This is a genomic window from Glaciecola punicea ACAM 611 (assembly GCF_000252165.1).
GTDB lineage: Bacteria > Pseudomonadota > Gammaproteobacteria > Enterobacterales > Alteromonadaceae > Glaciecola > Glaciecola punicea.
The window spans coordinates 1-47,801 of sequence record NZ_BAET01000027.1 but is presented as its reverse complement, the minus strand read 5'-3'; the positions used below and the strand labels follow the sequence as shown (position 1 = coordinate 47,801).

Annotated in this window: 43 protein-coding genes; 27 read left to right on the top strand and 16 right to left on the bottom strand. The window is 43.2% G+C overall.

Features of this window, described 5'->3' with window-relative positions; all coding sequences use genetic code 11:
- Positions 1–444 precede the first annotated feature (444 nt).
- Entirely contained in the window at positions 445–720 is a 276-nt protein-coding gene (gene ppiC, locus GPUN_RS10190) for a peptidylprolyl isomerase PpiC (protein WP_006006356.1), read from the bottom strand.
- A gap of 355 nt (positions 721–1,075) precedes the next feature.
- On the opposite strand from ppiC, the gene GPUN_RS10185 reads away from it, so the two are divergent.
- The 3 genes from GPUN_RS10185 to GPUN_RS10175 all read left to right on the top strand — a co-directional run bounded on the left by GPUN_RS10185 (position 1,076) and on the right by GPUN_RS10175 (position 4,769).
- Positions 1,076–1,699, top strand: a complete 624-nt coding sequence (locus GPUN_RS10185; RefSeq protein ID WP_006006354.1) for a fumarylacetoacetate hydrolase family protein — start codon at positions 1,076–1,078, stop codon at positions 1,697–1,699.
- A 65-nt stretch (positions 1,700–1,764) separates the two neighbouring features.
- Positions 1,765–3,021 carry a chromate efflux transporter gene (gene chrA, locus GPUN_RS10180; protein WP_040520924.1) on the top strand — a complete coding sequence of 419 codons (1,257 nt, stop codon included), beginning with the start codon at positions 1,765–1,767 and terminating at the stop codon, positions 3,019–3,021.
- Positions 3,022–3,218: 197 nt separating this feature from the next.
- A complete protein-coding gene (locus tag GPUN_RS10175) occupies positions 3,219–4,769 on the top strand; it encodes a leucyl aminopeptidase family protein (protein ID WP_006006350.1) in 1,551 nt (516 codons plus the stop codon).
- Between the two features lie 3 nt (positions 4,770–4,772).
- On the opposite strand, the gene GPUN_RS10170 is transcribed toward GPUN_RS10175, so the two are convergent.
- From GPUN_RS10170 to GPUN_RS10155, 4 genes are all read right to left on the bottom strand, one after another.
- Positions 4,773–5,717 carry an AEC family transporter gene (locus tag GPUN_RS10170; RefSeq protein WP_006006348.1) on the bottom strand — a complete coding sequence of 315 codons (945 nt, stop codon included), beginning with the start codon at positions 5,715–5,717 and terminating at the stop codon, positions 4,773–4,775.
- 25 nt (positions 5,718–5,742) lie between these two features.
- Positions 5,743–6,210 (bottom strand): SRPBCC family protein, encoded by a 468-nt coding sequence (locus GPUN_RS10165; RefSeq protein ID WP_006006346.1) that lies wholly within the window; start codon positions 6,208–6,210, stop codon positions 5,743–5,745.
- A gap of 30 nt (positions 6,211–6,240) precedes the next feature.
- Positions 6,241–7,830 (bottom strand): AMP-binding protein, encoded by a 1,590-nt coding sequence (locus GPUN_RS10160; protein WP_006006344.1) that lies wholly within the window; start codon positions 7,828–7,830, stop codon positions 6,241–6,243.
- A gap of 179 nt (positions 7,831–8,009) precedes the next feature.
- Positions 8,010–8,456: a hypothetical protein gene (locus GPUN_RS10155; RefSeq protein WP_141567277.1), complete on the bottom strand. Its 447-nt coding sequence runs from the start codon at positions 8,454–8,456 to the stop codon at positions 8,010–8,012.
- Positions 8,457–8,567: 111 nt separating this feature from the next.
- Here GPUN_RS10155 and GPUN_RS10150 point away from each other — a divergent pair, with 111 nt between their 5' ends.
- The 6 genes from GPUN_RS10150 to GPUN_RS10125 all read left to right on the top strand — a co-directional run bounded on the left by GPUN_RS10150 (position 8,568) and on the right by GPUN_RS10125 (position 18,782).
- Positions 8,568–9,785 (top strand): PQQ-dependent sugar dehydrogenase, encoded by a 1,218-nt coding sequence (locus GPUN_RS10150; RefSeq protein ID WP_070112970.1) that lies wholly within the window; start codon positions 8,568–8,570, stop codon positions 9,783–9,785.
- Positions 9,786–9,951: 166 nt separating this feature from the next.
- Positions 9,952–12,564, top strand: a complete 2,613-nt coding sequence (gene acnB, locus GPUN_RS10145) for a bifunctional aconitate hydratase 2/2-methylisocitrate dehydratase (protein WP_006006340.1) — start codon at positions 9,952–9,954, stop codon at positions 12,562–12,564.
- A 110-nt stretch (positions 12,565–12,674) separates the two neighbouring features.
- Positions 12,675–13,241: a DUF192 domain-containing protein gene (locus GPUN_RS10140; protein WP_006006338.1), complete on the top strand. Its 567-nt coding sequence runs from the start codon at positions 12,675–12,677 to the stop codon at positions 13,239–13,241.
- A 206-nt stretch (positions 13,242–13,447) separates the two neighbouring features.
- Entirely contained in the window at positions 13,448–14,797 is a 1,350-nt protein-coding gene (gene lysC / locus GPUN_RS10135) for a lysine-sensitive aspartokinase 3 (protein WP_006006336.1), read from the top strand.
- 395 nt (positions 14,798–15,192) lie between these two features.
- Positions 15,193–17,769, top strand: coding sequence for a TonB-dependent receptor plug domain-containing protein (locus GPUN_RS10130; RefSeq protein ID WP_006006334.1), 2,577 nt, complete (start codon positions 15,193–15,195; stop codon positions 17,767–17,769).
- Between the two features lie 62 nt (positions 17,770–17,831).
- Positions 17,832–18,782, top strand: coding sequence for a class I SAM-dependent methyltransferase (locus tag GPUN_RS10125; protein WP_006006332.1), 951 nt, complete (start codon positions 17,832–17,834; stop codon positions 18,780–18,782).
- Between the two features lie 198 nt (positions 18,783–18,980).
- Here GPUN_RS10125 and GPUN_RS10120 read toward each other — a convergent pair whose 3' ends face one another.
- From GPUN_RS10120 to GPUN_RS10095, 6 genes are read right to left on the bottom strand one after another with little or no spacing between them, the layout of a single operon-like run.
- On the bottom strand, positions 18,981–19,802 hold the full coding sequence (locus GPUN_RS10120; RefSeq protein ID WP_006006329.1) for a symmetrical bis(5'-nucleosyl)-tetraphosphatase: 822 nt from the start codon (positions 19,800–19,802) through the stop codon (positions 18,981–18,983).
- 43 nt (positions 19,803–19,845) lie between these two features.
- On the bottom strand, positions 19,846–20,220 hold the full coding sequence (gene apaG, locus GPUN_RS10115; RefSeq protein ID WP_006006327.1) for a Co2+/Mg2+ efflux facilitator ApaG/CorD: 375 nt from the start codon (positions 20,218–20,220) through the stop codon (positions 19,846–19,848).
- Entirely contained in the window at positions 20,198–21,070 is an 873-nt protein-coding gene (gene rsmA / locus GPUN_RS10110) for a 16S rRNA (adenine(1518)-N(6)/adenine(1519)-N(6))-dimethyltransferase RsmA (protein WP_040520936.1), read from the bottom strand. Before rsmA ends, apaG begins: the two co-directional genes overlap by 23 nt.
- A gap of 9 nt (positions 21,071–21,079) precedes the next feature.
- Positions 21,080–22,093 carry a 4-hydroxythreonine-4-phosphate dehydrogenase PdxA gene (gene pdxA, locus GPUN_RS10105; protein ID WP_006006322.1) on the bottom strand — a complete coding sequence of 338 codons (1,014 nt, stop codon included), beginning with the start codon at positions 22,091–22,093 and terminating at the stop codon, positions 21,080–21,082.
- Complete coding sequence (surA, locus tag GPUN_RS10100) at positions 22,094–23,395, bottom strand: peptidylprolyl isomerase SurA (protein WP_006006320.1); 1,302 nt, start codon at positions 23,393–23,395, stop codon at positions 22,094–22,096.
- Between the two features lie 20 nt (positions 23,396–23,415).
- The gene (locus GPUN_RS10095; protein WP_238528974.1) at positions 23,416–25,773 is read right to left on the bottom strand and encodes an LPS-assembly protein LptD; all 2,358 of its coding nucleotides are present in this window, start codon (positions 25,771–25,773) and stop codon (positions 23,416–23,418) included.
- 293 nt (positions 25,774–26,066) lie between these two features.
- Here GPUN_RS10095 and djlA point away from each other — a divergent pair, with 293 nt between their 5' ends.
- From djlA to GPUN_RS10015, 16 genes are all read left to right on the top strand, one after another.
- Positions 26,067–26,921: a co-chaperone DjlA gene (djlA, locus tag GPUN_RS10090; RefSeq protein WP_006006313.1), complete on the top strand. Its 855-nt coding sequence runs from the start codon at positions 26,067–26,069 to the stop codon at positions 26,919–26,921.
- 281 nt (positions 26,922–27,202) lie between these two features.
- The gene (gene xerD, locus GPUN_RS10085; protein WP_006006311.1) at positions 27,203–28,156 is read left to right on the top strand and encodes a site-specific tyrosine recombinase XerD; all 954 of its coding nucleotides are present in this window, start codon (positions 27,203–27,205) and stop codon (positions 28,154–28,156) included.
- A gap of 212 nt (positions 28,157–28,368) precedes the next feature.
- Positions 28,369–29,097 carry a bifunctional protein-disulfide isomerase/oxidoreductase DsbC gene (dsbC, locus tag GPUN_RS10080; protein WP_006006309.1) on the top strand — a complete coding sequence of 243 codons (729 nt, stop codon included), beginning with the start codon at positions 28,369–28,371 and terminating at the stop codon, positions 29,095–29,097.
- A gap of 158 nt (positions 29,098–29,255) precedes the next feature.
- Positions 29,256–30,965, top strand: coding sequence for a single-stranded-DNA-specific exonuclease RecJ (recJ, locus tag GPUN_RS10075; RefSeq protein ID WP_040520927.1), 1,710 nt, complete (start codon positions 29,256–29,258; stop codon positions 30,963–30,965).
- A 5-nt stretch (positions 30,966–30,970) separates the two neighbouring features.
- Positions 30,971–31,690: a DNA repair protein RecO gene (gene recO / locus GPUN_RS10070; RefSeq protein WP_006006305.1), complete on the top strand. Its 720-nt coding sequence runs from the start codon at positions 30,971–30,973 to the stop codon at positions 31,688–31,690.
- A 126-nt stretch (positions 31,691–31,816) separates the two neighbouring features.
- Positions 31,817–32,596, top strand: coding sequence for a pyridoxine 5'-phosphate synthase (gene pdxJ / locus GPUN_RS10065; RefSeq protein ID WP_006006303.1), 780 nt, complete (start codon positions 31,817–31,819; stop codon positions 32,594–32,596).
- An 11-nt stretch (positions 32,597–32,607) separates the two neighbouring features.
- Complete coding sequence (acpS, locus tag GPUN_RS10060) at positions 32,608–32,991, top strand: holo-ACP synthase (protein WP_006006301.1); 384 nt, start codon at positions 32,608–32,610, stop codon at positions 32,989–32,991.
- A gap of 86 nt (positions 32,992–33,077) precedes the next feature.
- On the top strand, positions 33,078–34,499 hold the full coding sequence (gene rlmD / locus GPUN_RS10055) for a 23S rRNA (uracil(1939)-C(5))-methyltransferase RlmD (RefSeq protein ID WP_006006297.1): 1,422 nt from the start codon (positions 33,078–33,080) through the stop codon (positions 34,497–34,499).
- Between the two features lie 125 nt (positions 34,500–34,624).
- Positions 34,625–36,775: a GTP diphosphokinase gene (gene relA, locus GPUN_RS10050; protein ID WP_006006296.1), complete on the top strand. Its 2,151-nt coding sequence runs from the start codon at positions 34,625–34,627 to the stop codon at positions 36,773–36,775.
- A gap of 184 nt (positions 36,776–36,959) precedes the next feature.
- Positions 36,960–37,388, top strand: coding sequence for a 50S ribosomal protein L13 (rplM, locus tag GPUN_RS10045; RefSeq protein ID WP_006006294.1), 429 nt, complete (start codon positions 36,960–36,962; stop codon positions 37,386–37,388).
- 10 nt (positions 37,389–37,398) lie between these two features.
- A complete protein-coding gene (gene rpsI, locus GPUN_RS10040; protein ID WP_006006292.1) occupies positions 37,399–37,791 on the top strand; it encodes a 30S ribosomal protein S9 in 393 nt (130 codons plus the stop codon).
- 331 nt (positions 37,792–38,122) lie between these two features.
- A complete protein-coding gene (gene petA / locus GPUN_RS10035) occupies positions 38,123–38,776 on the top strand; it encodes a ubiquinol-cytochrome c reductase iron-sulfur subunit (protein WP_006006289.1) in 654 nt (217 codons plus the stop codon).
- Positions 38,776–40,041: a cytochrome b gene (locus GPUN_RS10030; RefSeq protein WP_006006287.1), complete on the top strand. Its 1,266-nt coding sequence runs from the start codon at positions 38,776–38,778 to the stop codon at positions 40,039–40,041. Before petA ends, GPUN_RS10030 begins: the two co-directional genes overlap by 1 nt.
- On the top strand, positions 40,038–40,769 hold the full coding sequence (locus GPUN_RS10025) for a cytochrome c1 (RefSeq protein ID WP_006006285.1): 732 nt from the start codon (positions 40,038–40,040) through the stop codon (positions 40,767–40,769). Before GPUN_RS10030 ends, GPUN_RS10025 begins: the two co-directional genes overlap by 4 nt.
- A gap of 127 nt (positions 40,770–40,896) precedes the next feature.
- Entirely contained in the window at positions 40,897–41,529 is a 633-nt protein-coding gene (gene sspA, locus GPUN_RS10020) for a stringent starvation protein SspA (protein ID WP_006006282.1), read from the top strand.
- Positions 41,530–41,604: 75 nt separating this feature from the next.
- Entirely contained in the window at positions 41,605–41,991 is a 387-nt protein-coding gene (locus GPUN_RS10015; RefSeq protein ID WP_040520922.1) for a ClpXP protease specificity-enhancing factor, read from the top strand.
- A 3-nt stretch (positions 41,992–41,994) separates the two neighbouring features.
- On the opposite strand, the gene GPUN_RS10010 is transcribed toward GPUN_RS10015, so the two are convergent.
- From GPUN_RS10010 to GPUN_RS09995, 4 genes are all read right to left on the bottom strand, one after another.
- Positions 41,995–42,576 (bottom strand): BON domain-containing protein, encoded by a 582-nt coding sequence (locus GPUN_RS10010; RefSeq protein ID WP_006006279.1) that lies wholly within the window; start codon positions 42,574–42,576, stop codon positions 41,995–41,997.
- Positions 42,577–42,580: 4 nt separating this feature from the next.
- A complete protein-coding gene (locus GPUN_RS10005) occupies positions 42,581–43,174 on the bottom strand; it encodes a phosphoheptose isomerase (protein ID WP_040520925.1) in 594 nt (197 codons plus the stop codon).
- Positions 43,175–43,281: 107 nt separating this feature from the next.
- Entirely contained in the window at positions 43,282–43,644 is a 363-nt protein-coding gene (locus tag GPUN_RS10000; RefSeq protein ID WP_006006275.1) for a YraN family protein, read from the bottom strand.
- A 59-nt stretch (positions 43,645–43,703) separates the two neighbouring features.
- A complete protein-coding gene (locus tag GPUN_RS09995) occupies positions 43,704–45,665 on the bottom strand; it encodes a penicillin-binding protein activator (RefSeq protein WP_006006274.1) in 1,962 nt (653 codons plus the stop codon).
- A gap of 136 nt (positions 45,666–45,801) precedes the next feature.
- Here GPUN_RS09995 and rsmI point away from each other — a divergent pair, with 136 nt between their 5' ends.
- Positions 45,802–46,644 (top strand): 16S rRNA (cytidine(1402)-2'-O)-methyltransferase, encoded by an 843-nt coding sequence (gene rsmI, locus GPUN_RS09990; RefSeq protein ID WP_006006272.1) that lies wholly within the window; start codon positions 45,802–45,804, stop codon positions 46,642–46,644.
- 16 nt (positions 46,645–46,660) lie between these two features.
- On the opposite strand, the gene argR is transcribed toward rsmI, so the two are convergent.
- Positions 46,661–47,125 (bottom strand): transcriptional regulator ArgR, encoded by a 465-nt coding sequence (argR, locus tag GPUN_RS09985; RefSeq protein WP_040520921.1) that lies wholly within the window; start codon positions 47,123–47,125, stop codon positions 46,661–46,663.
- 181 nt (positions 47,126–47,306) lie between these two features.
- Between argR and GPUN_RS09980 the strand changes: the two genes are divergently transcribed.
- Positions 47,307–47,801: lactate/malate family dehydrogenase (locus GPUN_RS09980; protein ID WP_040520920.1), on the top strand; the 495-nt coding region annotated here is incomplete at its 3' end.

Here is a 47,801-nt window from a genome sequence, read left to right as displayed (position 1 = left end):
AAATACTAAAAATGCAAAGAGGTCGCTTAGTTAAGCGGCTTTTTTTATGCCCAAAATTTAGTGCTAATAACACGGGTGTACATTTGTATTGTCCGAATGTCCGAATGTCCGAATGTCTGAATGTCTGAATGACCTAGAAAGTCTTGCATTGCTCAATTGCCGGAATCAAAGATCTACGCCATCAATAGATTTGGTAAGTTTAAGGGTTCTACGTCAGAAATTATTAGACATCATGAACAAAAGGTTCGGGCTACACTGTCCAGTAATTTTTTATTGTACTTTATTTTATTTGTGGCCTGTTTCACGTTTTTATAGGTGTGACTCACAGTGTCACATAACAAGTAAATTGAAGACACACCCTGTGACGCATAGCATCTAGTTGAACGGATAATGCAGCTACTCTTCATCTCATCGCGCTTAGTAATCATTTGTGTGCTTTCATGACTAACGATAAAGTGTCTTTATTAAATGATAGCCAAACTTTGTTTTCACCGGCCCATGTACAGTCAATATATCTTTTTTAAAGACGACATCATCAAACGCTTTTACCATTTGCCCGCGACGAAACTCACCCAAATCACCGCCTTTTTTGCCTGAGGGACATACTGAATGACGCTTGGCTAGAGTGGAAAAGTCTTTGCCTTTATTAAGTTGAATAAGTAGCTCGTTCGCTTCTTTTTCAGTTTTTACTAAAATATGTAAAGCACATGCGGTTGCCATAATATTGGTCTCATAATGATGTAAGTAGCAATACATTAATGTTGCTGTAAACTTTGGTATTACACAATGTATAAATATTCAATACGCGTATAAAGAGAGGGTAGGTAATGACAAATCTTGCTTAAATTTCACTTGTGTAATGTGTACTAGACGACCAATTACACGAAACACTTCAAATTTTAGCATTATAAATTACAGTAGTAAGCATTTAGGCAGAGTCGTTCAAAGTCGTTCACACAATATGAATGTACTTGCCTATGTGAGCACCAAGGCCACATTATTTTATGGCAAGGCCCTTAATAACAAATAATAGTGAACAAAAAATTATCTTTTAGGCATAGATGGTAACTGGAAAATGAGTCAACTCAACACAATTAGTTTTAAAAACGAATGGGTAAGTCCTTCAAAAATAGTCTGCATAGGTCGAAATTACCTTGATCACATAACAGAGTTAGGCAATCAAATCCCCTTTGAGCCTGTCATATTTTTAAAGCCCAACTCGGCTATCAGTGAAGACTTGAATAGCAAAAATCAAGATGAAATTCATTACGAAGGAGAGCTTTGCTTTATCATTAAAAATGGGGAAATTGCAGGACTAGGGTTTGGACTTGATTTAACCAAACGTAAATTACAGTCTCAGTTAAAAGAAAAAGGTCTGCCTTGGGAGCGGGCAAAAGCATTTGACGGCTCTGCGGTGTTTAGTGCCTTCGTAGAACTCCCCGCAGATATCAGCAATGTAACATTTGCATTAAGCGTCAATGAGCACCTCGTTCAGCAAGGGCGCGTTAAATTGATGATGAATACGCCATACTGCCTTGTTGAAAATATAAGCGCATTTATGAGTTTGGTCGATAACGATATTATTATGACAGGAACACCAAGCGGGGTCGGTAAAGTTGAAAAAGGACAGATTTTCTTAGGTGAGGTTTTCGATGGCACTCAAGGTCTTATTTCAAAACAATGGACAGTACTGTCATAACTATAATATTGTGGTCTGGTATTTGATTGCCGCACGTATAAAACAATAAAATACGCAAGCCCAACATGAGACACGCTATTATCCCTATGAGAGCAATTGAAATATTTTGGATATTCCTAAAATTAGGACTCACCAGCTTTGGCGGGCCCGTGGCGCATCTAGCCTATTTTAGGCAGGCGTTTGTGGAAAATAGAAACTGGTTCAGCGAAGCGCAATATGCGCATTTGCTGACCATTTGCCAAACTATTCCAGGCCCTGCGAGCAGTCAAGTGGGGTTTGCTATTGGCCTTCTCAGAGGTGGCTGGCTTGGGGCTACCTTGGCTTTTATTGGTTTCACCTTGCCTTCGGTTTTGCTGCTGCTTTTATTTGCTAATAGCTTAAGTTTACTCGATTCATGGGTAGGCCAAGCAAGTTTACACGGCCTAGCAATATTGACCTTCATTGTTGTGCTACAGGCCGTTATTGGCATGAGTAAACAGCTGCTAACAGTGCCTCTATCGTGGATAATCGCTGTAGTCATGTTTTGTGTAGTGTTGTTAACTAGCGCGCTATTATGGCAAGTGATGGCTTTAATGCTGTGTGCAATAGTCAGCAGCGGGCTATTAAAAAAAGACACGCAAGAAAACCATTCAGACGCACCGATGTTTTCTTCTTTTCCTCACAAGTTTACGTTAACCACAACATGGCTTGCTGCAGGCTTGTTTGTTGGCTTGTTTATCGTGCTAATTGGAAACCCATTTAACTTTACTCAATACTTATACGCGCAAGCACCGGCTTACTATGCCTCGGGCGCGATGGTGTTTGGCGGTGGGCATGTTGTGCTGCCGTTCTTAGAGCAAACTACGGTAGCCCAAGGATTGGTTAGCCAAGAGGTGTTTTTAGCAGGCTATGGTGCAACTCAGGCTGTTCCCGGCCCTATGTTCTCGTTCGCTGCCTATTTGGGCTATATGGGTGAATTGCATCAACAGCTTGTTAATGGTGGTGATACAAATGTAAGCAATGCAGTCCTTGCCGCTTTGCTGGCGACCCTTTTTGTCTTCTTACCCGGCTTTTTGCTAGTAAGTGCCATTTTGCCTATTTCGCAGAAGTTGTTTGCCTATGCTTTTGTAAGACGGGCCTTTGTAGGCGCTAATGCTGCGGTAGTTGGTTTGTTAGCTGCAACCCTATACGATCCTATTTTCACGCATGCTATACAAAGCAATCACGATGTGGTCATCGCCGGCATCGGGTTCATAGCACTTAGCCGTTTTAAAGCACCGGTATTGGTCATTGTTTGTTTATGCATTATTGTAAAAGTGCTGTTTGTTTCAATGTCGATGTAAACGCTTATTGCTGAAATGTTATTTAGCGCATTCCCAAATATCCCATCGGGAAAGCCGAACGAAGAAACAATATAAACAATATTTTCATTGAGGGTATAAGTTTGTAAACTCTTATGCATATTTGAAGTATAATTTTAATAACGCTTTACAATAAGAAACACCCTAAAACGACAATAAAATAAAGGATACGACTCAATATGAATTTTAAAAAAACCGCTGTTGCATTAGCTTTATTTGGCTTTACGAGCGCCAGTATTGCGCAAGCTACCTTTAGTTTTGTGGCGCAAAGCGATATGAAAGCGCCCAGTCACGTTGTGTTTGTAGACGACCTAGAAAACCTAGATGGCGCCGCAGCAAGGCTAAACACAGCCTCTGAAGGTCAACTGCTTAAGTTACTTGCGCTGAACGATTTTGAAACAAAGCTTGGTCACGTGCAGCATTTGCAAATGGTAGCGGGTTTGGAGTCGCTGCTGGTTATTGGCAGTAAGGATGACAACGGAATAAGCGCCTCTGAGCTTCAAGATTTAGGCGGCATAATTGCCTCGTCGTTGTATTCTACTACCAAAACGGTTGACGTGGCGGTTCATATTGACAACTTAACACTAACAGACACTACTCTTTTTACGCCTAGTGCGCTTATTGCTAGCGGCTATCATATGCGTGACTACAGTTTTGACAAATATAAAACAAAGAAAGATGAAGGCAAGTCTACCGTTACCTTAGTCACTCAAAATGCAGAAATGGCGGAAAACCATTATCAAAACGATTTAAAATATGTGGCACAAGGCATCCATATGGCACGCGATATTGCCACAGAGCCGGGCAACAATATGTACCCGGAAGTATTTGCAGACAAAATAAAGGCTGCATTTAGCGGCATTGACAACGTAAAAGTAAAAGTACTTGACGTAAGAGACATGGAAAAGTACAACATGGGCGCATTGCTTGGCGTGGGTAAAGGCTCGGTTCATGATCCTCGCTTGGTCATCATTGAGTATTTAGGCGGTGATAAAAACACGGCGCCAATTGCGCTTGCAGGGAAAGGCATTACCTTTGATACCGGCGGCATAAGTTTAAAAGATAACGATGGTATGTGGGCTATGAAGTCAGATTTAGCCGGCGCATCAGCCGTTGCTGGCACTATGCATGCGATTGCTAATAGAGGTGAAAAAATTAACGTTATTGGTATTATGGCAATGGCTGAAAATATGCCCGGTGCTAGCGCAATAAGACCAGGCGATGTGCTTGACACAATGAAAGGCACTACCATAGAGATAATGAGCACCGACGCCGAAGGCCGTCTGGTATTGGCAGACGCCGTTTATTACGTGCAGCAAGAATATAAGCCAAGTATGCTGTTAAACATTGCTACATTGACAGGCTCAGCAGCGCGAGCGCTAAGCGATGAATACGCGGCAGTGATAACACGCGATTTTGAGTTGTCTACGCAAATGATGGAAGTGGGCAAGCGTTCGGGAGAGCATGTATGGCCCTTACCGCTTCACGCTAATCATTTTGAACAGATAAAGTCGCCTATCGCCGATATTAAAAATTCAGGCGCAGGCAACCCTGGTGCGAGTATAGCCGCTGCTGTTATTGCCACATTCGTGGATGAGTCACTGCCATGGGTACACTTAGACATAGCAGGAGTTGATTGGCTAAGTGAGGATATTGACGTTTCGCCCAAAGGCAGTCAAGGTTGGGGCGTACGCTTTATGGATCAAGTTGTTAGAGAGCAGGTAAAGTAAGGCTTACACAAACGCGCGAATTATTGCAAAGCCTGCTAAGGTGAACGGCACCGACACCACGGTGCTTATTGCAATAATTTGCGCAGCAAGTTCATGATTCCCACCAATTTTACGCGCCATGACATAGCTTGCCGCCGCGGTTGGACTAATAGCCATTAAAAACACAATCATAAGAGCCATTCCCTCAACGCCCGCTAACACCGCGACCGCGACAATAACAATAGGGTACACGACGCACTTAACCGTAATACTGAATAGGCTGGCAAGACCATTTTGACGCATAGTCGAGAAACGCAGTGCGGCACCTGTGCATAAAAGTGCTAAGGGCAGTGTGAGTTGGGCAAAATATTGAATACTGTTAGTTGCAATTTGCGGTAGTTTAACAGCTAGGATAGAGGCCAATAGTCCTGCCACAATAGACAATATAATAGGATTGGTCACAATGTCTTTGGCTATTTTTGTGTAAGAGCTTTGTTTATCTTGATATACGTTAAGCACAGCAACCGACAGCAAATTATACAAAATAGTGAGGCCGCCCAAGTACACAGAGCCATAGGCTAAACCTTCACTTCCGTAAGCGTTAGCGCAATATGCCAAGCCAATTATGCCCATATTAGAGCGAAACGAACCTTGAATGACGACGCCACGATCTTGCTTGTTCTTAATAAGCAAAGACGTTGTTAGCAGCATGGCTACAAACACCAGTAAGGTGCCGGCCATACCAGCGCCGATGACGGTGAAATTAGCAAGTTGCCCCACAGAGCTAGTGCTAATGGTGCTAAATAATAATGCGGGCAGTGCGAAGTTAAAGACTAAACGCGAGGCTTTTTCGACAAAAGCGTCGTCTAAGGTGCCGTATCTGTGAAGCCCATAGCCAAACGCTATCATTACTATTACTGGCCCAATTACTGATACGGCAAAGCTTACGAAATTTAAATTAGGCTGCAAGGGCTTTATGCCTGTTGGTTAATAATTAAAGGTTGTCTATATACTTTAATATACTACCAAATGCACGCGATCCATTCTTCTGAATTTGTTTATCAAAGTATAGTGGACCAATTAAGAAGGTGCTTATCCTGCCTTTTGAAATCCATTTCGCGTGGGTTTTGCCGTCAACTTCAGATAAGTGCACTTCGCCTAAGTGATGATCGTAGGGAAGTGGTTTTGAAAATATAATCTTATAGCCTAAAACCGCTTTTTTTGTCTCTTGATCCGATTTGCTGCTCGCAGGCTCATAACGCACAATTTCTTCGTGAAGCGTGCCAATAGCCGCTACTACTTCGCGTACTGCCCCCAAGCCGTTTTTATGCTCTGTGCCTTCTTTAAGTAAACTAGATTTATCGACCCCTTTGAACTGGGAATAATTTGCGTGGTCACTTATTAGCTCAAACACCTGCTCTATAGGCTTATTAATAATACGTTCTACAGAAATATTGAACATTAGTTACTTCTCTCTTTTTTTAGGTGACTGTTATCTAAGCGCACGTCTTAGTATTTTACCCACTGTTGACTTGGGCAGCTCATCTATCACATTAAATTCTTTGGGTACTTTATAAGGGGTTAAAAATTCGCGGCAGTGCTGGCTAAGTTCTTTGTCACTTACCGGAGCATTAACCGTTATATAAGCGCAAACACGCTCTTGAGAATGCTCGTCAGGCTTGCCAACCACCGCCGCCTCTAGCACATTAGGGTGTCTACTTAACACATCTTCAACCTCATTAGGATATACATTAAAACCAGACACAATTATAAGATCTTTTAAGCGATCTACAATTTTAATACAGCCGTCGGGTAAGCGCACGCCAACATCACCGGTTTTAAAATAGCCATTAGCAGTCATTACTTTTGCGGTTTCATCGTCGCGCTGCCAATATCCGCGCATTACCTGCGGGCCTTTAACCGCGATTTGGCCCTCTTGTCCATCGACGACTGGTGCATCGTTGGTGTCTAGTAACTGAATGTCGGTTTGGTCTAAAGGTAGGCCGACGCTGCCTATTACTTCTTTACCGGGTATATTAAACGCCACAACCGGTGCTGTTTCAGACAGTCCATACCCCTCGGTAACTGAACAGCCCGTGGTTTTTTCCCAAAGCTGGGCCGCTGACTGCGTTAAGGCAGTACCGCCTGACATGGTCAGTCGCAGCGTTGAAAAATCAAGTTTTACAAAGTCTGGCTGGTGGCACAAGCCCATAAATAGTGTGTTAATGCCTGCAAACGCCGTAAATTTGTGAGGTTTGAGCGTTTCCACAAAACCATCCATATCACGCGGATTAGGTATTAGCACATTTAGTGCACCTTTAGCGAAAAAAGTCATCATGCATACCGTAAATGCATAGATATGATAAAGCGGTAGCGGACAAATAACGACCTCTTCACCGTCTATTAAGCGTGTACCAAGCCGGTTTAAGGTTTGAATGCTGTTAGCAAGTACGTTTTTATGGCTTAGCTCAGCGCCTTTCGATACGCCGGTAGTGCCGCCTGTATATTGAAGAATGCATGGATCTTCTAAGCTAGCTGATGCTCTGTGTATGCTAAGCACTGTGGGCACTTTGGCAAATATTTCTGCATAGCAAGGGTATTCAAGCCCACTAATTTCTTTGTTATCTAGCAATTGCGCTGCACTCGTCACAATTACGGTGTCGATATTAACGGCGCCGGCGATAGCTTCATACTTGGGTAAGAGGTCGGTTAATATTACGAGCGCGGTGGTGCCAGAGTCGTTAAATTGATGCTGCATTTCAGTTGGGGTATATAAGGGATTGGTGTTTACCACGATAAGCCCCGCGCGCAGCGCTCCATATACCGCGATTGGATGCTGAATTAAATTAGGCAGTTGAATCGCAATTCTATCACCGGGTTTCAAGTCGGTATGGTGCTGAAGATAGTTAGCAAAGCGTGCCGATAAGTCATTCATTTCGGCGAAGGTTTTAGTTTGGCCTAATGCATTGTAACAAGGACGTTGCGCATACTTTTCAAATGTCTCTTCTATATAATCGGCTAAGCTATAAATGTGGCTAGGGATTAGATTGCCTTTAGTAAACGTGGGTTGGCTTATATGCATAGTATCCTCTGTAAGGGCTGTTAAATATATGGCTTAGTGTGCGAACTAACGTAGCAATATACTAATATGCGCACCAATTTAACACTTTTTTTACACATTGGAGTTATTACACTTATGATGAATGTGCTATTGATTTGATGAATAATTCGTTTACTGGCGCATTATCACCAGCAACGAGGCTAAGCCGCCTTAGTTTGGGGTCGGCGAAGTCGCATAAAACATAAGCCGCCAAGTAAACCTGCGCCAATTTGCAATATAATGCCGAAAAGAGAGCGAGCGCCCGCCAGCAAAGTAACGCCCAAAATTGGCTGCATGCCCACTAGAATGGCCGCCATTGTAAAGCCACCCGCCACAACATACAGGTAAGGCGAAGTGGCGCGAGTGTGCTTGCGTATTGTTTTAGCAATCAAAAAGGCAATGACCAAGCCTATTGTAATGATCACGCCATAGCTTGGTAACAAGCCAAGCAAATCTTGCCACGACATATATATCCGCTGCGACCACGTAATATCAATGTCTATGTTGCTTAGTGCTAACAGCACCATTTGGGTTTGTAATAAGCACGCACTAATAATGGTTACTAATGCGGCGAGTAAGAAATGCTGGAGTAGAACAAGTTTTTTCATAAAAGTCTTAGTGGTAGAAAACATTTTGCGTGATAACATAATTCGCTATAGTAGTGTTTTTTTATCGTCAGAGGCAAGTGTAGAATGAAATTTGATGGAACATACAAATCAATGCGATTACCACAACGTAAACTCGCTTTATTTTTGCGCCCGCCGTGGATTAATATCGCACTTACTTTGGCTACCTTACTAACGTGCTATGTCGCTAATGCTAGCAGTACGAAAAACGTTGTTGATGATACGCTTAGTTTATCCCCCATCATTATAGATCTATCGGCATCTTGGGCCATCAACGTTGGCCCCGATAATTTGCTATATGTTACTCATCGCTCAGGCCTGTTATCTACGTATTCGCTGTCAGGTGAGTTATTAACAAAGATTGATTTGCAGCTTAATGACCTTTATTACGCGGGTCAAGGTGGATTATCAGCCATTGCTTTTCACCCAAATTTTGATCGCCAGCCTTGGATTTATTTATCATATTCTTATGGTAGTAAAACCGCTAACGGTTTAAAAGTAATTCGCGTTTTGTTAAAAAACGCAAAGCCTGAAAGTGAACAGTTGGCAAACCCTAGCACGCCAAGAGCCCTTAACATCGACGGCGTTGCCGTATCTGAAACTATTTTTGAACAAGCCGATTTGCGCAGCACCGCCGCACACTATGGCGCGCGGCTAGCTTTTATGGCCGACAACAGTCTACTTATTAGCACCGGCGACGGTTTTGACTACCGCGAGCACGCACAAAAAAGAACATCCGATATGGGTAAAATACTGCGCCTGACCGACACGGGTGAGGCGCATGCTGGTAACCCTTTTATGTCGGGGGATACGTTTTCCCAAAGAGCCGTGTACAGTTTTGGGCATCGTAATCCACAGGGTTTAATTGTGCTTTCTGATCAGCAAATTGTTGCGCACGAACACGGTCCTGCAGGCGGCGACGAGATTAATCTTATCAATAGTGGCGTAAACTATGGTTGGCCTGTCATAACGCAGGGTAAAGATTACATTGGTAGTTTAATTAGCCCTTTTACCGAGTATGACAATATGGAGCAGCCTGCTTTTAACTGGACGCCCTCGATTGCGCCGTCAGGAATGATTTTTTATAACAGCGAAGTAATTCCTGACTTTAGCAATCGTTTACTACTTACATCACTCAAATATCAACAGCTACATTCGCTCGTATTAAATAACGAAAGTGTGACAGATGAGCGCATCTTTTTTGCAAACAGTGGCTACAGAATGCGCGATATTACTATGTCAAAAGACGGCCGAGTCTTTATCTTGGCCGACGGTGATATGGCCTCTGTATTTGAAGTCGTGATGCAATAGTGGTATCGCATCACTTTGGTGAATGCTAGGTATAATCGCTTGATTGCTCAATCCTATTCATCTTCTGGGTATAAATGGTATACTTGCGCCTATCCCAAAATTCTCATTACATAGCGATGCTATGGCAATTTAAAACGTGGCTAGCCCACATTAGAGGACGTAAAACGTGTTAGAAGATTATCGTAAGCATGTTGCCGAACGTGCGCAGCAAAATATTCCGCCAAAGCCGTTAAATCCAGAGCAAGTTGCTGGTTTAATCAAACTTTTAAAAAATCCGCCTGCAGGCGAAGAAGAGTTTCTAGTTGAATTGCTAGCCGAGCGTGTGCCTCCCGGTGTAGATGAAGCGGCATACGTAAAAGCCGGATTTTTAAGTGCTATTGCTAAGGGTGAAGAGATCTGTATTTTGATTAGTAAAGAGTCGGCGGTGCAACTTCTTGGCAATATGCACGGTGGTTATAACATTACGACGTTAGTCGAGCTGCTTGACGACAGCGACTTAGTTGAACTAGCGGCAGAAGAATTAAAGCACACACTATTAATGTTTGACGCCTTTCATGATGTTGAGGAAAAACACAAAGCGGGCAACAAGTACGCGACTGAAATCATGCATTCATGGGCTGAAGCAGAATGGTTTACAGGACGAGAAGACTTACCTGAAAAAATAACCGCGACCGTTTATAAAGTTACCGGTGAAATTAATACTGACGATTTATCACCCGCACCCGACGCATGGTCTCGTCCCGACATTCCTTTACACGCTCGCGCTATGTTTAAGATGCGTCGCGATGGCCTTGAACCTGAAATACAGGGTGAAGTAGGTCCGTTGGCACAAATTCATGAAATGAAAGAAAAAGGTCACCCGGTTGTATTTGTAGGTGATGTAGTAGGAACAGGTTCCTCGCGTAAATCAGCCACCAACTCGGTTTTGTGGTTCTTCGGCGAAGACTTGCCGGGCGTGCCTAATAAACGTGGCGGCGGCATTTGTATTGGCGCCAAAGTAGCGCCTATCTTCTTCAACACAATGGAAGACGCCGGAGCATTAGTGTTTGAAGCCGACGTAGAAAAAATGAACATGGGCGACACCATCGACATTTATCCACTTGAGGGCATTATCAAAAATACTGACAGCGGTGAAGTTATCGCACAATATAGCTATAAGTCAAAAGTGCTGCTTGATGAAGTGCGTGCCGGTGGCCGTATCAACCTAATTATTGGGCGAGGCCTAACGCAAAAAGCATGCGAATCATTGGGACTTGGCGTTAGCGATATATTCCGTGTACCAGAAGTGCCTACCGCCACCAATGCAGGTTTTACGCTTGCTCAAAAAATGGTTGGAAAAGCCTGTGGTGTCCACGGTATGCGCCCTGGTACTTACTGCGAACCTAAAATGACCACGGTCGGCTCACAAGATACAACCGGGCCGATGACCCGCGATGAGCTAAAAGATTTAGCTTGTTTAGGATTTTCAGCCGATTTAACCATGCAGTCGTTTTGCCACACCGCGGCGTATCCGAAGCCTGTTGATATTGAAACACAACATACACTACCCGACTTCATGATGAACCGGGGTGGTGTTTCATTGCGCCCAGGCGACGGTATTATCCATTCGTGGTTAAATCGTATGCTACTGCCTGACACAGTGGGCACCGGCGGTGATTCACATACGCGTTTCCCCATGGGTATCTCGTTCCCGGCAGGTTCTGGCTTGGTCGCATTTGCTGCCGCGACAGGTGTAATGCCGCTAGATATGCCTGAATCTATACTGGTGCGCTTTAAAGGCAAAATGAAGGCAGGCATAACTCTGCGCGATTTGGTGCATGCAATACCGCTTTATGGCATTAAAAATGGCTTATTAACGGTGGCTAAAAAAGGTAAAGTAAACGCATTTTCTGGCCGTATACTAGAGATTGAAGGTTTAGAAGATCTAACCGTAGAACAAGCCTTTGAGCTGTCAGACGCCTCGGCCGAGCGCTCAGCGGCAGGATGTACCATCAAAATGTCAAAAGAGTCTATTGGCGAATACTTGAAATCTAACATTACCATGCTACGTTGGATGATCAACGAAGGCTACGGTGACGCACGTACGATTGAACGTCGCGCCCTTAAAATGGAAGAGTGGTTGGCTAACCCAGTATTGATGGAAGCTGATAAAGACGCTGAATATGCGGAAATATTAGAGATAGATTTAGCTGATATCGACGAGCCTATTCTGTGCTGTCCTAACGATCCTGACGACGCTAAAAGCTTGTCTGATGTAGCCGGTAACAAAATAGATGAGGTCTTTATTGGTTCATGCATGACTAATATAGGCCACTTCAGAGCCGCAGGTAAGCTACTTGAACAATTCAACGGCACCTTACCTACGCGCCTGTGGATTTCACCACCCACTAAAATGGACAAAGCGCAGCTTATGGAAGAGGGCTACTACAATATATATGGCCGCGCTGGCGTTAGAACCGAAATGCCAGGCTGTTCACTGTGTATGGGTAACCAAGCGCGCGTATTAGCGGGTGCTACTGTATTGTCTACTTCAACACGTAACTTCCCAAATCGCCTAGGTGACGGTGCTGATGTATACTTGTGTTCAGCTGAAATTGCTGCGGTTGGCGCAATCTTAGGTAAAATTCCTAGTAAGGAAGAGTACATGGATTATGCTAACAAGATTGACTCGATGAGCTCTGAGGTTTTCCGTTATTTGAACTTTGATCGTATGGAATCATTTAAAAAAGCGGAAGAAGAAGCGAAAGCGAATATCATTCCTACTTTAAACCTTGCCTAGGGATGGCATTGTCTCAGCTACGCTAATGTAGTGAAGTCAGAGTCTTAACTAGCAAACAAAAGCCGAGTTTAGTATATTCACTGCTCGGCTTTTTTGTGCAAGGAATTATCATGTCAGCTAGACCTTCATCAGCATTTTTACTCGTATTAGCATTATTGTGTCTATTAAGCCTTATGTCATGCGCAAAGCCTAGCAGCGTTGCTGATAAGGCAAGCCAAGAAAATCAAACACTGGCAAATATTTCGCAAAACAATGAGCCTGCTGATTTTGATGCAATGAGCGATGAAGAAGCTGACGCCTGGTTTGCTGCTAAAGCTGGCGATGGCAAAATTCCCTTGACGATTGGGGCAACAAAGATTCAGGTTGAATATGCTGATACAGCGCAAAAGCGTCAGTTAGGCTTAATGTTTAGAAGACAGCTTTGTGAAGATTGCGGAATGTTATTTAAATTCGACAGCCCTCGAACTGGCAGTATTTGGATGAAAAACACCTACATTGAACTAGATCTTGCCTACATTGACGAGCAAGGCACAATAGTCGATATTGAACAGCTCCAAGCCCACAACCTCACGCCGGTGAAATCGTCATCAGTGGTGCTATATGCGCTTGAAATGAACCAAGGCTGGTTTGCTAAGCAAGACATAAGAGTGGGTGATATAGTCGCAATGCTGCCGTAATACTTTTTGCATAGTAAAAAGAGGTGCTTTAACACAGTAGTTTAAATATGTATGTTGAACAACAATGCTACTAAAGTGACACCTTTTATTAATATCATCGGTATATTTACAAGGATAAGGCTGGTTGTTGCTGATGAACACTAATTTTTATTGCACATACCAGTCACTATTATTCACATATATTACACCTAAGGACAAATCGCGTTATGTCTACACAGTTGAACGTCGCTAAATTTGGCGGTACCAGTGTTGCCAATTATCACTCTATTAATAACTGTGCCTCTATTGTGGTAAAAAACAAACACACTAAATTGATGGTAGTTAGCGCCGCGGCCGGCGTTACTAATCATTTGGTGATGCTAGCCAACACCGCGCTAACGTCACAGCAAATAACGGATGTCATAGTAAGCATTCGCAAAATCCAAGTTGCTATTTTAAATGAATTGAAAAGGCCAAGTGAAGTTAACGACAAATTGTTTGAACTATTAGATGAACTTGATGGTTATGCACGCCATGAAGAAATTAATTATAAAGATGATTTGAAAGATGCCCTGATGTCTATGGGTGAACGCATGTCGTCTTTATTATGCGCGGCGGTGTTAAGAGAACACGGTGTTAACGCCATCAACTTTGATGTACGCAAAGTGATGCGCACTGACGACCGATTTACCCAAGCAGCTCCCGATATTAATACCATTAAGATTTTGTCAAGGCAACTGTTGGCTCCTGAGCTTGAAAACCATATAGTGGTAACCCAAGGTTTTGTAGGCGCAGATGCCCAAGGAAAAACTACGACGCTCGGTCGCGGGGGTTCTGATTTTTCGGCAGCCTTGCTAGCTGAGGCATTAGGCGCTGCTACATGTGAAATATGGACCGACGTCATTGGTGTGTATACTACCGATCCTCGCATTACCGATAAAGCCAGACCCTTACCTGAGTTAAGCTTTGAAGAGGCTGCGGAAATGGCAACCTTTGGAGCAAAAGTATTACATCCAGCCACGATGGAGCCGGCGCTACGATATGATATTCATGTATTCGTAGGATCTAGCAAAGAGCCAGATAAGGGCGGTACTTGGATAAAACGAAATTGTGAGCATGAGCCGGCATTTAGAGCAATTACGCGAAGGAAAGATCAAGTGTTAGTAACGGTTAAAACGCCAAAGATGATGTATGCTCAAGGTTTCTTGGAGAGGGTGTTTCATATTATTGCCAAACATGATCTAAGCGTAGACCTGATTACCACATCGGAGATTGCGGTTTCATTTACGCTAGATAATCCACCAAACTCTATGTCAGAAAAAATGAATAAAGAAACCATTGTTGAACTCAGCAATATTTGTGAAGTCGTCATAGAACGGGATTTTGATGTAGTGACTGTGGTGGGCAATAACATGCATAGTTCTGCAGGTGTATCTTCACGAGTATTTGCTGCCATTAGCGATTTTAATTTGAGAATGATTTGTTTTGGCGCAAATGTTCATAATTTATCATTTGTTGTGGGGAAAGACGACAGTGAAGACATTGTGAAAACACTTCACCGAGCACTATTTGAATAGTGTATTAAGTACTAAAAAAATTATGCCCCCTGAGACATGGGATTACGCAAGAACCTCCTTGATTGTACTTGTAATGAAAGATAAAACGTTAAAATTTTCACGAAAACGTTAATTTATTGTTAATATTTTAGTTTTTTCCATATTAAATATAAATACTTATAAAAAATAAACATCAGACTAGTTAGACCTAAAGTACTGGCCTTATTGGCAATTATGTAAATAAAGTTTCGCTTGTAACAAAATATTTATTGAACTAACTGAAAAATCTGCAAACATTAGGTTGACCGCGGTGTGCAGTAGAGTTTAATATCGAAAGACGGGATCTGATCTCGATAATATAAGGTCGTATGAAACGACTATTTTTCACTATTTATAGTGCTCTAAGGAGACATTAAATGTTTACAAACAATAAAATAGCTAAGTCTGTTTCAATAGCGATAGCTTTTGGTGCAGTGTCAGGATTAAGTTTATCTGGTGCCGCTGTTGCTCAGCAACAAGAGCAAGCGCAAGCTGATACAAAAATTGAGAAAATTCAGGTTACCGGTTCACGTATTAGACGTACCGATTTAGAAGGTTCAGTACCGGTAACTATAATAGACAGAGCGGCAATTGACCTTTCTGGTCAAATATCTGTGTCTGATTTATTGCGTAGCACAAGTTTCAACAGCGCTGGTTCGTTCCGTCCTCAGTCTGGTAGCTCTGCTCAAGGTGTTTCACAAATTAACCTTCGTGGTTTAGGCGCTGAACGTTCACTAATACTGGTAGACGGTCGTCGTTTACCGAAGTCACCTTCTACAGGTAACTCACAAGATTTGAATACTATTCCAATTGCTGCTGTTGAAAGAATAGAAATTCTTTCTGACGGTGCTTCAGCAACCTATGGTTCAGATGCTATAGCCGGTGTTGTAAACATCATCCTAAGAAAAGACTTTGACGGTGTTGAACTTCGTTTAGGCGCTTCGGATGTAAGCACTCCTAAAGAAGGCGGCGACAGAGAAGCAGGCTCTGCAGTATTTGGTGCAACTAGCGACAAATCAAGCATAATTGGCGGTGTATCATGGAACAACCGTGACATCATTTTTGAAAACGCTTACGAGTGGGTACAGCCAGGCGCATCAAGCTTTGGCGTTAACTGGAGAACAGCTGCCGGTTTTACTTCAGTGATTCCAGATGCAACATGTGATTCATTAGAAAATTTCTTTACATTAAGCTCAGGTCTTTGTGCATATAACTTTAATGCGACAAACGCTAACGAAGCCTCTACTGGAAACCAGTCTGCTTTCTTGAAAGCAGACTATGAAATTAATGATGACTGGAAAATCTTCTCTCAGACACTAGTTACTAACACCACATCTTTCGGTCGTTATGCTCCTTCACTAAACAACGCTGGCGATGCTGCATTCGTTGGTGTAGACAGTATTAACAACCCTACGAACCCTGCTTCTCCTTTCTACAATGTAGCTAACGGCGAGCAAAGAGAAGTTAACGTACGCCACAGATTTGCCGCGCTAGGTAACCGAGACAACGAAGTAGATAACTGGTCTACTGATTTCTTCGTCGGTATCGAAGGTGATTACAACGATATGTTCATAGATTTAGGCGTAAGAAAAACTAAGTCAAAAACTTACGAAATTGGTAGAAACTACCTAATGTCTTCTAACGCTAGACGTGCATTAGACAGCGGCGATTATTTATTAAACGATCCCTTTGGCGACCGTTTCACCACTACGGCCGACAGAAGTGCATACAAAACATTACTAAACGGTCTTAAAGTGACAACTGCTCGAATTGGTACGTTTGATCAAGAAGAAGTGTTCGGTTCAGTTGCTTTTGACGTTTATGACATGGGTGCCGGCGATATTCAAGCGGTTGTTGGTTTTGAGTACAGAAACGAAGATTACTCTGATACATACGATTCACTATCAGAAGCCGGTCAGGTAGGTGGTTCAGCGGGTAACAGTGCTGGTGGTGGCAGAGACGTTAAGGGTATATATTTCGAAACGCTGATTCCAGTAACAGACCTAATAGAAGTAACGTTTGCAGGTCGTTATGATGAATATTCTGATTATGGCAGTGATTTTTCTCCAAAAATCTCGGTTAAGTATGACATCACGGATGATCTTGTCCTTCGAGCTTCTTACGGTGAAGGTTTCAGAGCACCAACACTCGACATACTTACACAGCAGCCACAGCCAGGTAACCCAAGTGTTTCTGATGATCCATCTTGTATCAATCTTGGTCTTGAAGCAGGCTGTGATATTCAAGTAAATTCACTAACTATTGCTAACCCAGAAATTGGTTCTGAGAGTTCTACGCAGTTGTCACTTGGTTTTGCATACCAGCCTACAGAATGGTTGAATATGTCTGTTGACTACTATGACATTGAAATTAAAAACTTGATCAGATTCTTTGGTGCACAAACGATTCTGACACGTGAGCAAAGAGGCGAGGCTTTACCTCCTGGTATCGGTGTGTCTAGACTTGCAAATGGTGGAATTGATTTAATCACCCAAGGTTATTCTAATGAAGGTAAACTTGAGTTAAACGGTATCGATCTTAACTTCAATACTAACTTTGACCTAGGCGACTACGGTAGAGTTACCCAAATGCTACAAATTAGTCAGCAATTTGATTATATTATTGACGGCGGCGAAGATTCTCTTAAAAAAGAAGGCGAACCTGACAAGCGTGGCTCATTATCTACTTCTTATGCAATAGCTGATTTTGAGTTTGCTTGGGTTGCAAACTACATTAGTTCACAGCGTAAAGATGGTGCAGATACAGCTTCTTGGATAACTCATGATATGCAGGCTACCTATATATTCAGTACAGGAACAAGTGTTGCTATAGGTGCGCAGAATATATTTGAAAAAGACCCGCAGTTGAATAGTTTCGGTGGAAGAAACTATAACTTCGACCTGTATGACGCATACGGGCGTATCGCATACGTAAGACTAATTCAACGTTTTTAATTAGTTGCAGTAAACATTAAAAAGGCGGGAATTATCCCGCCTTTTTTGTATGTGGAGATTAAATGAAACATTGGGATGAATATTGGACTACGAGAAATGCAGTTCATAGCTTCAGCGAAGGACAGTACAATAAGGGTTACAACGGTGAGTTGTCTATTTTATGGAATTCTATTTTTAGAACCATTGATAGTGCAGCTAGAGGTGTAGATATTGGCTGTGGCAACGGCGGTCTTGCCTTGCTTGCAGTGCAAAGTGAAAATAGGTTTACAATGTTTGGATGCGACGCGGCCAACATTCAGCCCCTTGCCGCGATTGATACTTCGCTAGAACATTTTAAAATGCTGCCAGAAATTAGCTTTTTTGCCGGCATGAAAGCTGAAAATTTGGGTTTTGACGCTAATTATTTTGACTTTGCAATTAGTCAATTTGGAATTGAATATTCAGAATTAAACTTAAGTATTCCTGAAGTGTCGCGGGTGCTAAAGCCAGGCGGGCGTTTTATTGCAATGTTACATCATAAAAATTCTTTTGTGACAATAAGCTCGAGTATAGGGCTTGAAGTTCTAGCTAATTTTTTAGCTAAGAATTCAATCGTGGATCAATTACATAAATTTGTGACATTTTATAATTCTCCGCAGTTTACGTACAATATGCAATTAGCAGAAAATGTGGCCACATTTCAAACATATAATAAAACGTTGCTAAATTCCTTTAAGGCCGTGCAGCAAGCTAACTTAAATGAAGCTAATATTCATTGGTATAACGACATCAGTAAAATGTTGGTTCCCTTTGTCATGTCTTGGCAGAGTTACTCAGTAGAAGATTTTGAACAAGTGATATCTTCAATTCAGCAGTTTAAAAGTCGGCTAGGCGATCAGATTAGTTGTGCAAAATCCCAAGCTAATATAAAAGAGATAGTAGACTGCGCGCGCCATACCTTTTCAAGCATTGAATATAGGCCGATAAGATTAAAAGAAGGCCTATTTGCTTGGTGTGTTGAGTTTATAAAATAAAGCAAAAGAGGGCTGAGCTTAAAAGCTTTGTCCTCTTATATATATTGTTGTAACTTCTTTGTTTATTACTTCGGCGGCTTGTTCAGCATCATTTGCCTATTACCCGAATAGCTAATGTGATCCTCATGAAAACTCCAAAATAGCATGCTGAAACTTAAAATATCGATTAAGCCTATATCGTAAATAATAGGAAAACCTTTACGCGTAGTGATGGAAAAATTCTTGAGATTCTAAGCAATACAAACGCATCTTATTGCCCCAGACAAAGCCAGTGTCTAAGGCTATCACCTTAGCGTCAACTGGAAGCGTAGTAGGCACTTCACCTAACAAGGAAGCCCAATGTCCGAATAAAAGTGATTGGGATGGTTTAAGAGAGCTGTTCTCATGATTAAACCAAGGCTGTAAATGCTCACTTGCATTTCTTGGATGACACTTAGTGCCAAAGTCTAAACTTAAATCATCGTGTATAAATCTCATGCGGGTAAATGCGTTAACGATAAAGCGGTCACGCGCGGAATCTTTTAAATCTTTACTCCATACGTTAGGCAGATTGCCATACATATTGTTTAAGAAGTGTGCTACTTGCTTTCCCTGTAATTTAGTTTCTACTTCAAGAGAGAGTTTACGTGCTTTTTTAATAGACCACTTTGGGTACAAACCAGCGTGTGTAATTAAGGTGTTTTTAAGGGGAGAGATTGCAAGCGGCTTGGCAAGTAAAAAATCAATGAATTTAGGCAAGTTCTTATGCTTCAATAGCGGCGCAAGTTTGTCTTGTGTCTTTGCTTTGCCGACTCCAAAAGCACAGGCAATTAAATGCAAATCATGATTGCCAAGAACAGTGTTGAAATGAGGGCCTAAATCGTATAGGTACTCCATTGTCGCTAAACTGTCTGGACCGCGCGCCACCAAATCACCTACCGCCCATAATTTATCGGTGAGGGGATCAAAATCGGCTTTTTTGAGCAGTTTAATTAAGCCTTTGTAACAGCCTTGAATATCACCCACTACAAAATTCTTCAAATTGTCACCTTTTTGTAGGGTTTTGCACGATTCACATACCACATTAATGAAGGCTGTTAGGAACCGCTAAGCTAAACACAGGAATAGGGGTTTTAAAATTGTCTTGGTTGTGTGCTTGAAACTTATAAAAACCTTGCATAGTGCCTACGGCTGTTTTTAACATTGAGGCACTCGTGTACGAATACGTTTGATTAGGGGCGATAACGGGCTGTTCACCTATCACGCCGTCGCCTTCAACCTCTACTTTTTCGCCATCACCGTTAGTGATCAGCCAATAGCGGCTAAGGAGTTTCACATTCTCTTTGCTGGTATTGGTAATATTCACCGTATAGCTAAACACATACATTTGCGGGCTCTTATCTTGGTCTTGTTTGCCCAAGTATTTACTGGTCACTTTAATCTGAATGGCGGGGGTCATGGCTTGATATCTCTTGTGCAACCTTGTGTGAAGGTTCATGCGAAGGTGCTTGCGAAGCGTTATGAAAGGCATTCGCTAGCTTGGCAAATTGCGCTATAGTGATTTGCTCAGCGCGGCTTTCTGGGTCTATATCCAATGCCACAATTTGAGCTTCACTTAATAGGTTCTTTAGGCTGTTTCGTATTGTTTTTCTACGTTGATTAAACGCGGCTGTGACTATGGCTTGAAGGCTGGCAACTGAGCTAACCGCATATTGTGGTAAGCTTCGCGGGCTCAATCTTACTACGGCCGAGTCGACCTTTGGCGCCGGCTTAAATGCACTTGGCGGCACCATTACAACAGGCACCGCACTGCAATAGTACTGCGCCATAACCGACAAACGACCATAAAGCTTGCTGCCACTTTTTGCGCATAAGCGCTGCACAACTTCATGCTGCAGCATAAAATGCATATCTTGTATATGTTCACAGTATTTAAATAAATGAAACATTAAAGGAGTAGAAATGTTGTATGGAAGATTACCAAACACTCTTATCTTTTTCTGTGACTGACGAAGTTGTGAAAAATCAAATTTAAGTGCGTCTTGCTCCACTACCGTCAGTTTATCGCGGATAAACGGATGAGAGCGAAGCCTGGCGGCTAAATCCCTGTCTAGTTCTATCACGGTGAAAAAATCGACAAGTTCTGCGACAGGTTCAGTTAGCGCACCTAAACCAGGTCCTATTTCAACAATATTATCGTCATGTTTAGGCCCTATCGCACTGACAATTTTATCTATTATATACTCGTCGTGCAGGAAGTTTTGGCCAAAGCGTTTGCGTGCCGTATGTCCTAAGTGTTTATTGCTCATTTGCTGCACTCACAGTTTTAGCTTAGCAAGCTTAATCGCTTTATTAATCGCTCGCGCCATACTGCCTGTATCAGCCTGTCCTGTGCCGGCTAAATCGGTGGCGGTGCCGTGGTCAACAGAAGTGCGAATAAAAGGTAGGCCAAGTGTTATATTGACTGAGTTACCAAAGCCTTTAAACTTTAATACGGGTAAACCCTGGTCATGATACATCGCTAACACCGCATCTGCTTTTTCTAAATACTTGGGTTGAAAAATAGTATCTGCAGGCAACGGTCCAACTAGGTTCATTCCAGATTCACGCAGGCGGTCGAGGGCCGGCGTAATGACCTCAATCTCTTCACGGCCTAAATGTCCATCTTCACCCGCATGCGGATTGAGTCCACAAACATAAATGGTGGGATGTTCAATGCCAAATTTTTGTTGTAAGTCGGCATGCATAATGCCAACCACCTTCTCAATTCTTTCACGCGTAATGGCTTTGCTAACGTAAGCTAGCGGGATGTGGGTAGTCGCTAAACACACGCGTAAACCGTCTGTGGCGAGCATCATTACGACGTCTGCCGTGTTAGACTGCACCGCAAAATATTCGGTGTGCCCGCTAAAAGACACGCCAGCTTTGTTTATGATCCCTTTGTGCACTGGACCTGTTACCACCGCGTTAAACTCGCCTTCCATATTAGCTTCGCAGGCTAAGCGCAGTGTGTTCACGACATAATGTCCGTTTTCACTGTCGAGTATTCCGGCAATTGGCTCCTTTGCACAGGGCACATGGTTTACAATTATTTCGCCCGGCTTCTGAATGTAGTCCATGCCTTTTGAGTACGGGATAATGTCTATCTTCTTGCCCAACAGAGCCGCTCGTGCGCGCAGCAAGTCTCTGTCAGCGAATATCACCAGCTGTGCCTCCCACTCTTGCTCGGCTAACATAATAATAAGGTCAGGCCCGATACCAGCAGGTTCCCCTGGCGTAACGGCAAGTTTAATGGCTGATTTGCGCGCATCAAGCTGATTTGATACCGTCACTTATGCATTCTCGTCTAAGACTTCGATGTATGCTTGGTCGCGCATTTCTCGCAGCCATGCGTCGGTCTCTTCTTGGAACTTACGATTAAATATGAGTTGATAAGCGCGGTCCTTCTTGCGCTTTTCGGTTGCATCGTCTACTCGCCTGTCGATTAGCTGAATTAAGTGCCAACCATGTACTGTACGAATGGGCATGCTGTACTCGTCTTTTTGCAAAGATGCCAATGATTGCTTAAATTCAGGTACATAAATACTGGGGTCATTCCAACCAAGTACGCCGCCTCGCAGCGCTGAACCGGGATCTTGACTATGCTGCTTGGCTAACTCGGCAAAATCCGCATTGCCTTCAATTAACTCAGTTCTAAACTCCGTCAGCATTTGTTCGGCTTTTGCGTCGCTCAATATAATAGAAGGCGATATAAGTATATGGCGAGCGTTAACTTCTTCCACTTCTACAATTTCTACACCGCGGGTGTCTGCGATTTTGAGTATGTGAAAACCTGCGCCACTTCTAATCGGACCAATCACTTCGTCTTTCTGTTTATTGCCCACCGCTTCAGCAAACAAAGTCGGCATGGCATTAATATTCATCCAGCCCATGTCTCCACCTTCAAGTGCCTTAGGACCAGATGAAGCACCAATTGCTAAACGGGCAAAGTCTGAGCCACTGCCTAGTAGTTCTAAAATCTTTTCAGCGCGCTCTCGTGCTTCACCTACTATTTGTTCAGAAGCATCACCTGGAATATCAATTAGGATATGGGATAGCTGATACTCGGCTTGCTGAGCGCCTTGTTCATTAATGATGGTCATTAATGAGTCTACTTCTTGGTCGGTAATATATACTCTACGACGGACATTAGCGCGGCGGACTTCGCCGCTTATTAGTTCTCTTCTCACCTGTTCACGATATACTTCAAAGGCCACGCCGTCTTTGCTTATTTCATTTCGAAACTCAGCCATGCTCATATTTTGCTGCTGGGCAATGTTCTGTATAGTTTGATCTAACTGTGGATCACTAACTTGAATGCCCATGTTAGCTGCCATTTGTGCCTGCAAATTTTCAAGTATTAAACGTTCAATAGCTTGACGTCGAAGGGCAGCATCAGACGGTAGCGTCTGTCCATTTATGACGGCGTTTTCCTTTACACCTTGCATAAGGTCGGTAATTTCGCTTTCAAGCACAACGCCTTTGTCGACAATAACGGCCACTTTGTCTAATAGTTCACGGGCATTACTCGGGGTGCTGGTTGCCATTAGCCCAAACGCTAGTAGCAGTGTTACGGTTAGTAATATCTTTTTCATATTCACTCTATTGTCAAAAATTAATTCAGTACAAACGGCTGACGGTAGCCAAATAGCCCTTGGCTAAGCATATCAACTTTCCTGTCACTATTCCCCATTCCTTTAAATACAAATTGTAACCCTATGCCAGAGTCGAAATCATTTAAATCACGCACGCCATTGTTATTAAAGCGTGTCGCTAAGTTTCGCCTCAGCGTGAGACGTAACGCCCAGCAGCAGCTTTCATACTCAATGCCCATGAAGGTTTCGATGCTCCTAGAGCGCTGTAAATCGCGATAATAGCGTCCTACCCAATGCCAGTTGTCTGCTATTGGCCAGCTTGCCGTCACGCCTACTTGGTCAATTCGCTCATTAGATAGCTCGCGAATGTATCGATGATTTATCTGCACTAGCTTATTGTGGTCTAATTTATATTCGGTTGACAGTGCGCTACGTTCCACTTGGTTGGACTGATTTCCTACTTGTATGTCAGAGCGTAGAAACCAGTTTTGGTTCACTTGCCAATCTAATTCGGCCGCTATCGATGAACGATTTCCCTCTCGGCGTCCGTCTATTAGTTCTGAGTCACGCACATAAAGGATTTGACCAATACTAGCGATTAAAATCTCATTGTTACTGCTGTCGATAAGTCGTGAAGTGGTACCCAATGTCACTTGGTTATTATCGTTTATTCTGTCTAAGCCAGTAAATTCTTGACCGCGAAATAAATTATTGAAATTGGTTAATATAGCGGTGGAGTCGTATAAACCTATATTGCTTTGCTCCTCAAAGCTGGTGAACAAATATTGCGCTTTGGGCTCTACGGTTAACGTGTAATCTGTACCAAATAAACGCTGGGGTTTTTCGAATATTAAGGCGCCATATAAGCGTGCTTGGCCGAGCGTACGATTAACTTCTTCCTCTAACAGGCCAAAGTTTTCATCCTTTAAGTCTTGTTTGTAATAAGTGTGTAAAACACTGGCTTGTGCGAGCAGTTCACCCCACGCACGCTGATAAGGTATGCTTATAGAAGGTTCTACATGGAATCGCAGCGCGTCAGGTAGTACAAGCGAGTCGTTTTCAAAATACGCTAGCTCAGATTTTACGCCCACATTAAGCAACTCGTTAAGGCTATTGGTGTAATTGAGCTTTGCTTCTGGAAGGGCTCTATAATTGCTCGCTGATGCACCAATGGTGGTAAAGTCACGCACGAATACCGAAAAGTCGAGTGCTTGTGAACTGAAGTTAACACCTGCTTGGCGGGACAAATGCGTGTCGGCCTGATTATAAAAGTCAGAGCCCAAATCGATAATGTAGTTATCGTCGCTTAGATCGCTAATGTCGGCGCTTATAGACCAGTTGTTGCTAAGCTTACCACGATGAAAGAAGCGATAGAAATAGCGCTCTTTACCAGTCACCCTGCCGTTGTCGTTGGGTAAGTACTCTAACTGAAGCTCACCGGCATGGTTATCGAATAAGTATCTAAATTCGCTTTTTAACTGTACACCGCGATTAGTCATTAAGCGCGTGGAAATAAGGCCATCTACATTCGCAGCTATATTCCAATAAAAAGGCTGCTCCCATTCAAGGCCGGTGGTGGAACTGCTGCCAAACTGCGGGAATAAAAAGCCTGTCTGACGCTCAGCCGTAATAGGGAATGCGAAATACGGTAAATAGAAAATAGGCAAGCCGCCCACAAAAAAACGGGTGTTGTAGGCTTCACCAAAGGGCTTACCGCTTTCAATTGATATTTCAGAAGCTTGGATTTTCCAATCTTCATTGCCTTCTGGGCACGTGGTAAATGAGACATTTTCAAGGCTTACGCCGCGCTCTTGTGAGATTGACAATAACTCAGCGCCGCCGCGGCCACTTATGCCCGCAATTTTATAGTTAGTCTCTTGCATTTGCAGTAGCTTTAAGTTGCTGTTCACCTCGACCCCTTCGCTGTTGACTTGCAGTAATGCGTCGGTATATTGCACATTCCCTGTGGCCCGTATTTCTCGTCCGTTATCTAAAATGTTTGCGCTATTTGCGGTAATAGTCGACATTGGGCTAACAATTGAAACATCACCTTCAAATACCGCTAGCGCGTCTTTCACGAGCAGGGCAGAATTAGAGTTAACCGTGATGTTGCCGCTGCTCCCTTTGGGCGCTGCATACACAAAGGAAGGGGTTATACAGGTAACCGGTACACTGAATGATCCGTCAGTTTTAGGGGTTCGGTTCATAGTTTGTGCAGATTCAATCTGCTGGGCAGCGCTTAACTCAGAGCCGCATAGCAGCCAGCCTAGTGTCAAAGCATGAAGCGCTGGACGTAAACGTTTAGCAAAGTAGGTTATTTGATTTCGAGCAGTTGTGTGACGATAGAGTTTGGACATTGCTGGTAACGAACCGCTCATTAATGATGAAGCTATTGACAGTGAAAATATTAGCGCCTCCCCTATGAAAAATGGTCTGACTGAAGGCCTTGTAATATTAATGGTTATGCGAGCAATAACCAACTAAAAACGACTAAAAAGCATAAAAAGTAGGTAAACATCGATTAAATGCTCACATTTCAATACAATCTTTGTTTTTCCACGGTGAATACTTTAATTTAGGCACCTTGAACCTTACACTAATCACGCTGCTTTATTTTTGCAGTGTTACCAGCGCGGAGCATGTCACCATGTTCACGCTCACACGGGGAACTATGAATATTTACGGTAAAATAATAGGTGCGCTGTTAGGACTTATATTTTTAAAGTGGCCAGGCCTTGTGCTTGGTTTATTTGTCGGGCATATGTTTGATATAGGCTATGGGAAAGATTTCTCTAAACGCGGCAGGTTCGCGCAATTTTTTTCATCGCAAGATGGGATCCAGCGTCAATCCGTTTTTTTTCACGCCCTCTTCTCAGCCCTAGGTCACGTGTGTAAGGCCGATGGCAAAGTTACCCCTGACGAAATAGCAGTAGCCTCTGCACTTATGGACAATATGAAGCTAAACGGTGATACTCGCCAAGCAGCTCAGCATGCATTTCGAGATGGTAAGGCTAAAGACTTTGCGTTAGCGCCTATGCTCGATGAATTCAAAAAGCACTGTGGCGGGCGTCGTGATGTCTTGCAAATGTTTTTAGAAATATTGATAAGCGCTTCATGCGCCGATGGGCGAATAACGCCGCCAGAGTTAGAGGTGCTTGAGAAAGTCGCGCGCAGCCTGCATTTTTCTCGTCAAGACCTGCATTTTTTGATCAGTACGTACGAAGCGGGTCAGCGCTTTAGGCAGCGCGGCGCGCACAATAGCCAGCAGCATGGCGGCTCTCATCAAAGTCACAGCACTTACTCTTCAAGTCATTCTTTGCAAGATGCCTATCGCATTTTGGGCGTAGCCCAGACTGATGATGACAAAGCGATTAAACGTGCTTATAAAAAACAAATGACTCTGCACCATCCCGACAAATTGAGTGCCAAAGGCTTACCTGCAGAAGCGCTTGAGTTGGCTAAGGGTAAAGCGCAAGATATTCAAGCGGCCTATGAGCTGATTAAAGAAACACGCGGCATGAAATAGTCGTGTATTTATAAAATATGTGTACGGTTAGTGTCAATACCAGAAAAGTACTATTGTGGCTGGCAAAATGTAAGCTTGGTACTATCGGAGTATTGCTAGGGTATAACCAAGGTATAACCAAGGTATAACCAAGGTATAGCCAAGGTATAACCAAGGTATAACCAAGGTATAACCAAGGTATAACCAAGGTATAACCAAGGTATAACCAAGGTATAGCAAAGGTATAATCACGGATATGGTAGAGCCAACGGCCACCATAAGGGTAAACGTAACGGCAAAATATGGCAGAAAATATAGTAGGAAAGGCCTTCAACCAGCAGCTAGCGAAAACTACGTTATCGCTTGAAAATGAAGAGTTAATCGAAGATTTCATCAACATGCTGTGGGTCGAAAAAGGCCTTAGCAATAACACCGTGAGCGCGTATAAAAGCGACTTAAATAAATGGGCGTTGTTTTTACAGCGTTACTTTGACAAGCTGTCGCTGCTAGATGCCACCGAATCACACGTGCAGGCGTACTTAGCAGTTAGGGTCGAGCAATCATTTAGCCAGCGCTCAACGGCTAGGTTGCTCAGCTCCAGTCGCGCATTTTACGTCGATTTAGTCGCCACTAAAAAACGCCAAACAAATCCTGTTAGTGCCATTAAAAATCCTAAGCTACCGCAATATTTACCAGGCACTTTGTCTGAAAAGCAGGTAGAGAGTTTGCTGGATGCGCCTAATATAAGCGAGCCCATTCAAATGCGTGACAAGGCAATGCTAGAACTATTGTACGCAACGGGCATAAGGGTCAGTGAATTAGTTAATCTGCAAATGCATGAGATTGGTCTACAGCAAGGCGTTATTAGAGTCACTGGAAAAGGGGGCAAAGAGCGCTTAGTGCCCATGGGTGAAGAAGCGCTATCAAGCTTAGAGTACTATATAAAGTTTGCACGACCTGAGTTATTAAAGAGGCCAATTAGTGCGGTATTTCCAAGCAAGCGAGGGCAGTTAATGACTCGGCAGACCTTCTGGCACCGGATTAAACATTATGCAGCTGTAGCGGGCATTGGCACTACACTTTCTCCGCATACATTACGGCATGCTTTTGCGACTCATCTGCTTAATCACGGCGCCGATTTAAGAGTTGTACAAATGTTGCTAGGACATTCTGATTTATCAACTACTCAAATTTACACCCATGTAGCCACTCAGAGGCTGCAATCTTTGGTGAAAAATCACCATCCTCGAGGATAACATTGTGCCTGCTAGACAGTTTCTATAATATAATACCATGTATAATGCCGATAGTGACATGAAGAACATGCTCGGCGATGTTTTTTGGCTTAAAACAATCATGGAAGCTACAAGATTGTATTAACAGGCCGTAAAAAAAGTGTAAATAATTGAAGTAGTTTAACTTGTTTACGTGTCTACTCTTATAACTTATTTGTTTTGGAATCAATTTAATGAAATTAATCCGTTTGCTAGCCAGTGCTAGCACATTTGTTATGGTCACTGCATTGGCTACGACCAATGCGTTTGCGCAAAACAGCGACAAGGCTATAACAGCATCTCTTTCTCAAAAACTGAATTTAGATATCATTTCAATCGCAGACTCGCCAGTGCCAGGATTAAAGCAGGTGTTTACTAACCGCGGATTGTTTTACGTTAGCGACAACGGCGAGTTCTTTTTGCAAGCGCGCGTATATAATATAACGCAAGGCGTTGAAGATGAAACCGAAAACGCGCTGAAAAGCGTTCGGCTAGAAGGCGTTGAGCGTTTTAAAGATTCGGCGATTGAATTTAAAGCCGACAAAGAAAAATATGTAATTAATGTGTTTACTGACACTACATGCGGCTATTGTCGAAAACTTCATAATGAAATGGACCAGCTCAACGATTTAGGGATCACTGTGCGTTACCTGGCTTGGCCACGTGCGGGCATAAACAGCAAGGTATATGACGACACTGTTTCTATTTGGTGTTCGCAAGATCCGCATCAAGCCATCACCGATGCTAAAGCGGGCAAGCCAGTGAATGACGCAAAATGTAAAAACCAAGTGGCTGAGCAGTTTAAATTTGGTCAACAGATTGGCGTTAGCGGCACTCCCAACATTATTATGCCTGATGGTTCGGTTGTACCGGGTTATCAACCCGCACAAGCCTTAGCATTAGCGCTTAAAGATTTGAGCTAAAGCTTTGAGCTAGAGCACAAGCTACATGAGGAAGTAATGTAGTGCAAAACACTATTAGCTTTAGTATGCATATTGCATTTACGTAGCACAGTTTTTACAATTGCGGCTATACTATGCATTAACACCCTCTTGTAATTAAGGAAAACTCTGTGCACATTATGCGACGTGAGGCGATTAATGCAGCGCCTTTAGGTGGAAAACACACCGACATTATTGACAAAGTTTTGCGTAATCGGGGTATTCAATCTCAAAGCGAGTTGAGTGTGCAAGGTAAACACCTGCTGCATTACAATAAATTAAAAGATATTGAAAAAGCAGCTAATTTACTGGCTGATGCCGTGGTTAATCATCAACAAGTGTTCATTGTTGGTGACTTTGATGCTGATGGCGCTACGAGCACAGCGCTGTGTATCCTAGCATTTCGCAAAATGGGCCTGTTGAACGTCCAGTACATAGTGCCCAATCGTTTCGACTACGGCTACGGATTAAGCCCGCCGGTGGTTGATTTAGCTTATCAAGCGGGCGCTAAGGTGCTGGTGACAGTCGACAACGGCATCTCAAGTATTGAAGGGGTAAAGCATGCAAAGTCACTTGGCATGACGGTGGTGGTAACCGATCACCATCTACCCTCAGACGTGTTGCCCATTGCCGATGCTATTGTAAATCCTAATCAAACCTTGTGTGAATTTGAATCGAAAAACCTCGCGGGTGTTGGCGTTGCATTTTATGTGATGTCAGCCACTAAAAATGTGCTGGTAGAGCGTGGGTATTTTACACAACAGCAAATACCAGTCCCAAACATGGCCAATTTTCTTGATATAGTGGCGGTTGGCACCGTTGCCGATGTGGTTGTGCTAGATAAAAACAACCGTATTTTGGTCCATCAAGGCATTCAGCGTATAAGAAGCGGCAAAACAAGGCCTGGCATACTGGCCTTGTTGAACATAAGCGGGCGTGATTATAGTAAGTGCTGTACCACCGATATTGGTTTCGTTATTGGTCCCCGCTTAAATGCTGCCGGGCGCTTAGAAGATATGTCACATGGTATAGAATGCCTGCTGTGTGAATGCATAAATGAAGCAGCCACTCTAGCTTTGGCGCTTGACGCCTTAAATCAGTCGCGCAGAGAAATAGAGCAGTCGATGAAAGATAAAGCCGAGTTGGCCTTGGCAACACTTTCTCTTGATGCCAAAAATATGCCCGCTGCACTGGTGCTCTATAACGAAGATTATCACCAAGGCGTAGTAGGTATTGTGGCTGGAAGAATGAAGGAGCGTTACTACCGGCCCACTATTGTATTTGCCAACGACAATGAGCACACATTAAAGGGCTCGGCGCGATCTATTCAAGGTGTGCATATTCGCGATGTATTAGCCAGAGTTGACTCATTGCAGCCTGGGCTTATACATAAGTTTGGCGGTCACGCCATGGCTGCTGGTCTGTCGATAGCCAAAGTTGACTTGCCGTTGTTTCAAACCGTATTAATACAAGTCGTGAGTAACCTTACGCAAAACCTTCCTAAAGAAGCTATCATATACTCCGACGGCGAGCTGAGTGAGCAGCAGCTCACCTTAGAAAACGCACATGAACTTAAGTATTCAATGCCTTGGGGTCAAGGTTTTGAGGAGCCTCAATTTGACGGTGTCTTTACTCTGGTTAATCAACGTATTGTAGGTAAAAATCATTTAAAAATGACCTTAGCGCAAAATCAAGTTTACATAGATGCTATCGCGTTTAATGTAGATATCCAAGCATGGCCAAATCATAAAGTGAACGAAGTGAAAATGGCCTACAAACTAGATATAAACGAATTTAGAGGCCAAACCACCCTGCAGCTGATGGTAAGTGACTTAGTGGCCGTAGAATAACTAAGATGCATAATCGTCAACTCCTAAGTGGCTATGTACTGCATAAGCGTCCTTATCGAGAAACCAGCCTGCTGGTGGATTTTTTTTCATTAGAATACGGGCGTGTTAGCGCAGTAGCCAAGGGCGCTAGGGGCAATTCAAAATCAGATCGTAAGAGCTTATTACAGCCATTTCAAAAACTAGAATTTGAACTAATAGGCCGTTCTCAGCTAAAAAATTTAGGCCGCGTTGAGGCTTTACAAGGCGCGGTTAAGGTAAGGCAAAGTGGACTCTACTGCGGTTTTTATATCAACGAAATTTTGAGTCGAGCGCTTCAGCAAGAAGAGCCTGTAGAGGAAGTGTTTACTCACTATGAAAAAACCTTAGACCTCATTGCCAACGTTGATAATAATGCACTTGGTGAGTTTGAACCGATTTTAAGAGAGTTTGAATTTACCTTGTTATTAGCGCTAGGGTATTTACCTGACTTTTCTGTTGATGCACAAAGCGGTGCAGATATAAATGAAAACGCATTGTATAGCTTTAATCCTCAAATCGGTTTTAGCCCTTGTGGTGAAGATCAGAAACGCGCTATTAAAGGTGAATATATTCGTGCAATTGCCAACGGTAACTATGGCGATAAAAGTCAACCGCATATAAAGCAGATAGCAAAATTTATTTGCCGAACCGCACTCGTCGAGGTGATTGGTCCTAAGCCTATTAAAAGTCGGGAACTGTTTAGGTGAAGAGCTTTACATTATTGTGGTAATCATCCGCGCCCTGTGCTTTGTTTGGGCATCCTAAAGCTGATATAATTTACGTTCATCAAGTAACACAAGTACTCGCCACATTACTATTAGGAATATTCGCTTATGAATCCAATTTTGTTAGGTGTCAATATAGACCACATTGCTACACTGCGAAATGCTCGCGGTACCGATTATCCAAACCCTGTGCACGCCGCTGATATTGCGGAGCGAGCAGGCGCCGACGGCATTACTATACATCTACGCGAAGACCGCAGGCACATTGTCGATAAAGACGTATACACTTTAAAAGAAACGCTCAACACGCGCATGAACTTAGAAATGGCATTGACCAAAGAAATGTTAGCAATTGCCGCAAAGGTGCTCCCAGAGTTTTGTTGTTTGGTACCAGAAAAACGGGAAGAACTGACCACTGAAGGTGGTCTTGATGTGGCGGGTAATTTATCCAAAATGAAAGATGCTTGTCAGCAACTAAGTGAACAAGGCACACTAGCTTCTTTATTTATTGATGCTGATCAAGCGCAAATTGAGGCAGCATTTGAAGCCGGTGCGCCCTATATTGAAATTCACACGGGGCAGTACTCTGACGCAAAAACAGAAAACGAAGCTAGTCACGAACTCGCCAAGCTTATTCAAGGCATACAGTATGCAGATCGCTTGGGGTTAAAAGTAAACGCAGGGCATGGTCTGCATTATCATAACGTGCAGGCAATTGCCGCCATTCCTGAACTTGTTGAGCTTAATATTGGACACGCTATCATCGCTAGGGCGGCATTTGATGGTTTAGGCAAAGCGGTGGCAGACATGCGCAATATAATGATCCAAGCACGCTTACAGGCGACTCAAACGATGCTGTTACAAGCTTCGCTGCATCGAAGCGCGTAGGTCACGCAGCGATGTTATTTGGAATTGGCACCGATATTGTTGAAATTGCGCGTATCCAAAAAGCTTTGAATGCGACTCAGCGTTTTGCGTTGCGGATACTAACTGAAGCTGAGATGACTCAGTATAGTGCAAGCAAATATCCTGAGCGCTATCTAGCCAAAAAGTTTGCCGCCAAAGAAGCGCTCGTTAAGGCGATGGGAGTGGGGATTGGCAACGGATACAGTTGGCAAATGATACAGATAGAACACAATGATATGGGCAAACCTTTTTTTGTCTTCAACGGCGCGATAGAGACGTTTATGGCTGCGCAAAACATTGTGAACTGCCAGCTGTCTATTTCAGACGAACAGCATTATGCAACGGCTATGGTAGTGCTGGAAGCCTCAGCAGAATAATGGTTTACGTGAGCAATAATGTAATTTTAACGTGATTTTTAACCGAAATTGTAAGCTCACAATCTGCACTAACAGAGGATACAGTCATGGCGACTTTTTTTACGCCCACACCCAAAAAGTCTAAAAGTCAGCGGAAAAATACAGTATTTGAGCTTACTATTGATGCTCACGATCACGCTGGTAATGGCCTTTGTTTATCATCAAGCCCCATTACCATTGTGTCTGACGCGCTAATTGGCGAGCGCTGCTTAGTATGGTTTAGCAAGCAAACTAAAAAGGTTAATTTTGCTGAGATCTCAAAAGTAGTAGAGCCTAGCCGCCTAAGGACGCTTCCCTTTTGTGAATATTATGAGCACTGCGGTGGCTGTAGTTTGCAGCATACAAACGCGAAGCACGGCTTAGCGTTGAAGCAAAAGGCCTTAAAAGACTACGTTACTAAACAACTAAAGCTAGAAAGAACATTTAGCAACAGCACCGCGTGGGAAATGCCCGTTCTGTCGGAAATAGACTATAACGAGAACCCAGTTAATACACGCTACAGAAGACGCGTTCGCTTGGCGCTTGACGCGCGCAATAAAGACAACATTAAAATAGGCTTTAGGGCGCGGCGCTCAGACGCTATCGTTGATATTCCAAAGTGCGCCATTGCTAGCAGCATGATAAACGACTGCTTACCCGCGCTGCGACAGGCACTGGTTCGTCTGCCTAGCATTCACAAAATAGGCCATATTGTGATTACCGAGGGAGAGACAGCACTGCAGGTAGCTTTATTTACTAGCCGCGACTTATGCAAAAAGAGCTACGCGAAATTATCGGCGCTAGCGCAAATGCTCACTATTGACATTGTGGTTAAATCCAAAGGCAACGACGATATTTGTATACACGTTAATAATGCAAGCGGCGAAATATCTGATAAGGCGCAAAAGCGTTTTTCAAACAGCGCTGTTGTTATTGAGGACATGCCTGGCGTTAAGCTTGGCATAGAAAGTGCGCATTTTTTGCAAATAAACAAGACGGTGAATCAAGGCCTGATTAAAAAAGTAAAGACTTGGCTTGCACCAGAAAAAAAACACACTTTGTACGATTTTTATTGCGGTAGCGGTAATTTTGCGCTTTGCCTCGCAAAATACGTAAACTCGGTGCAAGGTTTTGAAGGCGTTGCAGCAATGGTAAAGGTGGCGACGCTAAATGCAAGCGTTATGGCCGTCGATAATTGTCACTTTTCTTTAATGGACTTGTCTGCACTGCCCGATTTGGAAAAATTGAGTTTTGCTGAAAACGCAATAGCGATCCTTGATCCATCGCGCGAGGGAGCGCTTGAGCTTTGTCAGTTTTTAGCCAGCAAAGGCATTGAGAAAATAGTCTATGTGTCATGTAATCCAAACAGTTTTGCAAGAGATGCTCAATATTTACTGCCCTATTATGAATTAAGCAAAATAGCCACCTTAGACATGTTTCCTTTTACAAAGCATATAGAAGTAATGGCTTTGTTTACGCTACACAAGTAGATTGTGCGCACAAGTTGTTAATATAATTTGCAATTGAGTGCACAAATTTGTGTATAATTAATAACAAGATGAAAATAGAAATACATTAGGTAAAAGTGTGTTTTTACTAAGCGTCAAGGAAAGGTATGGTTTCGATTCGCAGTGTACATCAGTCCCAACGCCCAGAATTTGAAGTGTGGCTAAATGACCTCACCCTACCGTCAAAAACAAAGGACAAACTGCGCACTATTTTCGACGAGCCCGAACAGTTGCTAATGGGTCAAGAAATGGTCGAAATTCTGCAGCAGTTGCACATGGATGATGAAACCTTACAAACCGCACTGGTGTATCCTTACTGTGAAACAAACGCCCTAAACAGAGAAGAAATGCTTGAACGTTTTGGCGAGGGCATTACGAATTTGGTTGAAAGCGTGCGTAAAATGGAGGCCATCAATAGTCTGCAGTCTAAACGCCAGCAGTCTGACGCGGTTCAGGTTGATAAACTCAGAAGTATGCTGCTAACCATGGTTGAGGACGTGCGCGCCGTGGTCATTAAGATGGCTGAGCGCATTTGCACCCTACATAAAATAAAAAAAGAAGATGAGGAAACCCGCGTTTTGGTGGCTAAAGAGTGCGCAACTATCTATGCGCCATTGGCAAACAGGTTAGGTATTGGACAGCTTAAATGGGAACTTGAAGACTTATCCTTTCGGTATTTACACCCGCAAACTTATAAACGCACAGCCGCCATGCTGCAGGAAAAAAGGCTAGACAGGGAGCAGTACATAGAAGATTTTGTGGCTGACTTGCAGGCAATGTTAGATAAAGAGAATATTAAGGCAGAAGTGATAGGCCGGCCCAAGCATATTTATAGCATTCATAAGAAAATGCAAAATAAGCAGTTAGACTTTGATGAATTATTTGACATACGCGCTTTACGAATTATTGCCTCAAGACTTCAAGACTGTTATGCGGCCTTAGGTACAGTGCATGCAAAGTTTAAACATATTCCCAAAGAATTTGACGACTACATCGCTACCCCCAAATCCAATGGCTACCAGAGTATTCATACTGTAGTGATAGGACCACAAGGCAAGTCGATTGAAATTCAAATTAGAACAAAGCAAATGGATGACGACGCCGAGCTTGGTGTGGCAGCGCACTGGCGCTATAAAGAAGGCAGTTCGGGCAAGTCAGCCAGCGGTGATGATAGGGTAAGCTGGCTGCGTAAAATTTTACAGTGGCAAGATGAGCTGGCCGAATCGGGCAACTTGGTGGAAGAGCTGCGCAGCCAAGTGTTTGATGACCGCGTGTATGTATTCACCCCTAAAGGAGATGTAATTGATTTACCGCTTGGCTCAACGCCGCTAGATTTCGCCTATTATATTCATAGCAACGTGGGGCACCGCTGTATAGGCGCGAAAATAAGAGGGCGGATAGTGCCGTTTACCTACACCCTACAAAGTGGCGATCAGGTAGAGGTGTTAACAGGCAAGTCACTCTCTCCTAGTCGTGACTGGATGCATCCAGGGCTAGGCTATGTGCATTCAGGACGCGCACGTGCGACAATTCATTCGTATTTTAAGCAGCAAGACAAAGCAAAGCATATTGAGGCTGGTAAAGAGCTTCTAGAGCGTGAGCTACATAAAGTTAATGTGCTGGTAAAGCATGCCGCTGACGCTTGTAAAAAGTTTAATGTAAAGTCTCCTGAAGATTTATATGCATTGGTGGGTTCGGGAGACTTGCGGGTGATGACACTAGTTAATTATCTCGCACAAAAATTTGCACCGCCAAAGCCTGAAGCGCAAACCCCCGTCATTAAAACCCGCAAGGCAAAAGTGCGCAAAGGCCAAGAGCCGATCATTGCAGAGGGCGTTGGCAATTTAATGAGTCAAATGGCGAAATGCTGCCAACCTGTAGCGGGTGAAGCAATCTTAGGCTACATTACACAAGGTAAAGGGGTAAGTGTTCACAAGGAAGGCTGCGGGCAGTTGCAAAATCTGCTCAATCAGCATCCTGAGCGCGAAATTGAAGTGTCGTGGTTAGTTCAGCATCAAATCAGTTTTCAAACTGAGCTTGATATTTACTGTGACGATCGAAGCGGAATATTGCGCGATATAACCACCGTATTGGCAAACGAAAAAGTTAGCTTGTTAGGGGTCAACAGCATCAGCAATAAGCTTCGAGGTAGTGCTCATATAAAACTAAGCATTGAAGTAGCAGATGCCGACAACCTGATGAGAACGACAGAAAAGCTGCGCCAAATTAACGATGTAAGTGATGTGGTTCGTCCGTAAATCTAAAGCTAAAAGAAGGTTAAGTTTTACTAATTAGCAATTAAGGCTTCGCTTTTGCTATTAACTCTGTATAATTCGCGACCTGCCCAGCAGTGCCCGCCTTTGGGAAGGCGGATGATTAACCGGTTCGAAGGGGCCAACAGGTTGATAACGTTATTTTTTAAATTTTTTTGGGTGAAATTAAATGAAAACTTTTGTTGCAAAGCCAGAAAGCGTAGAGCGCGACTGGTATGTGGTAGACGCCGCAAACAAAACGTTAGGTCGCTTAGCGACTGAAATCGCAACTAGATTGCGTGGTAAACACAAGCCAGAGTATACTCCTCACGTAGATACTGGTGACTACATTGTTGTTGTTAACGCTGAGAAAATTACTGTTACTGGTAATAAAGCGAAAGGCAAAGTCTATTATACTCATACAGGGTATGTTGGTGGACTTAAAGAAACAACATTTGAAAAACTTCTCGCTAAAAACCCAGAGCAGGTTATTGAGCGTGCAGTTAAAGGTATGTTGCCGAAAGGACCACTAGGGCGAGCTATGTTCCGTAAACTGAAAGTTTTCGTCGGACCAGAGCACACGCATCAAGCACAACAGCCACAAACTTTGGATTTATAAGGAGCGCACCATGGCAGATACTCAATATTACGGTACAGGTCGTCGCAAGAGCTCAACAGCTCGTGTTTTCCTTCGTCCGGGTAACGGCACCATCACCATCAATCAACGTCCAATTGACGTTTTCTTTGGTCGTGAAACAGCACGCATGATTGTAAAGCAACCATTAGAATTAGTAGAGATGCTTGAGAAATTCGATTTGTATGTAACCGTTTCAGGCGGCGGCATTTCAGGTCAGGCAGGCGCCATACGTCACGGTATTACCCGTGCACTTATGGAGTATGATGAGACACTTCGTCCAGCACTTCGTAAAGCGGGCTTCGTAACACGCGATGCGCGTACTGTAGAGCGTAAGAAAGTGGGTTTACATAAAGCGCGCAAGCGTCCTCAGTTCTCAAAACGTTAATCGTTTTACAACGTATTGTTCAAAAACCCGGCTTGCCGGGTTTTTTTTGGTTATTATTGCAGTATTGGATTTATTCTTGCTAATTACGACCAAGGTTGAATAGTCATTATTTCGCATGTGTGCAAAATACTTGACTCAAAACAAATATAAACGTGCCTTTTGTGAAGTAAATCCTTGTGTTTACTAAGCGTTTTTTTTACCATATGCCATCAAAATTTGTTAGACATTTATCAATCGTTGCATAAGCTCAAGCTTTACGCACTATGAGCGATAACCTAAAGATAAGCAAGAGTAGGTTGAAAGACCTTTTCCAACACCCGGAGAACAGTTGATGAGTGAAGTATCAGTAGATGCTAATAAATCGGCACCAAATGACAATCCTAGCGCACGAAGCGCCGAGCCCGAATCTGACAACCCAAGACGTAAATTTCTTACTATTGCTACGTCCGTCATCGGTGCTGTAGGCGTTGCTGGAATAGCCGTACCGTTTTTATCCTATTGGCAGCCCAGTGACCGTGCAAAAGCGGCTGGTGCAGACGTTGAAGTAGATATAAGCGGTATACAGGTTGGCCAACTGATCCGCGTAATGTGGCGCAGTAAGCCTGTTTGGATTGTACGACGTTCACCCGAGTTAATAGCATCACTTGCCGCTGTGGAAAGCGAACTGCGCGATCCTAATTCAGAAGTTGAGCAACAGCCCGCTTATGCACAAAATCAGTACCGTTCTATTAAAGAAGAGTATTTGGTGTTGGTGGGCATATGTACTCATTTGGGTTGTTCGCCACAGCATTTGACCGACGGAGATTTCGCTGAGCATGCAGAAGGCGTTAGCGAAGGTTTTTTCTGTCCGTGTCACGGGTCTAAATTTGATATGGCTGGTAGGGTCTTTCAAGGCGTACCAGCGCCGTATAACCTAGTAGTTCCGCCTTATATGTTTGTTGACGACAATAATATTATAATTGGTTCTGATGAGGGAGCCGTATAATGACAACGTTATTAGCTTGGATTGAAGCACGTATTCCAATGATGCGCACTGCAAATGTGCATGCTATTCAGTACCCTGCGCCACGGAATATGAACTTTTGGTATGTGTTTGGCTTTTTAGCCACCATAATATTGGTGAACCAAATTATAACCGGTATTTGGTTAACGATGAATTATGAACCGTCTGCACAACGTGCCTTTGCGTCGGTTGAGTATATTATGCGCGAGGTCAACTACGGGTGGCTTATTCGCTACATGCATAGTACAGGTGCTACTGCTTTTTTTGTGGTGATATACTTGCATATGTTTCGCGGCATGATTTATGGTTCATATCAAAAGCCCCGGGAGTTACTCTGGGTATTTGGCATGCTAATTTATTTAGCCCTTATGGCAGAAGCGTTTATGGGTTATGTACTGCCATGGGGACAAATGTCGTATTGGGGTGCACAGGTCATCGTATCCTTGTTCAGCGCCATCCCCGTTATTGGGGGTCCGCTTGTAGAGTGGATTCAGGGCGACTACGTCATATCAGGGGCGACTTTGAATCGCTTCTTTGCGCTTCATGTTATTGCATTACCGCTTGTAATTGTTATTTTGGTGTTTTTACATATCATAGCGCTACATGAAGTGGGTTCAAACAACCCAGACGGCGTGGATGTAAAACACCCCAAAGGTAGCCTGCCTGAAAGCGAAAAAACATCCTATAAAATTCATGAACATTTTACTAATAGATATGACTATGCGGACGACGTGGTGCCATTCTTCCCACATATAGTGCTTAAAGACTTAGTTGCGTTTAGTATTTTCTTATTTATTTTTTGCTACATTATGTTTTTTGCGCCAGAACTTGGTGGAAAGGCACTTGAGCATCCTAACTTTGAAATTGCCAACCCGCTTAAGACGCCGGAACATATTTTCCCTGTATGGTATTTCACACCTTTCTACGCTATTTTGCAGGCAGTACCGCATAAATTATCGGGTGTACTAACAATGTTTGGCGCTATTGCGGTGTTGTTTGTTTTACCATGGCTTGACCGTGCTAATGTGCGCTCATGGCGCTACAGAAGCGGGCTACATACCGCTAATCTGCTTGTCTTTGCAGCTGTATTTATATTCTTGGGATATCTAGGCGGCACTCCTCAAGAACCTTGGAAGCTTATCGCGGCGCGTATAGCGACTATTATGTACTTCATGTTCTTTGTAATGTTATTTTTATATTCAAAACACGAGACAACTAAACCGGTACCCAAAAGGATCCCAAGATGAAAAGATGGATAGCATTACTGATATTGCTGCCTGGCTTGGCTGTAGCTGCGGGTTCTAAGGTTGCTTTGCAAGACCCTAATATCGATTTGACCGACAAAGCGTCTTTGCAGCGAGGTGCGCAAACTTTTATGAATTATTGTTTGGGTTGTCACCAAATGCAATACCAACGCTATCAGCGTATGTTCAATGATTTAGGCATTCCTGAAGATCTAGGGCAAAAGTATCTTCAATTTACCGGTGAGAGCGTATCCGATTATATGACCAATACCATGCCCGCAGAAGATTCTGCACAATGGTTTGGTGCGCCGCCGCCCGATTTAACATTAGTGGCGCGAGTGCGTGGCCCAGAGTGGTTGTATACTTATTTCAAGACATTTTATGTCGATGAAAGCAAGATATTTGGTGTTAACAATCTTGTGTTTCCAAATGTGGGTATGCCGCACGTCTTAGAACCCCTACAGGGCACACCTCGTTTAGCCTATGAAGAAAAAATGGTGGACGGTGAGTTAGTCATGCGTCCAGCAGGTCTGACTAACGATGGCAATGGGCGCTTGAGTGAAGATGAGTACAATGACACAATCCGCGACTTAGTTAACTTCCTCGAATACACCGGTGAGCCAACGCGTTTGAAGTCAGAGTCGATTGGTCGTGGTGTATTGATTTTCATTGTTATATTCTTTGTTTTCGCTCTGCTGTTGAAGAAAGAGTACTGGCGAAATGTCAAGTAATAGAGTATAGTTCCGCGGCTTTTTTCAAAAAGGGCTCTATGAATGATTAGTGCCCTTTTTTGTGCTTTAAATTATTATAACAATTCCTATTGCTCACCTTATGTGGCAATAAGGCTCGGAGGTTTTAATGGCTGTGGCCACTAGCAAACGTTCTATCATGACCATGTTTTCAGACAATATCGATATATACTCACATCAGGTGCGTATTGTCCTTGCTGAGAAGGGTGTTGGTGTTGAGATTATTTTTACAGATCCAAGTCAAATTAACGAAGAGTTACTTGAACTTAACCCCTACGGAACAGTACCTACACTTGTAGATCGTGAACTAGTTTTGTACAAGTCACATATTATCATGGAATATCTTGATGAGCGTTTCCCGCACCCACCGCTTATGCCTGTTTATCCGGTGTCACGTGGAAAAAGTCGCTTAATGATGCATAGAATTGAGCAAGATTGGTATTCATTAGCAGCTAAAGTGTTTCGTAAAGAAGATGGTGCCGCAGAAGCTAGAAAAGAACTTAGAGAAGCAATACTAAGTCTTGCTCCTATTTTTGCTGAAACAGATTATTTTATGAGCGAAGAATTTAGCCTAGTAGATTGCTATTTAGCTCCGCTGCTTTGGCGTTTACCCGCCCTAAACATAGAGCTCGATGGCCAAGGCAGCCGACAAGTTGTCGCTTATATGAAGCGCATTTTCGAACGTGGTTCATTTAAAGCATCATTGACTGATCAAGAACGCGAGATACATAATCCTCTTTAATACCTTAGAGCCTTGCTGCTGTTATATTTACAGCAGCGTTTCCCCCTTAAGACTGAGTGACGCCTCGTGCAAGAGATGACCCCTAATCAACCTTATTTATTACGCGCCTTTTACGATTGGATAATTGACAATGGTCTCACGCCCTACATGGTGGTCGACATAAACTTTCCACATGTCCAAGTACCCACTCAGTTCGTAAACGACGGTCAAATTGTTTTAAATGTTTCTCCTAGCGCGTGTGTTGGTTTTAAGATGGATGCAGAGTGGGTAGAATTTCAAGCTCGTTTTTCTGGCAAGCCCATGACGGTATCCTTTCCGTGCTGTGCTGTAGGCGCTATATACGCTAAAGAGAATGGCGCAGGAAGTGTGTTTACGGTGCCTGAGACCGATCCACCACAGCAGCCGAAAAAGAATGAGCCTGACAAGCCGACGAAGAAACCTGGCTTGCGAATAGTCAAATAGCGCCTAGTCTATAAGCTCCATTACTCTAATAACTTTAGTCACTCCATCTACATTTCTTACTAGCTCAACGGTAGCAGTGGCTTCTTGCTTGGTAAGCTGGCCCATTATAAATACTTCGCTATCTTCCACTATTAAATCCATTTTGAGCATAGGCACTCTGCTGTCAGTGCTCATTACGGTGCGAATTTTAGTGCTTAGCCAAACGTCGTTAATGGTAGACCCTGCCGGAATAGGTGCGCCCAGCCTTATTTGATTGTGTATTTTAGACACTTGGTTAACTGTCTGTGTCACCCTAGTGACTTCAGATATAAGTACTTGAGATACAGCCTGGCCTGTTAATAAAACTTGGCTATTGTAAACGTGCACGCTGATGTCGGCATCTTTTTCAAGGTTAGGTATTTTGTTGATTGCCGTATTTATACGTGCGGTCATTGTTTTGTCATCAATCTGGGTGCCTAGAGTACGTCTGTCAGAATTACTTACCGCTGCCGTTCCTGCGGCTCCCACCGCTACTGCTGACACACATCCTGATAACTGGCTTACACCGACCCCTAAAATTACGGTCAAAGCGATCTTTTTATACATTTGATTAGTCTCCACTGTCGATTGGGAAAAGCGCACTGTCGATGGATTCACATAAGCTGTGAATGACCAAAAGATGCACTTCTTGAATGCGAGCAGTGCGAGAGGACGGAACTCGAATTTCGACGTCATTTTCACTTATAAACCCTGTCATTTCTCCGCCGTCTTTGCCTGTTAGTGCCACTATTGTCATATCGCGCGTAAGCGCTGCCTGCATTGCATTAATGACGTTAGCTGAATTACCGCTGGTAGAGATAGCCAGCAAAATATCACCGGCTTGCCCTAATGCTTTAACCTGTTTTGAAAAAACTTCATCAACAGAAGAATCGTTCGCTATTGAGGTAATGGTTGAGCTGTCTGTAGTGAGCGCAATTGCCGGTAAAGAGGGTCTATTGCGTTCATACCGATTAAGCAGCGAAGATGAAAAGTGCTGCGCTTGAGCAGCTGAACCACCGTTTCCGCAAGACAAAATTTTGTTGCCGTTAATGAGTGCTTCAATCATCATTTGTGCTGCTTTTTGTATTGGCTCAGGAAGTGCTTCAGCCGCGGCTATCTTGGTTTGAATGCTTTGTGTGAAGCTTTTCTTGATATTGTCTAACATTTTGCAAAATGCTCCTATGCGCATAGTTTGTGCGCGCAAATACTTTATTATTATATGGCGCATCGATGAACAGCCTAGCATCAACAGACTTAGGCAGATGACCGGTATTATACGCTATCTAACCATGTAAGTTTCGTATCATCAATGGCTATTACATCTATACGCAAACTGGTATGGTGAATGTTCAAATTACGCTGCTGCAAGAAGCACATAATAGCTTTATTCATTTTACTCCTTTTTGAAGCGGTGAAGTACTCCGCAGCATGCCCGCGAATGCTACTGCCGCGATATTTGACTTCAACAAACACCCATTGTTGCATATCTTTAAAAATTAAATCGATTTCACCTTGAGGCACGCGAAAGTTTTGCATAATAAACCTAAGCCCTTGAGATTCTAGGTAATGCTTAGCCTTGCTTTCTGCTACTTGGCCAGCTCTTTTACCCTGATCATGTTTAGTGTCACTTTGCATATTCACTCACTCTAGTGCGATAGGCCTTAGCAATATCTAAGGGCTATCGCAAACATGGCCTATTGAGAGCCTAGCTCATTGATGGACAGCCAAGTAAGTTCGCGTGTTAATTGCTGAGAACTGTTTATTGACAAATCTCCGCTTAAGCCTTTAATTGCAAGATGTTCAAAGGTACTAAGTTGAGCTAAGTTGCCAACGACTGAAAGCGCGTCATAACCAAAGGCAAAAAGCCGTAAAAATGTACTGGGTGGTTTATTGAACAAGGCATCTATTGAGGCTGAAAGGGGGTCGCCACGCTGTATTGATAATAGCCACGGCATGTCTACAAAAATCAAGTTACGCAGGTCGCGCTGACTATTTTTACTTTGCTTGTGGTCGTAGCCGTAAGAAGCAGCAAATACCGGAATTTGTTCATTGGTAAATAGGCTAATACTGCTCTCTATAATAGGATTTATAAGCTCTAAATCATTTGGACGAGCGAATACTACAAATGCGTCTACGTCTCTTCTGTTTCTAGTAACGCTGTGTACACGTTCTTGATGCAAGTTGGAAAGTTGCTTAATGCGCCTTTGACTTTGCAATACGTCAAGCGCTGAGGTAATACCTACCCGCATACTGTTATTGTCTGTATAACTAATTTGTTGTAGTGCTTGTACTTGGCCGTTTTTACTTAACTCGCCAGTTGCCTTCCAAGCCGCAATGAAGGCATTGTTCATGCGTTTAGCTGTTGCAGAACTGTCGTCTATGACCACAGGGTTGCGTATAGTACGTGTGCGCATTAGCGCCACGATCTGCTGTGCTTCTTCTTCAGGTGAGAGTGAAAACGCCGCCAAAAGACCTTCCCCGTCTTTTGTGCGTGGCTGGGTTTGGTTAAGCACTAGCTGTCGTTGGGGAACTAAATTAAGCGCATTAATTTCGTCGATATGACTGCGTAAGAGCGGACCAATAATGGTGTCGTAGGGCACTAAAGACTCTGCAGTAATATCAGTATTTAAAGTGTTTAGTGAACCCGTATCGATAAATTCAATTGTGGATTGAATCACACGTTTACTTTTCTTAGCAGAGGCTAATTTGTGATAGTAAGCACTCAGTATTCCCTGCTGTATGGCTTCTCCTTGTGCCGATAAACGCCCGCTTAACGGCAACAATACTGCTATGTTCTGGTTTTGGCGATGCTCGATGCTTAAATACTGTTGTATTTGTGTTGGTAAATTACTTACTATCATCAAGTTCGTACGAGTAGATAACCATTGTTTTATCGACGCTTGACGAGCGTTATCGTCTAGGCTGGCATCTTCTACAATGTTGAGAAACACAATATATTCGCTAAGCGTTGGATATGTTGCCGCAAGTTGCGCTCGCGCGTCTTGGTCAAGCAATGAAAACCATTCCCACGCTTTATTGTAAAAATGGGTCCGAAGCTTAGGGTGATCCACTAAATTATCGATAATATTTGCATTTAAAAGTTGATGCAAGGCGCTTGCGTATTGCTTATTTTGCGCAAGCAGACGAGCAGAAGCAATTTGCGCTCTAGTGGCAAAGTCTATAGTGTTTAAAGATGCGCTAAGGGGCACCTTTGCGCTATTTATGCCATTTTCGTTTGCTGTTTCTAACCATTTAATGACAAGGCTAAGTAAAGGCTGTTTATTAATTGAATCGCTTGTGTTACCAATTGAGTCTAGCGCGCATTCTGCTTTCAATAAATTACTTATAGCCACGTGCTGCGAATTATTAAGACTACCCTGTGTGTGCTTAATAACAATACTAACTGCGCGACAGTCATCCGCGCTTTTGTAATTATTCGCTAATATAAGCAAGGATAAATTGCGCTCATTTATATCTTTGCTGTTTGCGTAACGCGCCTCAATATTTTCCAAAGCTTTTTGTTCTTGTCCGCTCATATCAGTGTCAAAGGGCGGCTTTTTTTCAGGCTCAGATATTGGCTTTTGGTTTGGTGCAACACCGCAGCCAATTAAGAAAAACGAAATGCTGCAAGTGACAAAAAGTGTGCGTAAGTTCACGAGTATCCCAAAGATAATAAAGATTGACTTCGCTAGTCTACTTGGCTTAATAAAAATATCTAGCTGAATTCATGCAAACTGTACTTAAGTTTGTGTAAACTAGGCGTATTAGTTTTTTTATTTATAAGTGAAGAACGTGACTGGTATTTTGTATATTGTGCCTACGCCTATTGGCAACCTTGGTGATATGTCTAACCGGGCTATCGATATTTTGAATGAAGTCGACCTAATTGCCGCGGAAGATACGCGCCATTCTGGCCATTTACTGCAACATTTTTTGATTAAAACGCGTTCAATTAGCTTACACGATCATAACGAGGATCAGCGCACTCAACTATTAGTCAAAAAACTGCAAGCGGGAGAAAAAATAGCGCTTATTAGTGACGCTGGCACACCACTTATTAGCGATCCAGGCTACACCTTAGTTAGTACGTGTCGCTCCCTTGACATAAACGTAATAGCTTTACCTGGACCTTGCGCGCTTATTACCGCGCTAAGTGCCTCAGGCTTGCCGACCGACCGCTTTATGTACTTAGGGTTTTTGCCCGTTAAACAAAAAGCCAAAGCGCAGTCGCTCAAGTTTGCTAGTCTTGCGCACATGACCTGCATCTTTTATGAAGCACCACGTCGGGTTAAAGACACCATAGAAGTATGTGCACAAGTGCTGCCTGATAATCATCAAATTGTGCTTGCAAAAGAGCTGAGTAAACGTTTTGAAAGGTATATAAGTGGCAATGCAAAGGATGTTCTAGCGTGGTTAAACCAAGAGGATGCGCATCAAAAAGGAGAGTTTGTGCTAATGATTTATTGTAAAGCGATAGCGCAAGAAGAGCTTCCCGTGCAGGCAAAAGATCTTATGCACCAGCTCATAGCCTTGCTGCCGCCTAAATCGGCGGCAGCGGTGGTTAGCGAGCATTATAAATTGAACAAAAAATCGCTTTACCAATATGCACTTTCTTTGAAAAACATGCAGACATAAAGCAGGCTTTGTGTGCTTAAACACTATCAAATAAGTCTTGCACACGCTGCCTAAGCTCTTCAATTTTAGTAATGTCGGCAGGTGCTATAAAAATAGTGTCATCGCCTGCAATGGTGCCCAATACGCCATCGGTATGGCTCAATGAATCGAGTAAACGTGCGATTAACTGAGCGGCCCCAGGGCTGGTGCGAATAATCACCATTACGTTGTTATGCACAATATCTAACACTAGCTGCTTTAACGGGCTTTTTGCGGTGGGCATGCCCAGTTCAGGCGGCAGACAATAAACCATATCACCACGCGCATCTCGAGTTCGCACTGCGCCGAACTTGCTTAACATTCGCGACACTTTTGACTGACTAATATTATCAAAACCCAGTTTTTTTAGGGCCAGTACAATCTCGCCTTGTGATCCATAGCTCTCAGTTTTTAAAATTTCGCGGAAGGCTTTTATCAGTACATCTTGTTTACTGGTGCTCATAGGCAATAACATAGCTCGACATGTAGAATGCGTATATCTTGCAATAAGCCCACTATATAAGCAATTTTTGCGGTAAAAATGTTTATTTTGATATTTGATACCATAGTATCATTGAGCTTTGTGAGCATTTCGGCTAATCTTCGCGTTCTTTTTATCAACCTAGTTAACTGGAGATATCTCTATGAAAGTAGCCGTATTAGGCGCCGCAGGTGGAATTGGTCAGGCCTTGTCACTATTGTTAAAAATACAATTGCCTGCAGGCTCTGAATTATCATTATATGATGTTGCGCCGGTAGTTCCCGGTGTTGCAGTGGATTTAAGCCATATACCCACCGACGTCAAAGTAACTGGATTTGGTAAAGATGATCTAGCGACAGCATTAACAGGCTGCGACATTGTGCTGATCCCTGCAGGCGTTCCTAGAAAGCCAGGCATGGATCGTTCTGATCTGTTCAACATCAATGCAGGGATAGTTAAAAATCTAATAGAAGCCTGTGCAGACAACTGCCCAGATGCATGTATAGGCGTTATTACTAACCCTGTTAACACCACGGTAGCTATTGCCGCTGAAACGCTAAAAGCAAAGGGTGTTTACAACAAGAACAAGCTGTTTGGTATTACTACGCTTGATGTTATTCGTTCAGAAACCTTCATCGCAGAGCTTAAAGGCAAAAGT

Coding starts and splice junctions, on each gene's coding strand:
- GPUN_RS10005 (WP_040520925.1), bottom strand. CDS start 43,174: ATGTTAGACAATATCAAGAAAAGCTTCACACAAAGCATTCAAACCAAG.
- chrA (WP_040520924.1), top strand. CDS start 1,765: ATGAGACACGCTATTATCCCTATGAGAGCAATTGAAATATTTTGGATA.
- sspA (WP_006006282.1), top strand. CDS start 40,897: ATGGCTGTGGCCACTAGCAAACGTTCTATCATGACCATGTTTTCAGAC.
- rlmD (WP_006006297.1), top strand. CDS start 33,078: ATGGCGACTTTTTTTACGCCCACACCCAAAAAGTCTAAAAGTCAGCGG.
- GPUN_RS10095 (WP_238528974.1), bottom strand. CDS start 25,773: ATGAGCGGTTCGTTACCAGCAATGTCCAAACTCTATCGTCACACAACT.
- GPUN_RS10185 (WP_006006354.1), top strand. CDS start 1,076: ATGAGTCAACTCAACACAATTAGTTTTAAAAACGAATGGGTAAGTCCT.
- rpsI (WP_006006292.1), top strand. CDS start 37,399: ATGGCAGATACTCAATATTACGGTACAGGTCGTCGCAAGAGCTCAACA.
- GPUN_RS10030 (WP_006006287.1), top strand. CDS start 38,776: ATGACAACGTTATTAGCTTGGATTGAAGCACGTATTCCAATGATGCGC.
- apaG (WP_006006327.1), bottom strand. CDS start 20,220: ATGACCCCCGCCATTCAGATTAAAGTGACCAGTAAATACTTGGGCAAA.
- rplM (WP_006006294.1), top strand. CDS start 36,960: ATGAAAACTTTTGTTGCAAAGCCAGAAAGCGTAGAGCGCGACTGGTAT.
- GPUN_RS10010 (WP_006006279.1), bottom strand. CDS start 42,576: ATGTATAAAAAGATCGCTTTGACCGTAATTTTAGGGGTCGGTGTAAGC.
- djlA (WP_006006313.1), top strand. CDS start 26,067: ATGAATATTTACGGTAAAATAATAGGTGCGCTGTTAGGACTTATATTT.
- ppiC (WP_006006356.1), bottom strand. CDS start 720: ATGGCAACCGCATGTGCTTTACATATTTTAGTAAAAACTGAAAAAGAA.
- GPUN_RS10000 (WP_006006275.1), bottom strand. CDS start 43,644: ATGCAAAGTGACACTAAACATGATCAGGGTAAAAGAGCTGGCCAAGTA.
- lysC (WP_006006336.1), top strand. CDS start 13,448: ATGTCTACACAGTTGAACGTCGCTAAATTTGGCGGTACCAGTGTTGCC.
- GPUN_RS10150 (WP_070112970.1), top strand. CDS start 8,568: ATGCGATTACCACAACGTAAACTCGCTTTATTTTTGCGCCCGCCGTGG.
- GPUN_RS10130 (WP_006006334.1), top strand. CDS start 15,193: ATGTTTACAAACAATAAAATAGCTAAGTCTGTTTCAATAGCGATAGCT.
- petA (WP_006006289.1), top strand. CDS start 38,123: ATGAGTGAAGTATCAGTAGATGCTAATAAATCGGCACCAAATGACAAT.
- argR (WP_040520921.1), bottom strand. CDS start 47,125: ATGAGCACCAGTAAACAAGATGTACTGATAAAAGCCTTCCGCGAAATT.
- xerD (WP_006006311.1), top strand. CDS start 27,203: ATGGCAGAAAATATAGTAGGAAAGGCCTTCAACCAGCAGCTAGCGAAA.
- GPUN_RS10140 (WP_006006338.1), top strand. CDS start 12,675: ATGTCAGCTAGACCTTCATCAGCATTTTTACTCGTATTAGCATTATTG.
- GPUN_RS10165 (WP_006006346.1), bottom strand. CDS start 6,210: ATGTTCAATATTTCTGTAGAACGTATTATTAATAAGCCTATAGAGCAG.
- GPUN_RS10015 (WP_040520922.1), top strand. CDS start 41,605: ATGACCCCTAATCAACCTTATTTATTACGCGCCTTTTACGATTGGATA.
- recJ (WP_040520927.1), top strand. CDS start 29,256: ATGCGACGTGAGGCGATTAATGCAGCGCCTTTAGGTGGAAAACACACC.
- rsmA (WP_040520936.1), bottom strand. CDS start 21,070: ATGAGCAATAAACACTTAGGACATACGGCACGCAAACGCTTTGGCCAA.
- dsbC (WP_006006309.1), top strand. CDS start 28,369: ATGAAATTAATCCGTTTGCTAGCCAGTGCTAGCACATTTGTTATGGTC.
- GPUN_RS10160 (WP_006006344.1), bottom strand. CDS start 7,830: ATGCATATAAGCCAACCCACGTTTACTAAAGGCAATCTAATCCCTAGC.
- GPUN_RS10155 (WP_141567277.1), bottom strand. CDS start 8,456: ATGAAAAAACTTGTTCTACTCCAGCATTTCTTACTCGCCGCATTAGTA.
- GPUN_RS10125 (WP_006006332.1), top strand. CDS start 17,832: ATGAAACATTGGGATGAATATTGGACTACGAGAAATGCAGTTCATAGC.
- surA (WP_006006320.1), bottom strand. CDS start 23,395: ATGAAAAAGATATTACTAACCGTAACACTGCTACTAGCGTTTGGGCTA.
- GPUN_RS10175 (WP_006006350.1), top strand. CDS start 3,219: ATGAATTTTAAAAAAACCGCTGTTGCATTAGCTTTATTTGGCTTTACG.
- GPUN_RS10025 (WP_006006285.1), top strand. CDS start 40,038: ATGAAAAGATGGATAGCATTACTGATATTGCTGCCTGGCTTGGCTGTA.
- acpS (WP_006006301.1), top strand. CDS start 32,608: ATGTTATTTGGAATTGGCACCGATATTGTTGAAATTGCGCGTATCCAA.
- relA (WP_006006296.1), top strand. CDS start 34,625: ATGGTTTCGATTCGCAGTGTACATCAGTCCCAACGCCCAGAATTTGAA.
- pdxJ (WP_006006303.1), top strand. CDS start 31,817: ATGAATCCAATTTTGTTAGGTGTCAATATAGACCACATTGCTACACTG.
- recO (WP_006006305.1), top strand. CDS start 30,971: ATGCATAATCGTCAACTCCTAAGTGGCTATGTACTGCATAAGCGTCCT.